This is a genomic window from Paractinoplanes deccanensis (assembly GCF_016862115.1).
GTDB lineage: Bacteria > Actinomycetota > Actinomycetes > Mycobacteriales > Micromonosporaceae > Actinoplanes > Actinoplanes deccanensis.
Window position 1 is genome coordinate 1 of record NZ_BOMI01000137.1, and the last position, 56,232, is coordinate 56,232.

The window sequence follows — 56,232 nt, forward strand, 5'->3', positions numbered from 1 at the left end:
CCAACCCCTCCAACCCCTCCAACCCCTCCAACCCCTCCAACCCCTCCAACCCCTCCAACCCCTCCAACCCCTCCAACCCCTCCAACGACGTCAGCATAGCCAGCTTGTCAACGATCTATTGACAATGACGACCGCAGACGGGTGAATCAACAGAGGAAGGAATCCGGTCAGTTGGAAACCAAGCGGACAAGAGGATGGGAAGGGCCGGGGGCGGGAAGGGACCGCTGGGAGAGGCCGGGCCGGAGAGGCCGGGCCGGAGAGGCCGGGCCGGAGAGGCCGGGCCGGAGAGGCCAGGCGGGAGAGGTTGGGCCGGAGAGGCCAGGTGGGAGAGGTTGGGCCGGAGAGGCCAGGCGGGAGAGGCCGGGCGGGAAGAGCCGGGCGGGAAGAGCCGGACGGGAAGAGCCGGACGAGAGAGGCCAGGCGAGAGAGGCCAGGCGAGAGAGACCGGGCGGGGCGAGCGACAGCACTGAGGACCAAGACGATCGACAGAACGAGCGACGGGACCAGCGACGACAGGAGGGGCCAAACGAGCGACGGAGCCAGCGACGAAACGAGGGTCCAGGAGATCAACAGGACGAGCGACGCGGCCAAGAACGACACGAGGGCGACCCGAGCGACAGGACGAAGGGAGACCCGAGCAGGAAGCACAGGCGAGTCAGACAGGGTGGCCGGACGAGCCCGGGCAAGGAAGGCCAAAAGAACCAATCCGAACCCGAGCCCAGAGAGCCGACTCAGGCCGAAGCAAGAACCACCGACTCCCCCGCCGCCAACCGAGGCGGACGGCGCAGCAGCACCACGGCAAGCACCAGCGCCACCACCACGAACCCCGCAGCCACCAGAAACGCCGTGGTGTAGCCGGCGTGCAAGGCCCCGACCCCAGGCGCACCCGAGGCCGACGCGCGAGTGGCAGCAACCGCCGCGAGCAGCGACAACCCCAGCGCTCCCCCAGCCTGCTGGGCCGTGTTGCTGAAGCCGGAGACCATGCCCGTCTCGGCGGGGGCCGCCCCGGCCATGGCCAGCATGATGACCGAGGGGATGGTGACGCCGATGGCGAGCCCCATCACGATCAACGGCGGGAGCATGTCGATCGCGTACGACGGATGCACCGGCACCCGGGCGAGCAGCAGCAGGCCCGCCGCCAGCGTCGCCAGGCCGCCGATCAGGACCGGGCGCGGGCCGAAGCGGCCCGTCAGCCGGGCCGCCACGAAGAGCGAGACGAGGCCGATCACCACCGGGGTGGGCAGGAACGCCAGGCCGGTGCCGAGCGCGTCGTAGCCCATCACCTGCTGGACGAAGAGCGCGTTCACGAACTGGAAGCCCATCCCGGTCGCGAAGACCAGCACCACCACGGCGTTCGAGCGGAGCAGCCAGCCTCGCCCCAGCAGGCGGAGCGGGATCAGCGGGCGGCGCGCCGTGCCCTGCCGCACCAGGAAGGCCAGGATCAGGGTCACGGCCGCCGCTCCGGTCACGCTTGCGGGCACGAGAGCTCCGGGCGATCCGGTACGCGTGATCGCGTACACCCCGAGCGAAAGCCCCACGGTGATCAGGACCGCGCCGGGGGTGTCGAGGCCGGCGCCGAGGCCGAGGCCCTGCTCGCGGGGCAGCACCTTGCGGCCGGCGAGCCAGACGAGCACGCCGATCGGGACGTTGATCAGGAAGATGACGGGCCAGCCGAGCGCGTCGGTGAGCACGCCGCCGACCACGAAGCCGAGGGCCGCGCCGCCCGCCTGCGTGAAGCTGTAGATGCCCATCGCGCGGGCCTGTTCGCGGGGTTCCGGGAAGAGCCGGACGATCATGCCGAGGACCACGGCCGCGGCGAACGCGCCGCCCGCGCCCTGCAGGAAGCGGCCCGCGATGAGCAGGCCCGCGCTGGTCGCCAGCCCGCAGAGCAGGCTCGCAGCGACGAAGAGGCTCAGCCCGGCGAGGAACACTCGCCAGGCGCCGAGCAGGTCGCCGAGCCGCCCGGCGAGCAGGAGCAGGCCGGCGAAGGCCAGGAGGTACGCGTTGACCACCCACGAGACGCCGGCCGGGGAGAAGCCGAGCTCGCGCTGAATGTCCGGCAGGGCGACAGCCACGATCGTGCTGTCCAGAACGATCATCAACGACATGGCGCACAGGACCGCGAGAGCGGCCGCGCGACGGGGCACGGAAGGACTCATGGCCCGACCGTAACAGATAATCCGCTACCGGACTATCTCTTAGCTCATTATCTGTTTCGTGCCCTTCGCACGGGCTGGGGGCCGGGGTCGCGCGGGGCCTCCGCGAGCAGGTCGAGGGCCTGGACGAGCGCCGCCCGCGCCTCCTGCGGCAGACCGGCGAGCGCCTCGGCGTGCACGCGGTCGACGATCTCCTGCCCCTCGGCGGCGGCCAGGCGGCCCTTCTCGGTGACCGCGATGATCCGCGCCCGGCGGTCGGTGGCCGACTGCCGGCGCTCGGCGAGGCCGCGTCTCTCCAGCTCGTCCACCGTGCTGACCATGGTCGTCTTGTCGAGGTCGGCCAGCGCCGCGAGCTGGATCTGGGTGCGCTCCTCCTCGAGCGCGTGCAGGAGCACGCACTGCATGCGAGGCGTCAGGTCGACCTCGGAGAGCGCGGCGGCGAGCCGGTTGGAGAGCGCGTGCCCGGCCACGTTCAGCAGGCCGGTGATGTCGCGCTCGGTGCGTTCGGGGGCGGGCATGAATGCAGCATAGCCCGGATCATCCGCTACGGGATGATCCGGGAAGGCGGCTCGGGCCGGGACGGTTGGCGGGCCTGCCCCCGTGTCGGCCCGCCGGCCGTCCCGGCGGCTCCGATGTGGACAACCGTACGAGTGCCCGCCGTGACCGGACAAGCGATTAACGAGCCGATGCCCAGGCCGCGCGGGCGAAGCCCCGGATCACCGGGTGCGGATCGGTGCCGTCGCCGGCCAGCTCCGGCTGAAACAGGGTGGCCAGGTAGAACGGGTGCCCGGGCAACTCGGCCACCCGTACCTCGCCGTCGTCGTCCGCCCCCGAGAAGCGCATGCCGTGCGCGCGCAGCAGGTCGAGGTAGCCGGTCGCGATGCCGTAGGAGCAGTGGTAGCGCTCGATCGTGCGCGACGCGCCGAGCAGCGACTCGGCGAGCGACCCGGCGGCCAGGTTGACCGCGCCCTCGTGCCCGACCAGCGAGCAGGAGAGCTCCGCGATGAGCGCGTCGCCCCCGCCGTCCTCGTTCTCGGCGTGCCGGGCCGCCGGCAGGGCGCAGACGTCCCGCGCGAACTCGAGCATGGCGTGCTGGAAACCCCCGCACGTGCCGAGGAACGGGATTCCTTCCGTACGCGCGATCCGGGCCGCCGTCACGGCGCCGGCTTCACTCCTGTACGGGCTTCCGGGCGTCAGCCAGATGCCCGCGTAGCCGCTGAGCACCCCGGGCTCGGCCGCCTCGGGCGTCGGCACCCAGTACACGTCCAGGTCCACCTGCTCGCGCTCGCGCAGCGCCTCGATGATCGCCGGAATGCGCGAGTGCGCCCGTACCGCCGAAGATCTGTCTCCTACCAATGCGATCGCCTTCATGCGACCATGCTCGCGCCGACCCGAGATCAGGTCCAACGATCGATGATGACGTCGGCATTAGCATCGCTGATGTGGACCCTCACCTGCTCCGGACCTTCCTCGCGGTCGCCGAGACCGGCTCGTTCAGCGCCGCCGCCGAGCAGCTCCGCTACACGCAGTCGGCCGTCTCGCAGCAGATCGCCGCGCTCGAGGCCGACCTGCGCACCCCGCTGCTGACCCGCCGCCCCGTGGCCCTGACTCCGGCGGGCGAGCGGCTCCGGGGACATGCCTCGATCCTGCTGGTACGCCTCGCGGCGGCTCGCGCCGACGTCACCCGAGCGGTCGCACCGCCCGGCCGCCTGATCGTCGCGCTCACGCCGCTCGCCTGGCACCCCGCGCTGGCCGACGCGCTCGCGCTGCTGCGTACCGAATCGGCGCGACTGACGGCCCGGCTGCGCCTCGCCGAGCGGGACCAGGTGGTGGCGGCAGTCGCCACCGGCGAGGCCGACCTGGGCCTGGTGGACGGCTTCACCGCCCCCAGCGACCCGCTGCGGCTGCCCGACACGGGCGGCGCCCGGGCGATCGGCGTCGCGGAGAGCCCCGCCGTGGTCGCCGTCGCCGCCAGCCACCCGCTCGCCCGGCGCCGGCGGGTGGACCTGAGCGACCTCGCCGACGCGTACTGGATCGACGCCCCCGCCGTGGCCGCACACACCCGCCTCCCGGTCGACGGCCTGCGCCCGGGCCTGCGCTACGACGGCCAGGACGTGACGGTCCTGGCCGGCCTGGCAGCCGCCGGCCACGGCCTGGCCGTCCTGCCGGAACCGCTGGTCACCACCCATCCGTCGCTCACCGGCGTGCCCATCTCGGCCCCGCGCCTCGTGCACCGCGTGGAGCTGGTGCGCATCCCCGCCCACCTCACCGGCGGCGAGCCGGCCGCCCGCCTCGCCGCCCTCATCGAACACCGTTGATCACAGCGGGGACACAGCAAGCCCTCGCGAAGATCCCAGCCATGTCCACCATGAACCGAACACGACTGTGGCATCGATTCGCGGCACTGCCGGTCCTGGCGCTCGCGGCGGCCGTTCTGCCCGCGCCCGCGGCGACGGCAGCGACGGCGACGGCGGCCGCGCCGCCCGAGGCCGTGCTGGAGTTGCCGGAGCCCGGCGGGCCCTATCGGGTCGGCGTCACCGACCTGCACCTGGTGGACCGCCACCGGGCGGATCCCTGGGTGCCGGAGCGCCGGCGCGAGCTGATGGTGTCGCTCTGGTTCCCGGCGGCGAGCCGGGGCGGGACGCCCGACCGGTACGTCAGCGCCGCGGAGTCCCGCGCCATCCTCACCGAGTTCGGGATGACCGACGTCCCCGCGGATCTGCTCAGCGGCGTCCGGGTCCACGCGCGCACCGGCGTCCGCCCGCTGGCCCGGCCGGGTGGCTGGCCGCTCGTCGTGCTCTCGCCCGGCTTCTCGCAACCGCGCAGCTCGTTGACCTCCCTGGCCGAGGACCTGGCCAGCCGGGGCTACGTCGTCGCGGGCGTCGACCACACCTACGAGGCGGCGGCCGTGACCTTCCCGGACGGCCGCGTCGCCGGCTGCTCGGTGTGCCGGCTGGAGGAGGCCGGCAAGCTGGACCAGGAGTACCTGGTGCGCGGCCGCGCCCAGGACATCTCCTTCGTGCTCGACGAGCTCACCCGCCGCCGCACCGGCGTTCGTGTCGACGCGGACCGGATCGCGGTCGTCGGCTATTCGGTCGGTGGTGCCGCCGCGGCCGCCGCGATCCAGCGGGACCGCCGGATCGACGCGGGCGCGAACATCGACGGCACGTTCTTCCCGGCCATCACGAAGGATCTCGGCCGCCCGTTCCTGATGATCGGCTCGGATCTCGACCGCGGCGCCGCGAACGACCCCACGTGGGCCGCGTCGTGGGCGCACCTGACCGGATGGCGCCGCTGGCTCACGGTGACCGGCTCCACCCACGGCTCGTTCCCCGACTACGGCGTCATCGGCGACCAGCTCGGCCTGCCGTCCCCGCCGCTGTCCGGCGAGCGCGCCACGGAGATCACCCGGCAGTACGTGGCCGCGTTCGCCGGCCGCCACCTTCGGCACCACCCGTCGCCGCTGCTGAACGGCCCGTCGGCGGACTACCCCGAGGTCGTCTTCGAGCGGTGACCGTCAGCACGGGGCCGCCAAGGGGATCGAGGCGAGCATGGCCGGGCCGACGACGATCCGGATGCCGGTGACCCGCCGCCCCGCGACGGTGCGGGCGACGACCGAGAGCGGGGTCCAGCGCCCGGTCCTGTGACGAGCGCCGGGGCGAGGTGACAGCGGCCCGGCTCGGCGTCAGTCGCGGCCGGGGGCGGTGACCGGCTGGGCGGCGGTGAAGGCGACGCTCAGCAGCCCCGCCCTCGTGCGCACCTGATAGCGGCTGCGGCCGCGTTTCTCGACGGTGCCGGTGAGGCCCGCGTACTTGCCCGTGCCCATCAGGCGGACGCGGTCGCCGACGCCGACGAGCGCCGGGGCCCCGGCCGGCTCGGGCCGGCCGCGGCTCAGCCGGGCCAGCTCGGCCTCGTAGCGCGGGTCCATCTCGGCCGGGCCGCCGCGGAAGGTCCAGGTGTAGCGGGCGGACAGGTCGAAGCGGGGCGAGCACTGCGGGCACGAGCGGACGCGGACCGGGCGGCGGTGGGCCGTGGTGCGGTGGCCGGCCGGGCAGACGCCCACCCACGGGCCGTCGACCTGGGGCGCGTCCGCCGGGAGGCAGCGGCCGCCGGTGTAGCCGATGCGCCGGGCGATCGTGCGCCACACCCGGTCGTGGCCGTGCCCGGAGCCGGCGAGCGCGTGCGCGATCTCGTGCAGCATCGTCTCGGTGACCTGCTCCGGGGAGTACAGGGCGACCAGGGGCCGGGACAGGGTGATCTCGCGGCGGTCGGAGCGGCAGGCGCCGGCGCGGGTCTTGGCGTTGTCGAACACCAGCCGCCAGCCGGTCAGCCGGTGCCGGGCCATCAGACCCGTCGCGAGTTCCCGTGCTTCGCTGAGGTCCAAACCGCGCTACTCCTTCGGCACACGAACTTTTCCCCGGGCGATGGTGCCACGAGCTCGGCCGCGCCGCGGTATGCCCCTCGTCACGGGCGCAGCGCTCGCCGGATCGCCACCGCCAGCTGGACGGCGGCGACCAGCGCCAGGAGCAGCCAGATCGCCGCCGCCACGGTGATCAGGGCCGGCAGCGCGGCGGCGGCGAGCAGGCCGAAGATGGCCACCAGGACCCGGGTGGGGCGCTCGGCGACCGTGACCACGCCGATCTCGGACATGCCCGCGGCGGTGGCGCGCGCCCGGGCGTACTCGTGCAGCCAGCTGGTGGCGCCGCCCAGCGCGACCAGCCAGCCGGGGGCGCCGGCCAGCCAGAACGCGGTCAGCCAGGCCAGCTCGCCGAGGCGGTCGGCCACCGAGTCGTAGACGTAGCCGAGCCGGGTGGTGCGCCCGCTGATCACGGCGACCGCACCGTCGAGGCTGTCGGCGAGGGCGGCGGCCAGCGCCAGGAGCGCCGCCAGCAGCAGCCCGGGGCGGCCGAGCAGCACCGCCGCCGGCATCGAGAGACACAGCGCCAGCCCCGCGGTGGTCACGGCCATGGGGCCGACGCGGTGACGGACGAGCCAGGAGCCTGTGCCGTACGCGATGCGCACCCACCCGCGCACCAGCGGCGACGCGCGCCGCGGGTCGAAGCCGCCGTGCAGGCCCGACCAGGTGGCCGCGTACTCCTCCCAGAGCACCTTCAGACGGCCGCGGCCGTGGCGGTCAGCAGCTGCCAGACCTCGCGCGTCGCGGTGGACCGGTTGAGCGTGATGAAGTGGACGCCGGGCACGCCCTCGGCGAGCAGGCGGGCGCACATCTCGGCGCAGACCTCGACGCCGAGGGCCCGCACCGCGGCCTCGTCGTGGGCGACCGCCTCGAAGCGGGCTCGCAGGGCCGCCGGGAACGGGGCGCCGGACAGCTGCGAGGAGCGCTCGATCGTGGCCATGCGCGTCACGGGCATCACGCCGGGGACGATCGGGGTGTCGCAGCCGGCCGCCGCCACGCGGTCGCGCAGCCGCAGGTAGTCGTCGGCGTCGAAGAACATCTGCGTGATGGCGAAATCGGCACCGGCCCGGCATTTGCCCACGAAGTTGCGCGTGTCCGACTCGACATCGGCGGAGCGCGGGTGCTTGTACGGGAAAGCGGCCACCCCGACGCTGAAGTCGCCGGCCTCCTTGACCAGGCGCACCAGGTCCTCGGCGTAGAGCACGCCCTCGGGGTGGCGGACCCACTCGCCCATCGGGTCGCCGGGCGGGTCGCCGCGCACGGCCAGCACGTTGCGGATGCCCGCGCCGGCCAGCCGCCCGATGACGTTGCGCAGCTCGGCGACCGAGTGGTTGACGGCGGTCAGGTGGGCCATGGGCAACAGCGTCGTCTCGGTGGCCACCCGCTCGGTCACGGCCACTGTCGTGTCGCGGGTGGTGCCGCCCGCCCCGTACGTGATGGAGACGAAGTCGGGGCGCAGGGACTCGAGCTCACGGATGGCGCGCCACAGCAGACGCTCGCCCTCGGGCGTCTTGGGCGGGAAGAACTCGAACGAGAACGTGGGCTCGGGCCCGGCGATCAGGTCTCCGATCGCGGGCGTGCCGGGCAGGCGCGAGGGCAGTCCGAGAGCCACACCCCGACTCTACCGTTCGCAGCTCACCGCACTTCGGCTAGCGTTCTGGCGTGCTCCCCACCGATGCCGCCGACCTGCGTGCCCGAGTCGACAAGGCGCTCGCCGCCTTCCTCGCCGCGCAGCGCGACCGCCTGACCACGATCGATCCGGCGCTGGCGGAGGTCTCGGCCGCGCTCGAGGACTTCGTGCTGGGCGGCGGCAAGCGGCTGCGGCCCGCGTTCGCCTACTGGGGGTTCCGGGGTGCCGGCGGCGCCGACTCCGACCAGGTCGTGAGCGCCGTGGCCGCGCTGGAGCTGGTGCAGGCCAGCGCCCTGATCCACGACGACCTGATGGACCGGTCGGACACCCGGCGCGGCGAGCCGTCGGTGCACCGGCGCTTCGAGCGGCTGCACACGTCGGCCGGCTGGCGGGGCGGCGCGGCCGCGTTCGGCGACAGCGCCGCCGTCCTGCTGGGCGACCTGTCCCTGGTGTGGTCGGACGAGCTGTTGCAGACCTCGGGCGCGGGGGTGGCCGAGATCACGCGGGCGCGGCCGATCTTCGACGAGATGCGCACCGAGGTGACCGTCGGGCAATACCTGGACGTGCTCACCCAGGCGACGGCGGACACGTCCGTCGAGCGCGCCGGCAAGGTGGCCCGCTTCAAGTCGGCGAAGTACACGGTCGAGCGGCCGCTGCTGTTCGGCGCCGCCCTCGCCGGGGCGAGCGACGACCTGTTCGCCGCGTACTCGGCGTTCGGCCTGCCGCTGGGCGAGGCGTTCCAGTTCCGCGACGACGTGCTCGGCGTCTTCGGCGACCCGGCACAGACCGGCAAGCCGGCCGGCGACGACCTGCGCGAGGGCAAGCGGACCTACCTGGTCGCGGCCGCCTTCGCCGGGCTGGACGAGCCGGGCCGGGCCGAGCTCGACGCGGGGCTGGGCGACCAGGGCCTCGACGACGACGGCGTACGCCGGTTGCGCGACCTGATCCGCGCATCGGGCGCGCTCGCCGCCACCGAGGAGCGCATCGGCCAGCTCATGGCCGACGCGCTGGCCGCCCTGGACGCGGCCGAGATCGACGACGAGGCGCGCACGGTGCTGCGCCGGCTCGCCGACGCCGCCACCCGCCGCACCGTCTAGGAACTAGAAGCCCAGAGCCTGGGCTCGCCTCTTCACCTCGCGGGCGCGATGCCCGCCCAGGCCCTTGGCGGCGTTGCCGTCGAGCGCCTCGTCGGGCTCGTAGAGCCACCGCAGGGCCTCTTCGTCGTTGTACCCGGCGTCGCGCAGCAAGGTCAGGACGCCGGGGAGGTGCTTGAGCACGGTGCTGTTGGCAACGAGATCCGCGGGAACGACGCGGACGTTGTCGCGCTTCACCGCGAGCAGCTGCCCGTCGCGAATCATCTGGTGCACCTTGCTGATCGACACACCGAGCTTCGCGGACACGTCCGGCAGGTTGATCCACTCGGCCGGTCCGGCGGTTACGGAATCGCTCACTCCTACAGCGTGCCAGAAGAGCGGAGAGACAACCCCATGAGCCTGCTGCGCAGGACCCGTACGGAGCTGGCCGGCGCGTGGCGATCGCTGCGCTACGACATGGGCCGGGCCCCCGCCGAGCCGCCCGCGGACGGCCCGGACGTGACGTCCACGGGGATGAGCACGTTCGGCGCCATCCCCGCTCTCGCCGAGGCCGAGCCGCGTCCCGTGCCGCACCGGCGGCCGAGGCGGGCGCTGGCGGTGACCGCGTTCGGCACGGTCACGGTGGCCGGGGCGGCGGGGGCCTACCTGGCGGTGGTGAACGGGCTGGGGTCGCTGCTGTCGGAGACGCCGGCGGCCGCGGACACGTTCCCGGCCCGGCCCGCCGCCACCGCGAACGCCCGCGCCGCCGCGGGGCCGGCCGCTACCGGGCAGCAGCCCTCGATCACCACCCGGCCCGTCCTGCCGGCCGAGGCTCCGGCCGCCGGCACGACCACCGCCGGAGCGCCGCCGGCGCCGGTCGCCGGTGTCGGCGGCGTCACTGCCGCGACTCCCCCGCCACCGCCCTCGTCCGTGCGGACAATTCCGGCAAGTCCGATGCAGACGCCTCGGCGGCCCGGCCGGCCGGAGTGCCACTGCGCCACGCCGCCGCCCGTGCCGACCCCAACGGCCCCCACGTCGTCGCCGTCGCCGACCCCGTCACCCTCGCCGTCGTCATCGACGACCGTCGAGCCGTCGCCGAGTGAGACGAGCGCCACTCCGGGCGAATCGGTGGAACCCAGCCCGAGCTGGCAGGGCCGCCGCCACCGCCGGCATAACGACTGAATCCTCTTTCGTCCGGGCAAATGTCCCGGTTGGCGACCAGGCGCGTACCCGTTTGGACTCAGCTATGACATCCTGGTCTGCCCCCACACGAAAGACACATACACTTCACGCCGATGGACACCACAGTCGCCGACACGTTGATCGGCACGACGATTGACGGCCGCTACCGGATCACCGGTCGCGTCGCCCGTGGTGGCATGGCGACCGTCTACACGGCCACCGACGAACGACTCGAGCGCACCGTCGCTTTGAAGATCATTCACCCGTCGCAGGCCACGAACGTCCACTTCGTCGACCGTTTCACCGACGAGGCCAAGACGATCGCCCGGCTCACCCACCCCAACGTCGTCGCCGTGTACGACCAGGGCCGCCACCAGGGCCTGCCCTACCTCGTCATGGAGTACGTGCAGGGCCGCACCCTTCGCGACCTGCTCACCCAGCGGCGCCGGCTCAACCCGGTCGAGGCGCTGGCGATCCTCGAGCAGATGCTCGCCGCGATCGCCGCCGCCCACCGGGCCGGTCTGGTGCACCGCGACGTGAAGCCCGAGAACGTGCTCGTCGCCGAGGCGCCGAGCGGCGGCGTCGGCAACCTGGTCGACGCCGTCGTCAAGGTGGCCGACTTCGGGCTGGCCCGCGCGGTCGAGGCGAGCAGCGCCGACGACTCCGGCCAGCTGATGGCCACGGTGGCCTACGTCGCGCCCGAGCTGGTCACCGACGGGCACGCCGACGCGCGCACCGACGTCTACTCCGCCGGCATCGTGCTGTTCGAGATGCTCACCGGCCGGGTGCCGTTCGACGGCGACGACCCGGTCGCGGTCGCCTGGCAGCACGTGGACAACGACGTGCCCGCGCCCTCCGGCGTGGTCAAGGGCCTGCCCTCCGTGCTCGACGACCTGGTCGCCCGGGCCACCCGCCGCGACCCGGGCGCGCGGCCCACCGACGCGGGCGCGCTGCTCGCCGAGGTGCAGACGGTCCGCGACGACCTCGGCGCGGCGAACGTGGAGACCGCGCTGCTGCGCCAGGTGCCCGCGTCGCGCACCGCCGTGGCCGACGCCACCACCGTGGTGCCCGCCGTCACCGACCGGCCCACCTGGGCACGCCTGCCCGGCCAGGCGCCCGCGCGCGGCCAGGAATACACGGCCGGCCGCGTCCCCCGCTCGCGCTCCCGCAGCGGCGGCGTCGACCGGCGCAAGATCTTCCTCTCGGCCGCCATCGCCCTGATGCTGATCGTGGTCATCGGCAGCACGTGGTGGGTCTTCCTGGGCCGCTACAGCGACGCCCCGACCATGGTCAACATGACAAAGGCCCAGGCCGAGCTGTACGCCAAGCAGAACGGCTTCGACCTGTTCTACGCCGAGGGCCAGTTCAGCGAGAACGTCGCCAAGGACACGGTCGTCGCCCAGGACCCGGCCGCCGGCGAGCGGATCGTCCGCGGCGGCGCCATCACGCTGACGCTGTCGCTGGGCAAGGAGCGCTTCGCCGTGCCCGACCTGGCCGGCCTCGAGCTGACCGCCGCGCAGGGCGAGCTCGAGCAGATGGGCCTGAAGATCAAGAAGGGCGGCCACCAGTACAGCGACACCATCCCCGAGGGGGCGGTGATCTCGTCGGACCCCAAGAGCGGCACCGAGCTCAAGCGCGGCGACACCGTCACGGTGGTCACCAGCGACGGCAAGGCGCCCATCCAGGTGCCCGAGCTCGTCGGCAAGAACATCAACGACGTGCGCAACGAGCTGGCCGGCCTGGGCCTGCAAGCGCAGGAGCGTTACAAGGACAGCGACCAGCCCGCCGACACGGTCATCGCGCAGACGCCCAAGCCGGGCACCGGCGCGGCCCGCGACGACGTGGTGACCCTCGACGTGAGCAAGGGCCCGCCGCTGGTCACCGTTCCCGACCTCACCAACCAGCCCTGCCGGCAGGCCGAGGCGACGCTGCGCGGCATGGGCCTCAACGTCCATATCGACTTCAACGCCGACGCTTTCGTCCGCAGCCAGCAGCCCGGCGGCAACACCCCTGTCGCACCGGGCAGCGAAGTAAGGATCCAGTGCTTCTAGACCGCCGTATCGGTTCACACACCAAGACGTCGGGAGGGCTCGCCAAGGCGGCCCTCCCGTACGTCGACGCCGCGGGGTCCGAGACCCTTCAGGTGTACGTCTCCAACTCGCGCGGCTGGGCCCTCCCGGCCGGCGACCCGAAGCAGGACACGCTGTTCCGCGACGGCTGCGGCGAGCGCGGCGTCCCCGCGTACATCCACGCCTCCCTGCTGGTGAACCTCGGCTCGCCGACGGAGCTGACGGTGGAGCGCTCGGTGGCCGTGCTGTCGCACGCGCTCGACCGGGGCAAGGCGATCGGCGCGACGGCGGTGGTCTTCCACGCGGGCAGCTCGGTCGACGCCGAGCACGACGACAAGGCGTTCCATCAGCTGCACGAGGCCCTGCTGCCCCTGCTCGACAAGGCGGCGGCCGAGGGCCTGCCCCGCCTGCTGGTCGAGCCGAGCGCCGGCGGCGGCCGCAGCCTCGCCTCCAAGGTGCAGGACCTCGGCCGCTACCTCGACGCGGTCGACAACCACGAGTGGCTCGGCGTCTGCTTCGACACCTGCCACGCCTGGGCGGCCGGCCACGACCTGGCCAGGCCCGGCGGCATGACGGAGACCCTGGACGCCCTGGTGGCCACGGTCGGCCGCGACCGCCTCCAGCTGATCCACGCGAACGACTCGAAGGACGACTGCGGCTCCACCCGAGACCGCCACGAGACCATCGGCGCGGGCCGCATCGGCACGGCCCCCTTCGCCGAGCTCCTGACCCACCCGGCCACCCAGGGCGTCCCCGTGATCGTCGAAACCCCCACCGTCGACCACGAGGGCCACGCCGCGGACATCGCCCTCCTCAAGTCCCTGCGCCCGCCGGCCTACTCCGCTGCGGCCTCGTCCGCCTCCGCCTCCTCCTCGTGCACCGGCGACGAGGTGAGCAACTCGAACTCCCAGCGCTCGGCCAGCTCGTCCCCCTCGTCGGCCTCGAGGTAGCTGCGCACCCGCACCCCGAGCCCCAACTGGTTCGCGGCCCGCAGATGCTCGGTCACGTCCTCGACGCTGGTCAGGTAGTGCGTGGCGATGACGTCGGGCTGCACGGCACTCTCATCAAGATCGGTCACCGCACCAGGGTACGAGCCTCACGACGCTCCCGCCGACTACGCCACCGGGGAGGGACACCGTCTCGAAGGACACTGTCTCGAGGAACGCCGCCATGAGCGGCCTCGCCACGGTGAGCGGCCTCGCCACGGTGAGCGGCCTCGCCGCCAATCGACCCAGCTGCGACCAACCCTCCGTGACCGGCCCACCCTGACCGACCCGCCGTCAACGACCGCCCTGACCGACACGCCCTGACCGACACGCCCTGACCGACACGCCATGACCGACACGCCATGAGCGACTCGCCCTTGACTGACCCGCGTAACCGCCCCGCCGTGAGCGACCCGCCGTTGAGCGACCCGCCGTTGAGCGATCCGCCGTTCAGCGATCCGCCGTTGAGCGATCCGCCGTGAGCGATCCGCCGTGAGCGATCTCTATCAGCGCCCGCCGTGAGCAGCCCCGCAGTCAGCGGCCCACCGAGGCAACCAGCCACGAAAGACCAGGTCCTGGAGGACGCCGCAAAGGCGCGAAGGCGTGCCCCGGAGCGCGCCGGCCCAAGCCGGTGAGGTGCCTCATATGATCAACTCCACGCGAATGTCGGACAAATAGCCCCATCTTCCATCAGACCCACCCCGGGACAGGGCGCCATCGACTTCTGTGATTCCTTTCCGCAACGCATTACTCGCTGCGGAGGGCTGTCTTGAAATTGGCATGATCGTTCGTTGGCATGTGACCTTCATGGTGCGAGATAATGGTTTATGGCACAGCTCGGACTGCTCTCCAGCTCGCAAATCGCGGCCCTGCACGACCGCGCAAAGTCGCGTCGTTCTTCGCCGGCTCGGGAGGCATTCCGGCGCGACCACGCACTCGTCGGCGCTGGAGCCCGCGCAGCGGTGGCGCCCACTCCGCCGCGCAGGGAGCGCCAAGCAGCTCGGCACCGACGACGCCGGACGATTAGGTGCCGACAGCTGGCGACGAGGCAGCCGCAAACGCCAGATGATGAGGTGGCGACGGTTGGCGACGAGGCGCCGGCAACGCCTCGCCGCGAGACGCCGCCCGCAATGATTCTCACGTCTCCGCCGAAAGGAGCCGCGGCGGGCATCGCAACACATTAGTTCGGCCGGTCTTGCGGTTCTTTTATTACACAAATCAGGGAACGCCAATTCGGAAGAGAGGGTATGCGGAGGACATCTCCAGAACCAGAAGTCACATGCGGGCGTAATTGCTTGACGCCGGCCGAGTCGGGAGGAAACCGATGGCGTCGGCGTAATAGAGCGAACCCTCCAGATGAAACGCGATCTGCCGCGGCGACCAGCCCTCGCCGTCGCGGTGGTCGAGGGCGTCCTCGGAGGCGGCGCGCAGGCGCAGCTCGAACAGCTGGGCCAAGCGGGTGAGGCGGCTTCGTGCCTCGTCGAGGTCTTCGGGGGTGAAGGGGGCCAGGTCGGCGGCGGTGGTGATGGCCGAGGCGTGCCAGTGGTCGGGGATGGTGGGGGCGCCGGCCAGGCGGGCCTCGATCTCGGCCAGGTGGTCGATCAGGTGGTCGGTGATGCGGCGGATCGCCTTGTGCGGGGTGTAGAAGCGGTCGTCGACGGGCACCGGCGTGCCGTCCCAGGCCGACCAGGTGGCGGCTCGGGACAGGCAGTCCTCGATCATGGCGGTGACCACGTCGGCGGGGTGGCGGGCGTCAGTCTCGGGGGTGTCGTCGTCCATGGCCCCATGAGAGCAGGCGAGAGCTTCGGCGCCCGCCGAAACGAAGGGCTCACCGAGGGAAAGGCCCGCCGACGACGCGAGGGGCGCGCCGAGGCAAAGAGCTCGCCGAAACGAAGGACCCGCCGACGCGAGAGGCTCACCGAAGCAAAGAGCTCGCCGAAACGAAGAACCCACCGACGGGAGAGGCTCACCGAAGCGAACGGCCCCCGCGCGTCAGAAGGAGCCGGCGAGGAGGCCGCCGAGCACGACGATCGCCTGATCGATGCCCTCGTCGTCGACGTCGAGGTGGGTGACGACGCGGGCGATGTGGGGCAGCATCGGGGCGATCAGGACGCCCTGCTTCGCGGCCTGCGCCGCCAGCGTGGGGGCGTCCAGGGAGGACTTCGACAGGTCCAGCGGCACCAGGTTGGTGCGGATGCGGGACGGGTCGACGACGCCGAGCGGGGCCAGCGCCTCGGCCAGCTTGCGGGCTCTGGTGTGGTCCTCGGCGAGGCGGGTGATGTGGTTGTCCAGGGCGTGGCGGCCTGCGGCGGCCAGGATGCCGACCTGGCGCATGCCGCCGCCCATGCGCTTGCGGAGGACGCGGGCCCGGGCGATGTGGTCGCGGCTGCCGACGATCAGCGAGCCGACCGGGGCGCCGAGGCCCTTCGACAGGCACACCGAGAGCGTGTCGAAGCAGGCGCCGTAGGCGGCCAGCGGCACCCCGTCGGCGATGTGCGCGTGCCAGATCCGGGCGCCGTCGCAGTGCAGCGCGACACCCGACTTCTGCGCCACGTCGCGCAGGGCCTGCAAGGTCGCCAGCGGTACGACGGTGCCGCCGCCCAGGTTGTGGGTCTGCTCGACGGCGATGGCCCGGGTCGGCACCGACGGATAGCCGGCGGGGCGGATCATCGCGGCGATCTGGTCCACGTCGAGGTCCGCGCCGACCGAGGGCCAGGTGCGCGTCGAGATGCCCCCGATCGCGGCGGCCGCGCCCACCTCGTACGTGACGACGTGCGCGTCCGCACCGGCCAGCAGCTCGCCGCCCGGCGGGACGTGCAGCTGCAACGCGATCTGGTTGGCCATCGAGCCGCTCGGCGCGAACAGCGCCGCCTCGTGGCCGAACAGCCCGGCCACGTACGCCTCGAGGTCGTTGACCGTCGGGTCGTCGCCGAAGACGTCGTCGCCCACCTCGGCCTCGGCCATGACCGAGCGCATGGCCCGGGTGGGGCGGGTGACCGTGTCAGAACGTAGATCAACCACGAAGCATCTCCGCGACGAGGAACGCGAGCTCGAGGCTCTGCTGGGTGTTGAGACGGGGATCGCAGGCGGTCTCGTAGCGGTCCGGCAGGTCGAGGTCTTCGATGCCCTGGGCACCGCCGAGGCACTCGGTCACGTCCTCGCCGGTCAGCTCGATGTGGATGCCGCCGGGGTGGGTGCCGAGCGAGCGGTGCACCTCGAAGTAGCCGAGCACCTCGTCGACGATGCGGTCGAAGTGGCGGGTCTTGTAGCCGTTCGACGACTCGTGGGTGTTGCCGTGCATCGGGTCGCACTGCCAGACGACCTTGGCGCCGGCCGCGTTGACCTTTTCGACGATCGGGGGCAGCGCGTCGCGGACCCGGCCGTTGCCCATGCGGCTGATCAGGGTGAGCCGGCCGGGGACGTTGCCCGGGTTGAGCTTCTCGCACAGCTCCAGCGCGGTCTCCGGCGACGTGCCCGGGCCCAGCTTCACGCCGATCGGGTTGGCGATGCGGCTGATGAAGTCGATGTGCGCGTGGTCCAGCTGCCGTGTCCGCTCCCCCACCCACAGGAAATGACCGCTCAGGCCGTACGCCCTGCCGTCGCTGACCCGGGTGAGCGCGCGGTCGTACTCCAGCGCGAGCGCCTCGTGCGAGCAGTACAGGCTCACCGTACGGAGGGCCTCGTTGTCGGTCATGCCGCAGGCGCGGATGAAGTCGAGCGCCCGGTCGATCTCGCGCGCGATGGCCTCGTAGCGCTCACCGGCCGGCGAGGCCCGCACGAAGTCCTTGTTCCAGTCGTGCAGCCCGTGCAGGTCGGCGAGACCCCCAGCGAGGTACGCCCGGAGCATGTTCATCGCGGCGGCGGAGTTCGCGTACGCCCGGATCATCCGCTGCGGGTCGGCCTTGCGCGCCGCCTCGTTCGCGTCGAGCGAGTTGATCAGGTCGCCCCGGTAGGCCGGCAGGCCGAGCGAGTCGGTCGGCGACGAGCGGGGCTTCGTGTACTGCCCGGCGACCCGCGCGACCTTGACGACCGGCATGGAGGCGCCGTACGTGAGCACGACCGCCATCTGGAGCAGCGTGCGCGCGTTCGCCAGCAGGTGGCTCTCGGTGTTGTCCGCGAACGTCTCGGCGCAGTCGCCGCCCTGGAGCAGGAACGCGCGCCCCTCGCACACCTCGGCGAGCTTGACGCGCAGCTGGTCGACCTCGTAGGGCGCGACGATCGACGGGACGTTGTCGAGCACCTGGCAGACGGAGGCGACCTCGTCCAGGTCCTCCCACGGCGGCATCTGCACGCGGGGCAGGCCGCGCCAGACGTCGAGGCCGAGTGCGGAGTCCTCGGCGGAGTCGGTGGACGGGCGGGAGGTCTGCAACGCGGCGTTGCCGACCCCCGGGTACGAAAGCTGATGCCACTCACGGCGCATGACCGAAAGCCTACGAGTGCGGGGCACCGAGCTTGCGCCCGGTGCCCCGCTTCTCACCTGAGGAGATGAGCCGTCCAACCACCCCGCCCGCCACCCTTGGGCGGACTGAGGGCTGAATCTAAAGGTTGTTCTTGATGGCCGTGATCAGCTCACCGTTCGACGTGTCGCCCGAGAACTCCCAGAAGAACGCGCCGGCCAGGCCCTGGTTCTTCGCGTAGGTCATCTTGCCGGCGATGGTCGACGGGGTGTCGTAGCTCCACCAGTTGCTGCCGCACTTCGCGTACGAGGTGCCGGCGACCGTGCCGGTGGGCGGGCAGCTGCCCTTGAGGACCTTGTAGTCCTCGATGCCGGCCTCGTAGGTGCCGGGCGCCGCGCCGGTCGCCGTGCCGCCCGGGCCGGCCTGGGTGACCCCGGTCCAGCCGCGGCCGTAGAAGCCGATGCCGAGCAGGATCTTGCTGGCCGGCACGCCCTTGCTCTTGAGCTTCTGGATCGCCGCGTCGGAGTAGAAGCCGGCCTGCGGGATCCCGGTGTACGAGGTGAGCGGCGAGTGCGGGGCGGTCGGGCCCTGCGCGTTGAAGGCGCCGAAGTAGTCGTACGTCATCGGGAAGACCAGGTTGAGCTTCGAGATGCCCGAGGCGTAGTCGGCCACGTCCATCTTGCCGCCGTTCGAGCCGTCCGCCGTGATCGCCGAGGTGATCAGGAAGCTCGAGCCGAACTTGTTGCGCAGCGCGGTGATCACGTTGTTGTACGCGGCCGGGCCGCTGGCGTCGCAGGTGAGGCCGCAGGCGTTCGGGTACTCCCAGTCGATGTCGATGCCGTCGAAGACGTCGGCCCAGCGGGAGTCCTTGACCAGGTTGTAGCAGGAGTTGGCGAACGCGGTCGGGTTCGCCGCGGCCTGGGTGAAGCCGCCCGACCAGGTCCAGCCGCCGAACGACCAGATGACCTTGATGTTCGGGTAGAGCTTCTTCAGCTTGCGCAGCTGGTTGAAGGAGCCGCGCAGCGCGCCGGCGTCCCACGTGTCGGCGACGCCGTCCACGCTGTTGGCCGCGGTGTACGCCATGTCGTAGTCGGCGTAGGAGTCACCGATCGTGCACTGGCCGCCGGTGGTGTTGCCGAACGCGTACAGGATGTGCGTCAGCTTCGACGCGGAACCCGAGGTGACCAGGTTCTTGACGAAGTACTGCCGCTGGTAGACGCCCCACTGGGCGAAGTAGCCGACGACGTTCTTGCCGCTGGAGGTGGGCGGCGTGGTCGTGGGCGGGGTGGTCGGCGGCGTCGTGGGCGGGGTGGTCGGCGGGGTCGTCGGCGGGGTGGTGGGGGGTGTCGTGGTTCCGCCGCAGACGCCGTTGTCGATCCAGACATCCCACTGGCCGCTGTGCGTGGCGGGCGACTCGTTCTGCGTCCACCACTTGGCGGTGTAGTTGTGGCCGTTCTGCGAAGCGACGTTGTCCTTGACGTAGGTGGCGGTGGAGGACCAGGCGGGGGCACAGGCCGCAGCGGCCGACGCCTGGGTCGCCGGGACCGTGGCGGTCGCCGCGACCACCACGATCGCCGACACCAGGGTGGCGCGGCGGAGGGATTTCTGCACTTCTGTCTCCTCGTGAACAGTTAGGAAAGTTTCCTGAAAGTTCGTTGAGGAGACGGTAGTCACACACATTCACAGTCGTCAAGATGGTGTGAAGGGATTACGCAAAGGCTTAACTTTGTCGAGCGCACCGCTACGGGGTGCACACCAACGGACACAACGCGTAGTCTTCGGTCATGACCATCTTCGACGTCGTAGCCCTCGAGCCCGCGCGCCGCCGATGACCATCCGAGTTATCGGAGTCGATGCCTACGCCCTCGGCTGGGTCGGGGTCGAGCTTCGCGACGGCGCCTTCGGGCGGGCCGTGCTGGCCTCCACGCTCTACGAGATCGTCGCCGGCAGCTCCGGCGCGTCCGTGATCGGTGTGGACATCCCGCTCGGCATGCTGCCCGACACGTGGCGCGCCGCCGACACGCTCGCCGCCGACCAGCTCGGCCCCCGGCGCGGCAGCGTCTTCCGCGTGCCGCCGCGGGCCGTCTGGCAGGAGTCCGACTTCGCCGCCGCCAATCGGCTCTGCCGCGAGCTGACCGGCGCCGGGCTCAGCCGCCAGTCCTGGGCGCTGCGGCCCAAGCTGCTCGAGGCGAACGCGATCTGGGAACGGCACCCCGGGCTCCTCTTCGAGGCACACCCCGAGGTCTCCTTCCGCACCATGGCGGGCGAGCCTCTGCAGTACGCCAAGAAGACGTGGACCGGCCAGGCGCGCCGCCGCGAACTGCTCGCGCGCAACGGCATCGTCCTGCCCGACCAGATCGGCCCGGCCGGTCAGGCCCCGCCCGACGACATCCTCGACGCGGCGGCGGTCGCCTGGTCGGCGCACCGGATGGCCACCGGGACGGCCCTGAGCCACCCGTCGCCCCCGGAGGAGAACAACGGGTCGAAGATCGCTATCTGGTATTAGCTGGGGCCGGACATCTCGGTCGCGATGGCGCGCGCACGGTCGCGAGCGGCCTCGAGGGCGGTGAGGAAGGCCGCGCGCACGCCGTGGACCTCGAGCTCGCGGATCGCCGAGATGGTGGTGCCCGCCGGCGAGGTGACCGCCTCGCGCAGCTTGACCGGGTGCTCGCCGGAGTCGCGCAGCATGGTCGCCGAGCCGATCGCGGTCTGCACGACCAGCTCGTGGGCCACCTGGCGGGGCAGGCCGAGCAGGATGCCCGCGTCGATCATCGCCTCGACGAGCAGGTAGAAGTAGGCCGGGCCGGAGCCGGAGAGCGCGGTCACCGCGTCCTGCTGGGACTCGGGGACCCGCAGGGTGCGGCCGAGCGGGCGGAAGATCTGCTCGACGACCGTCAGGTGGTCGACCGTCGCGTACGGGCCCGGGGAGACCACCGTCATCGCCTGGTCGACCAGCGCCGGGGTGTTGGTCATGACCCGCACGATGGGGATGCCGCCGGGCAGGCGGTCGGCGAAGAAGCTGGTGGGCAGGCCGGCGCAGAGCGACACGACGAGCTTGTCCGGCGGCACCTTGGAGCCGAAGTCGTCGAGCAGCTTGCCCGCGTCCTGCGGCTTGACGGCGATGAGCAGCACGTCGGCCTGGGTCACCGCGGTCAGGTTGAGCACCGGGCGGATGCCGTAGCGGTCGGCGAGCTCCGCGGCCCGCTCGGGGCGGCGGGTGGTGGCCAGCAGCTGCTGCGCCGGCCAGCCGGAGCGCAGCAGTCCGGACAGGACCAGCTCGCCGAGCTTGCCCGCGCCGATGACGGCGACAGTTTGCGTGGTCATTCCCGCCCCTTGTATGACAAGAGGGCGGCCGAGCGGCCGCCCTCCGATGAAGCCGTCTGTCAGCTGCCGAAGAAGACCTCGGCCTCTTCGTACCGCGAGAGCGGAACGGTCTTGAGCTCGCCGGTGCCCTCGATCAGCGGCACGCGCACGATGTCGGTGCCCCGCAGCGCCATCATCTTACCGAAGTCGCCCTCGTGGACGGCGTCGATCGCCTGGAGGCCGAAGCGGGTCGCGAGCACCCGGTCGAACGCCGACGGGGTACCGCCGCGCTGGATGTGACCGAGGACGACGGTGCGCGCCTCCTTGCCGGTCTTCTCCTCGAGCTGCTCGGCGAGCCACTGGCCGATGCCGCCGAGGCGGACGTGGCCGAACGAGTCGAGCTCCTTGCTCTGCAGCGCCATCTGGCCGTCGAGCGGCTGGGCGCCCTCGGCGACGACCACGATCGGCGCGTACTCGACCTGGAAGCGCTTGGTCACGTAGGTGGCGACCTGGTCGACGTCGAACTGGCGCTCGGGCAGCAGGATCACGTTGGCGCCGCCGGCGAGGCCGGCGTGCAGGGCGATCCAGCCGGCGTGCCGGCCCATGACCTCGACGACCAGGGTGCGGTGGTGCGACTCGGCGGTGGTGTGCAGCCGGTCGATCGCCTCCATCGCGATGTTGACAGCGGTGTCGAAGCCGAAGGTGAAGTCGGTGGCGTTGAGGTCGTTGTCGATCGTCTTGGGCACGCCCACGACGTTGACGCCGAGGTCGGTGAGCTTGGTGGCGACGCCGAGGGTGTCCTCGCCGCCGATCGCCACGAGGGCGTCCACGCCCTGCTCGGCCAGGTTGGCCTTGATCTTCTCGACACCACCGTCGATCTTGAACGGGTTGGTGCGCGAGGAGCCCAGGATCGTGCCACCGCGGGGCAGGATGCCGCGGACCTCGGCGATGCCGAGCGGCTTGGTCAGACCCTCGAGCGGGCCCTTCCAGCCGTCGCGGAACCCGACGAACTCGTGGCCGTAGACGGCGACGCCCTTGCGCACAACCGCCCGGATGACCGCGTTGAGACCGGGGCAGTCGCCGCCGCCGGTGAGCACGCCGATACGCATGATTGCTCGTCCTCCCTGATTTTCAGGTACGAGATGCAGGAAGCCCGCTGAGCCCCAGGGAGCGAGTGATCGGCAGCGTTGCCGGGCCCGGGGCGGGCCGCAAGCCGAACTTTAGCGGTCCGGCTCACACCGCCCCGAAGCGCCCCGCTACAGCCTGACGGTTTCGTTCTCTCCCGCGTCCGGGGTCTTTCCGGTTACGGCCGCTTTGGCATAGCCCAGCATCGTGACGACCTTCGAACTGTGCGCCGCCGCCCAGTACTCCGCGGTCTCCGCGTGCACCTTGACCAGCGTAAGCTCCGGCGTCTCCAGTCCGTCCGGGAACCACGCTTTCAGCGCCGGGCTCCAGAGCTCCTTGGCCTTCTCCGGGTTGTCGGTGCGCACGGCCGTGCCCGAGATGGAGATCCAGTTGTTCTGCTTCTGGTCACTGAACGCGACGTTCACCTGGGGGTGCAGGCCGATCTCCTGGACCAGGTCGGCGTTGCTGTACGTGAAGAACCACAGGTCGCCGTCGAACTCGACGTCCTGCAGGGCCATCGGGCGGCTCACGTGCTTGCCGTCGGCGGTCATCGTGGTGAGCATGCAGATGCGCGCGTCCGCGACCATCTGCTTGACCTTCTCGCGCTGCTCCTGCTCGGTGTCAGTCATGGCCGTGCCATTCCCCCGGCGGGGCCGGTCAAACGAGCGCCGGCCGTACGAGGGTCAGCCGCCCATGGCACGCCAGCGCGCGAGGTTGTGCCTCGCGTCGACCAGCGCGTCGTGCCGGCCGGACATCGTGGGCAGCGGCGGGCGCCCCCGGTCGTCCCAGAGCTGGCGGAGGTCCTTGGTGAAGCGCGGGATGTCGCGCGGCAGCGCGGGCATGGCACCCCAGAGCTGGGCGAGCGCGACGTGGTCGTAGGCGGCGAACCACGCCCACAGCTCGATCTGCTCGTCGCGGCCCTCGACCGGCTCGGCCAGGAACGCGTACAGGTCGTCGCGGATCCGCTCGCGGGAGCGCCACGCCTTGTCCGAGGGCGAGGGGAGCTTGTCGAGGACGTTACGGCGCACCCAGGGGATCGCCTTGCTGTCGTCGAACTCGGTGCTGACCGCGTAGAACTCGCGGCCGAACTCGTCGACCACGCCGATCGAGACCAGGTCGATGGTGCGCCCGTCCTCGATGAACTCGCAGTCATAAAAGTAGCGGTATGGCATCGGGGCACATCTTCCAGCATCAGGAGCCACCCATGGCCTCCAGGGCCGCCTTGGCACTGCGCAGGGTGTCCGGGAGGCCGAGCCGGGCCGCGCGGTCGGCCTGCACGGCCCAGCGCAGCCGCAGCAGCACGGGCAGCACGGCGTGCAGCTCGTCCGCGCCGACCGGGCCCGCCGCGAGGTAGCCGTCGATCAGGTCGCCGGCCTCGGCCATCCCGCCGGTGTACGCGACGGCGGCGGCCACGTCGTAGACCAGCGGGCCCAGCCCGCTCGCGCCGCAGTCGAGCAGCCCGGCCCGCCCGGTGCCCGGGTCCACGACGAAGACGCCGGGCGCCGGGTCGCCGTGCAGCACCCCGTACGTCAGCCGGTCGGTGACCGTGAGGCGCGTCGCGGCCGTGACCGCCTCGAGGACCGCGCCGCGCAGCCAGGGCTCCCCGCGCAGATGGGGAGCGTCGGGGTCGAGGAGCCGCCACGGCCGCAGGCCCGGGTGGTGGAAGCCCTGGAGGGCCCGGTGCACGACGCCGAGCCGGTCGCCCCAGAACTGCTGGTCGATCGGGTCCCCGCCGTCGAGGCGGCGGCCCGGCAGCCGGCGCAGCACCGAGAAGGCGCCCTCGGCGGTCTGCGCGGTGAGGCCGCCCGACAGGGTCCGCACCGGCTCCCCCGCGGCGATGTCACGGCCCCGCAGATGGTCGGCGGCGGCGAGGCCGGCCTCGACCGGCTGGCGGCAGCGGGCCTCGGTGAGCCGGACGACGTAGCGCTCCGGCCCGGCGGTCACCTCCCATCCGTAGGACATGAGCGCGTCCGGGAGGGCGGTGATCTCGCCGGGGACGAGATGCCACTGGTCCCGCAGGGTCGATCGAAGAAGCTCGGCATCCGGCACGGCGGGATTATCGACGCGGATCCGGAAAAAGCGACGGACAACGAGGGTGATCCCCGGTCAGCTGTCCCTCCGAAGGGCAACCCTTCCCACCACCCCGCCGCCACCCTTGGCCGGACTGAAGGCTTTCCCCCTTGGCGCTCACGTTTCGCATAGGGGAGGTTTACAGAAAGCGACAACCGCGACATGATCCTACGAGGCGCTCGCGGCAGGGGTGCGCAGAAATGGCGCCGGTGGGTGGCTCTGTGCTAAGAGTGATCGTTCGCGTCGAGGGGCCGGCGCGACCGGCCGCTCACGACACACGCGGTCCCACCGGGGGAGGGATGACGCCGTGGACAATCGCATGCCGGACAACGGCGACGCGCTGACCGGCGTCGACATGTTCGCCGGTCTGGAGCCGGACGTCCGGCAACGCGTGATCGCGACGGCCGTGCCGCGGACGTACCGCAAGGGACAGATCCTGTTCGTCGAGAACGATCCCGGCGAGTCGCTGATCATCCTGAGACGCGGCGCGGTCGCGATCTTCCGCACGGCGCCGACCGGCGAGCGCGCGGTGCTGACCGTCGTCCGGCCGCCGGGCGTGCTCGGCGAGGTGTCCCTTCTGGACGCGTCGACGCGCAGCACGTCGGCCGAGGCGATCGAGGACTGCCAGGCGCTGACCCTGTCGCGCGCGGCCTTCATGGACCTCGTCCACTCCAACCCGCGCATCCTCGACGCGGTGATGCGGTCGGTGGGCGCGCTCATCCGCCGGCTCACCGAGCAGAACACCGATCACGTCTTCCTCGACCTGCCCGGACGGGTCGCCAAGACGCTGGTGCGCCTGGCCGGCGAGAGCCAGGCCCCGATGATCACGATCGAGCTCAACCAGAGCCAGCTCGCCGAGATGGCCGGCGGCTCGCGGCAGAGCGTGAACCAGGCGATCGGCTCGTTCGCCAGCCGCGGCTGGCTGCGCACCGAGGGCCGCCGCATCGTCGTCACCGACCTCCAGGCGCTACGTCGTCGCGCCGGGATGAGCGCTGTGTAGGAGCCTCGATCGAGGTCTTCAGACTGGCCGCGTAGACGTCGACGTACTCGCGGCCGGAGAGCGCCATGATCTCGTACATGATCTCGTCGGTGACGGCGCGCTCGACGAAGCGGTCGCCCTTGGCGTGCGCGTAGCGGGAGAAGTCGAGCGGCGCGCCGAACCGCATGCGCACCCTCATGACCTTGGGGATCAGGGTGCCGGTGGGCTGGATCTCGTCGGTGTTGAGCAGCGCCACCGGCACGACCGGGGCGCCGCTCTCCAGCGCCAGCCGGGCCACCCCCGTCTTGCCGCGGTAGAGCCGCCCGTCGGGTGACCGGGTGCCCTCCGGATAGATGCCCGCGATGCCACCCTCGCGCAGCACCCTCAGCAGGGTCTCCAGGGCCGCTTGGGCGGCCTTCCCGCCGGAACGGTCGACCGGGATGGTCCCGGTGCCGGAGAAGAAGTGCCGCATGAGCCAGCCCTTGATCCCCTTCCCGGTGAAGTATTCGGCCTTCGCGACGAACGTCACCCTGCGATCGACGATCAGGGGTGTGAAGATCGAGTCGGAGAACGACAGGTGATTGCAGGCCAGGATCACCGGGCCGCTCCGGGGCAGGTGGGCGAGGCCGCGCACGTCGGGGCGGAAGAGCACCTTGAGGGGCGGCCCGAGAAAGACGTACTTGAGGAGCCAGTAGAACACGGGGGTCCTTTCCTGGACGTCCGGGACATCCGGCGCAGAGGAAGCGTACGAAGCGGGACGGCGCGCCACAACGCACTCCCGCAACCGGTCCATGTCGTGTCACCATTCAAGGCACGGTCGGGGCGAGGGAGTGTGCAGGGTGACTGGTGCCAGCAGGGTGACTGGGGCCATAGAGTGTGGGGCCGCGCAGTGACAGCGGGTGGCGCTCGCCGCGGGCGGCGGGACAACGGGATCGACGCTGCCGACTACGCGGCGGCCGGCGACGTGGATCCGCGCGTCGGCGAGCACCTCTTGGACGTGCTGGCCGCCGGCGGCATCGCGGCCTACCTTCAGCCGACCGCCGACCTCAACCCCATCCTGCGCGCCACGACCCTGCCCGCGCGCCCCACCGACCGGCTCTTCGTCGACCGGGCCCATCTCGAGACGGCCCGCGAGCACCTGCACAAGGTGACCGGTGGCGCGCCGCCCACCCCGCCGGAGGACCCGGCCGCCGAGCCGGACATCGAGGCGGAGTGGGCCAAGATCGTGGCGGGCTTCCACACCACTGTCGACCCGACCGCGGCGCCGTGGCCGGAGTCCGAGGGCATCGAGGCGCCCAAGGAGCCGCCGCGCCTCGGCGGGCTCCAGTCGGCGGCCGACTTCTCCGGCGTCTCGCTCAACCGGCGGCGCACCGACCAGCCCGACCCCGGCCTGCTCGACGGGCTCGACACGTTCGGCAACGACCTGCCCGGCGACGAGGACGAGGACGAGGAGCGGTACACGCCGCCGCCTCCTCCGCCGCTACCCAAGATCTCGAAGTACGCGGTGTTCGGCGTGCTCGGCGTCGTGGTCGGCTTCGTGCTTTTCCTGTTCCCGCGGCTGCTGCCGATCGACCGCGACTACGTGACGCTGATCGGCTTCGCGGCGATCGTCTCGGGCGCGGTGATGCTGGTGTGGCGGCTCCGCTCCGGCGACGACGATGACGACTTCGACGACGGCGCTGTTGTATAGACCACCGCAACTATAGATCCACGGTAGCCGTCCGGTAACCTTCGGTGATGCGCCAGAGCTCCCTGGTCGTCGTCGCCAACCGTCTGCCCCTCGATGACAGCGCCGCGCCCGACGGGGCGTGCGAGTGGCGCCGAAGTCCCGGCGGTCTCGCCGGCGCGCTGCACGCGATCCTCCAGCAGACCGGTGCCACCTGGGTGGGCTGGGACGGCACGGTCGGCGAGGCGCGCCCGCTGCCCGACCTCGGCTCGCTGCGGCTGCGCCCGATGGCCCTCGACGAGGACGAGACGCGCGGCTACTACGAGGGCTTCGCCAACGGCACACTCTGGCCGCTCTACCACGACGCCGTCGAGTCGCCGGTCTTCGACCGGGGCTGGTGGGAGACGTACAAGGCGGTCAACCGCCGGTTCGCGGAGGCGGCCGCCGAGGTGGCGGAGCCGGGCGCGACGGTGTGGGTGCAGGACTACCACCTCCACCTGGTGCCGCAGCTGCTCCGCGAGCTGCGCCCCGACCTGCTGATCGGGTTCTTCCTGCACGTGCCGTTCCCGCCGCCGGAGCTCTTCATGCAGCTCCCCCGCCGGGTCGAGCTGCTGCGCGGCATGCTCGGCGCCGACCTGGTCGGCTTCCAGCGCCCGCAGGCGGCGCACAACGTCGCCCAGCTCGCGGCGAAGCTGCTCGGGGCGCAGGGCGCCGACGACGCGATCGTCCTGGAGGACCGGGTGGTGCGCACCGGCGCGTTCCCGGTCTCGATCGACGTGGCCGAGATGCGCTCGCTGTCCGCGCGGCCCTACGTGATCAATCAGGCCAGGAAGCTGCGGCACGATCTCGGATCGCACAAGCGAGTGCTGCTCAGCGTCGACCGGCTCGACTACACCAAGGGCATCGAGCACCGTCTCACCGCCTACGCCGAGCTGCTGCGCGACGGCCTGGTCAAGGTGCGCGACACGGTGGTGGTGCAGGTGGCCGTGCCGAGCCGGGAACGCGTGGAGACCTACCGCGGGCTGCGCGACCGCATCGAGCGCGAGGTCGGCCGCATCAACGGCGAGTACGGCCGGGTCGGCGAGCCGGCCATCCACTACCTCAACCAGCCGTTCGACCGCGCCGACCTGGCGGCGCTCTACCAGACCGCGGACGTCATGGTGGTGACGCCGCTGCGCGACGGCATGAACCTGGTCGCCAAGGAGTTCGTGGCGGCCCGCCGCGACGACACGGGCGCCCTGGTGCTGAGCGAGTTCGCCGGGGCGGCCGCCGAGCTGGAGGACGCGTTCCAGGTCAACCCGCACGACGTGGACGGGCTCAAGGAGACCCTGCTGCGCGCGCTGAGCGCCGACCCGGCCGACCTGGCGGCGCGGATGGCCGGCATGCGCCGCTACCTGACCGACCACGACATCCACGCATGGGCGCGCGACTACCTGACGACGCTCTCCTTCTCGAGCCAGTCGAGGACGGCGTCGATCGGCTCCGCCCAGTCCGGGCCGCGCATCAGGTCGTGACCCATGCCGGGAAACAGCAGCGGCGCCGACCCGTAGAGGCCGGCCACCCGATCGAGCGCCTTGCGCGAGACCACCCGGTCGTCCGGGCTCCCGGCCACCAGCACGGGCGGGTTCCCCACCGGCCGCGGCAGCCGCCTGTCCCTGACCAGCGGCGAGATCAACACCCCGGCCAGGGCCGGATAACGCCCCAGCACGTACGCGACCACGCGCGCCCCACCGCCATGCCCGACCAGCACCACCCGCCGCGGCAACGACGCCACCACCTGCATCACGTCATGCACCTGAGCCCGCAGATCCCCCCGCGCCCGCGGCGTGAGCACGTGTCCCGAATAGCCGCGCCCCGCCACATGCGGCAGCCAGCACTCGGCGAAAGCGGCGGCCCCCACACCGGGCCCCGCCTCAGCGCCACTGCCCGCCTCGGCGCCACGCTCAACCCTGGCGCCACGCCCCACCCCACCGCCAGTGCCCGCCTCTGCGCCAGTGCTCGCCTCCGCGCCATGGCCCACCCCTGCGCCACGACCCATCCCCACCTCGGCGCCACGGCCCACCTGCGCACGGCTCGCCTCCGCACTATGGCCCGCCTCCGCGCCATGCCGCACCTCGGCGCCATGCAGCGCCTCGGCGCCACGGCCCACCCCGGCGCCATCCCGCACCTCGGCGCCACGGCCCACCCCGGCGCCATCCCGCACCTCGGCGCTACGGCCCACCCCGGCGCCGCGGCCCGGCCTGAAGCCGCGCCACACTCCCTGGCGCCTCGCTCCCGGCACAAAAAGTATATTTACGCATTTATCCGGTTCGCCATTCGCCGGTGCGTGGGACAGCACCTCGCGGGTGTGCGCCGGCACGGGTGACACCCAGTCGGCGAATCGGATCGGGCCGAGCTCCCTCACGCGGGCTCCATCTCGCGGAGCAGGCCGTCGACGGCCCGCAGGTAGTCGATGTGGTCCACCTCGAACCAGTGGCGCGGCGACGGCACCACACGGCGCCGCGACCAGGACGCGAGCGGCCGGGACGACTCCTTCTGCTGCACGTTCGCCGCGCGTACCGGATCGTCCAGGCGCAACCTCAGCCAGCGCGCGACCGCCACGCTCTGCCAGTGGGCGAGCGGCAGCAGCCCGGCGTCGGGCTGGAGCAGGCCGATCACCGCGAGCGTCGGATGCTTGCGGGCGAACGCGTGCAGGTGCAGGTCCGGCCGCCCGTCCGCGCCGGTGTCGAGCAGCTCAGGGGCGAGGAAGCCGAAGCTCGGCCGGAAGCCGGTCGCCGTGATCACCAGGTCGGGCTCGATCCGGGTGCCGTCGGCCAGCTCGACCTGCTTGCCGTCGAACGCGGTCACGTCCGGCACCGGCGTGATCCGGCCGTGGCCCAGGTAGTACGGGAGCTGGCTGTTGACGACGGGATGGCTCTCGTACGGCCGGTGATCGGGCCGGGGAAGGCCGTAGCGGGTCAGGTCGCCGGTCGTGAGCGCGAGCACGCGGCCATAGAGCGCTTGGCGTACGCGCAGCGGCAGACGCCACCGCAGCAGGCGCTCGGCGACCTGGTCGGCGGGGCGGCCGAGGACGTATTTGGGCGCGTACCAGTATCCACGGCGCGTCGAATGCCAGACTGCCGATGCCTGCTGGGCGGCCTCGACGGCGATGTCGCAGCCGGTGTTGCCGCCGCCGATCACCAGCACGCGGCGGCCGCGCAGCTGGGCCGGGTCCTTGTACCGCACCGAGTGGATCATCTGCCCGCGGAACTCGCCGGGGATCTCCGGCTCGGCGGGCGACCAGTTGTGGCCGTTGGCGACGACCAGGGCGGCGTACCGCTGGGTCCGCTCCTCCGACCCGCCGCCGGTGGACCTCGTCGTGACGTCCCACCGCCCGTCACCGACCGGGACCGCCCGGACCACCTCGGTGCCGAACCAGACGTCGTCCTCGGCGCCGAAGTGCCGCGCGTAACGCTCCAGATAGGACAGCATCTGGCTGTGGTGCGGATAGTCGGGCCAAGTGTCCGGCATCGGGAAGTCGGGGAACTCGCTGAGCGGGCGCGACGAGATCAGATGGGTGCCGGCGGAGACCGGGCTGCGGTCGTGCCGCCAGTTCCAGGCGCCGCCCACGGCGGTCTCCCGCTCGTAGCAGTCGACCTCGAAGCCGTGCTCGCGCAGGTTCTTGACGGCGGCGAGCCCGCTCGCGCCGGCGCCGACGACACAGACGGCCTCTCGGCGGTCGGCGATGTCCGGGGTGTCTGGCACGGCCGAGATCCTGCCAGACCGACGGCCCCGCCCGGAAGATCGCCTTTACCGCTCCGCGGGGAGAACCAGGTCGGCGACGACCGGCAGATGGTCGCTCGCGCGGCGGGCCCGGTCGTTCTCGACGATCTCGTACTTGTCGATGGCGATGTCCGGGGTGACGAAGAGCCCGTCGATGCGCCGGGCGGGCACCGTGGCCGGGAACGTGGACGGGCTGTCGGCGGGCGTGACGAGACCGTCCTCGACGGTGCGCCAGGCCCCGCCGCCGGGGCCCTCGTTCAGGTCGGCCGCGGCGATCAGCGGGCCGTCGACGGCGTTGAGCGCCTCTTTCCAGAGCGCCGCCTGGGCGGGCCGCTCGCCCGGGTCGGTGGCGAGGTGCGACCCGGCGACGGTGAAGGTGCCGCCGCGCACGGAGCCCCGGGCGAAGACCGCGCCGCGCAGGTGCCGGCCCGGGGTGAGCGGATAGCGCATCACCCACGTGTCCAGCACCCGCACCCGCAGGTTGACCAGCAGCAGGTTGCCGAGCGCGGGCAGGCCGCCGGCGGCCACCACCATGCCGAGGTCGTCGGCGAGGGCGGCGCAGCGGTGCCGCCATCGGAAGCGCCGCGGCGCCTCCTGCACGACCAGGACGTCCGGGGCGAGCTCGCGGACCAGGCCGACGAGGGCGGCCCGGTCGTCCTTCAGGCCGTGAACGTTGTAGCTGACGACGCGCAGCGCGGGCCCGGCCATGAGGTCAGGGACGCCGTGCCAGGTCGGCGGCGCCGACGACTCCCGCGGTGTTGCCGGTCTCGGCGGCGCGCAGCTCGGCGACCGGGAAGCGGCCGCGCTGTTTGAGCTGGTCGCGGTAGGTCGTCTGGGTGGGCGTCATGAGCAGGTCGCCCGCGTCGACCACGCCGCCGCCGACCACCAGGATCTGCGGGTCGAAGATCTGCGCGAGGTCTGCCATGGCGACGCCGAGCCAGTAGCCGATCTGGGCGAACGCGTCGCGGGCCACCCCGTCGCCGGCCCGGGCGGCCTCGGTGATCTGCCGTCCGGTGATCGCCAGCGGGTCGCCGCCGGCCAGTTCGAGCAGCTGCGCGGCCCGGTCGGGCTCCTGCCGGGCGCCGGCCCGGGCGAACCGGACGAGCGCGTTGCCGCTCGCGTACTGCTCGAGGCAGCCCAGCCGGCCGCAGCCGCACGGGTGGCCGTCGGGCACGGACTGGATGTGGCCCAGCTCGGCGGCGATGCCGTTGGCGCCGCGCCACAGCTTGCCGTTGAGCACGATGCCGCCGCCGATGCCCGTCCCCACGGTGATCATCACCATGGAGTCGTCGGCGTGCCGGGCGACGCCGAACCGGAACTCCGCCCAGGCGGCCACGTTCGCGTCGTTCTCGAGCACGGTGGGCAGGCCGACGGCCTTGCTGACGTAGTCGCGCAGCGGCTCGTCCCGCCAGGCGAGGTTCGGCGCGAAGAGCACTGTCGACCCGGCCGCGTCGATCCAGGCGGCCGCACCGATGCCGATCGCGGTGGCCTGCGGATAGGCGGCGGCCAGCTCGGCGGCGACCTCGACGATCGTGTCCCGCGTGCCGGCCGGGTCCTCGGCGGGCGTGTCCCTGCGGTTCGAGGCCAACACGGTGCCGTGCTCGTCGACCACCCCACCGGCAACCTTGGTGCCGCCGACGTCGACTCCGATGGTCAGCGTCACGCTGCCCGTCCCCTCTGTCCCATCACGCAGTCTTGCTGTCCCTGTCCCCGGGCCCCTCAGCGCCCGGGTCCGCCACATCATGATCCACCGTCGCCGGGGACGCCACGTCGGCAACACCCGCATCCGCGGTGGCCGCGGCCCATACATCAAACCTTCGAGGGGTACGGGTCGCACGCGCCGCCCCACCCGCAGTGTCCCCGGTCTCGTCCCCAGCCTGCTCAGCCGCCTGCGCAGCGGCCTCCCGGCGCACCCTGGCCTCCTCGGCCGCCCGGGCAACCCGCCTTTCCGCCTCGGCCGCGGCCTGCCGGGCCGCCTCCCGCCGGGCCCGCAACTCCGCCGCCTGCTCGGCCGCGACCGCCGCCGCACTCGCCGTGGTCGCCGCCGCCCAGGCATCGCCGTCCGCCGGCGCGCCGCCGCCCGCGGGCCGAGCCTCGGTCGCGGCCGACCACGCGTCGCCCTCCGCCGGCGCGCTGCCGCCCGCGGGCCGAGCCTCGGTCGCGGCCGACCACGCGTCGCCGGCGTTGTTCTCGGCCTCCGGCGTGCGGGTGGCGGCGGACCACGTCTGGTCGGCGTTGCCGGGACGCGGCGGCCGGGGCTTCGGCCGCCGCGGCTTCTCGCCGGTCAGCGCCGAGAACGCGCGCATCAGGTGGGCGACGCCCGTGGCCATGTCGCCGGCGCTGGTCGCCAGCCGGACCGCCGTCATCGGGCTGGGGTCGCGGGCCGCCGCGATCGCCTTGCACACCGGGCACACGCAGCACTCCGCGCTGCCGGTCGCCCAGTGACCACCCCGGTCCCGCCGGCCGGCGCCCGACCGCTCCCCGCCGCCAGACCGCTCCCCGCCGCCAGACCGCTCCCCGCCACCGTGTTCATCGGCGCGGCGGTCATCAGGAGCGGCGCTACGCCCCTCGAAGCCGGCGCGGCGGTCATCAGAGCCGGGGCCGCGATCATCGGCCGCGCGGCCGGCGGCGTCGTCGGACGCGAGGCCGCCCAGGTCCCCGAGGCGGTCGCCGGCGGCCCGGATCATGGACGCGAGCCCGCCACCCAGCCGGCCCCAGTCGGGTCCGCTGCCCGCGCCGCCGCCCGCCGCGCCGCCGACCGCCGCGCCGCTGGATGTCGCGCCGCTGGATGTCGCCGCGGTGGACATCGCCGCCAGGACCGTGGCGACGAGGCGCTCGGCCTCCTCCCGCGCAGAACCGGACATGTGGCGCTCCTAGGTGGTGCTCTCAGCTCGCCGGCAAGCTCTCGACCCGGCGCTTGAGCTGCTTCAGCGCCGTGTCCATGATCATCTTTTCGGCCTTGCGCCGGAACATGCCGAGCATGCCGATGGAGAGCTCCACCTCAAGTGTGTACGTCACCGTGGTGGTGCCGTCGCCGCCGTCGGCAAGGTCATAGGAGCCGCGCTGTGATTTCTGCGTCTTCGAGGGCTCGACCAGGTGCCATTCGATGCGCGAGAGATCGTCGGCGTACTCGTACGCCAAGGTGTAGTCGTCGGCCATCACCCCGGCGTCGATCACGAACCGGACCGTGGCCGCGTAGCCGTCCTCGTACTCCTCGAGGACCTCCACGCTCTTCATCGCGTCGGCCCACTCCGGGTAGCGCGGGAAGTCGCTGATCACCGCGGCCACGCGGTCGAGGGGCGCATGAACCTGAATCGACTGCGTCGAGGTATCCGCCATGCACGGGAGGCTACCCGCTCGGTACGACATTCCCGGCGACGGGCCGGGCGACCGGCCGGGCGACGCGCCGGGCAGCGAGCCGCCCGTGGCCGGGGCGGCTACCATCCGTCAGGTGCCGGTCCTAGCCAGCGTCTCCGCGCGCGTCCAACCGCTTGCGGTGTCCGCGCGCATCATCATGCTCGCGCTGGTCGCGGCGCTCACCTTGATCGCCACCGGCGAGGTCGCCCAGCTCGGCTGGATAGCCCTGCTGGCGGTCGCCGCGCTGCCCGCGTTCTTCACTCCCGACCACCGGCTGTTCGCGCCGCTCGGCCGCTTCGCCGAGGTCACGATCACCGGCCTGGCCGCCGGGTCGATCGCCGCCGCCGCCGAGGCGCACGGCACGTTGGACGCGGGCTTCGGCGCCGAGGTCGTCCTGCCGTACCTCACGGTGCCCCTGCTGACCGCGGCGCTGCGCCGCCGTCCCACCGAGGGCGCCGCGTTGCTGGGCGTGGCCGCCGTGTCACTTGTCGTGGGCGGTACGCTGATCGGCGACGTCAGCCCGATCACCCAGCCGGGTTTCCTCGCCGCCGGGGGCCAGTGGCTGGTGCTCGGGGCCATCATCACCTTCGCGGCCGACACCATGCGCCAGTTCATGCAGCCCACCGAGCCGACCCCCCAGCCGTACGCGGAAGCGACCCGCCTCCTGACGCAGCTGCGCAGCGTGGCGCGCTCGCTGCCGGGGGCCACTCTGGACCCGGGCGGCATCTCCGAGCACCTGCTCGAGGAGCTGCGGCTGATCACGCCGTCCGACCGCTCGGCGGTGCTGTCGGCCAGTGGCGGCGGCCGGCTCGTGGTGCTCGCCCAGACCGGCGCCGAGCGGGTCGACTGGGAGACGACGCTCGACGCCGACTCCGCGATCGCCGACGCGTGGGCCAGCCAGCAGCCGATGACCGCGAACCGCTCGCAGGCCCGCACGGGCAGCCGCGGTGACACGTCGTCGCTGGTCGTTCCGCTGGTTGCCGGCGTACGCACGATCGGGTTGGTGATCCTCGAGACCGACGTCGCGAACGCGTACCCGTCCTCGGTCGTCAACGAGGTCACCTGGGTGACCGACCCGGCGGCGCTGCGGCTGGAGGCCGCCCTGCTCTTCGACGACGTGCGGTCGCTGGCCACCAATGAGGAGCGTCAGCGGCTCGCCCGCGAGATCCACGACGGGGTCGCGCAGGAGCTGGTGATGGTGGGCTACGGCATCGACAACGCCCAGGCCACCCTGCCGGAGGGCGCCGAGGAGACGGCCGAGGAGCTGCGCGCGCTGCGCAGCGAGGTGACCCGGGTGATCACCGAGTTGCGGCTGAGCCTGTTCGAGCTGCGCTCCGAGGTGGACCGCAACGGCGGCCTGGCGGCCGCGATCGCCGAGTACGCCCGCACCCTGGGCACGTCGGCGGGCCTGCGGGTGCACTTCACGTTCGACGAATCCACCGCGCGGCTGCCCGCCGCGACCGAGGCCGAGTTGCTGCGCATCGCCCAGGAGGCGATCACCAACGCGCGCAAGCACGCCGGAGCCTCTAATCTGTGGGTTACCTGCACTGTCGACCCGCCGTACGCCGAGATCGAGGTCTCGGACGACGGACGGGGCTTCGCGGACGACCGCCCGGACGGTCGTTATGGTCTGACCATCATGGCCGAGCGGGCGGAACGGATCCGGGGCCGACTGAAGATCTCGCCGCGACACCCCAGCGGGACAACCGTTGCCGTAGTGCTCGGATCCCCCGCCAGGCGCGATAGCGTGCGGGATAGCGTTTCCGCTCCAGAAGGGGAGTAACCCGAGCATGTCGACCAGTCCGGCGCCGACGACGCGCACCAAGGTCCTCCTTGTCGACGATCATGACTTGATTCGTAAGGGGCTGCGACACGCATTCGAGCGCGACCGTCAGTTCGAGGTCGTGGGCGAGGCCGCCACGGCCGCCGAGGCGGTCCGCCAGGCGGGTGCCCTCCAGCCAGACGTCGTGATCATGGATCTCCGCCTGCCCGACGGCAGCGGCCTCGAAGCCACCAAGGCCCTCCGCAAGAACAACGCCAACATGGGCATCGTCGTGCTCACCATGTATGCGGGCGACGACCAGCTCTTCGGCGCCCTCGAGGCCGGCGCCAGCGCGTTCGTCCCCAAGACCGCTCCCGCGGACGAGGTCGTGGCCGCGGCCCGCCACGCCGCGTCGGCGCCGAGCGCGTTCACCGCCGCCGACCTCGCCGAGGCCATGAAGCGCCGCCTCGCCCCGTCGGGCCCGCAGCTCTCCCCGCGCGAGGGCCAGGTCCTGCGGCTGCTGGCCGACGGCATGAGCGTCGCCGGCATCGCCAAGCAGCTCTTCGTCTCGGAGTCGACCGCCAAGACGCACATCTCCAAGCTGTACGAGAAGCTCGGCGCGGCCAACCGTGCGCAGGCCCTGATGACGGCCCTGCGTCTCGGCCTGCTCGAGGCCCCCGACGCCCCAAAGTTCTAGTTCGTCCCGAGCGCCCGGATCCCCCACCGGGCGCCCGCACCGGTCGGTCACCCCGCCGAGGTGGGCCGACACTCGCGACAGCTCAAAAGCCACATCCGACCAATCGCGCAAACCGGTCAGCTCTCCAGGTCGAGCAGCACCTTGCGCAGCAGCGCGTTGAGCTGGATCAGCTCGTCGTGCGACAGCGCCCGCAGCAGCTTCTGATCGCGCGCCATGCCCTCGAAGATGTACTTGCTCCACATGGCCCGCCCCGCCGCGGTCGGCCGGATCAGCACGCGCCGCCGGTCGGTCTCGTCGTGCTCCCGCGTGACCAGCTCCGCCGTGACGAGCCGGTCGAGCCGGCTGGTCATCGCCGCCCGGGTCACGTTCGCCGCCTCGGCCAGCTGGGCCGGCGTCGCCTCCACCGGCCACGGCTGGATCATCAGCACGTGCAGCGTCTTGTAGTCCTCGAACGTCAGCTCCTTCGACTCCGCGAACGCCACCGAATCGGCCCGCCGCGCCTCGCGCTGGATGTAGTTCATCCGCACCAGGGCCCCCTCGACCTCGGGTGCGAACGCCGGCTCGTCCTTCCAGAAGGCCGCCCATCTCGCCACGTGCTGATCGACGCTGTCCTGCTGCTCCGCCATGCCGCCATCCTATCGCGCATCTAACTTTTAGATTGTGAATAGTTAGACGGTGAACTACTGTCCTGGCTCATGCGACGGATCACCGACTTCCAACTCCTGGCGACGGGGCAGACCCTCTCGTGGGTCGGCAACGGATTCCAGACCGTGGCGCTCGCCTTCGCGGTGGTCAAGGCCGGCGGCGGCCCCGGCGACCTCGGCCTCGTCTTGGCCGCGTCGATCGTGGCCCGCCTGGCGTGCACGCTCTTCGGCGGTGTCTGGGCCGACCGGCTCCAGCCGCAGCGCGTCATGGTCGCCTCCGACCTGGTCCGCCTGCTCACCGCCGCCGCGATGGCGGTCATGTTCGCCGGCGGCGGCTACCACCTGGCCCTGCTCTGCGCCCTCGCCGCGATCTCGACCGGCGCCGCGAGCTTCTTCGACCCGGCCTTCGGCGCGCTGCGCCCGCTGCTGGTCCCCGCCGAGAAGCGCCAGTCCGCGAACGCCACCCTCAGCATGCTCCAGACCGGCAGCCAGGTCGCCGGCCCCGCGCTCGGCGGCGTCACGGTCGCCGCGTTCGGCGCCTCCGCCGGCTTCACCGTGAACGCCGTGAGCTTCCTGGCCTCGATGATCGCGGCCCTGCTCCTGCGCGTCCGCGCCGAGCGCGGCCCGCGCGCCTCCATGATCAGCGAGCTGGGCGACGGCTGGCGCGAGATCCGCAAGCGCGACTGGCTGATGTTCGGCCTCTTCGGCGCGACCGTCTATCACATCGCGAACGGCATCATCCTGGTCCTGGTGCAGGTGGTCGCCATCGAACGGCTGGGCGGGGCCTCCGCGGCCGGCTTCATCGCCGCCGCCGAGGGCCTGGGCGGCGTCATCGGCGCCGCGGTCGCGCTGCGCTTCAAGCCTCGGCGCCTGCTGCGCGCGGGCTGGGTCACCCTGATGCTCATGCCGCTCTGGGCCTTGGCGTACGTCTGGCCGGCCGAGCTCGTCGCGGTGGTCGCCGGAGCGATCGTCGGCTACGCGGGCCTGATCTTCTTCGACGTGGCGTGGGAGACCGCCATCCAGGACCGGGTGCCGCAGCGCATGCTCGGCCGGGTCTCCTCCTGGGACTACCTGACGTCGTTCATCGCCATGCCGATCGGCAACGTGCTCGCCGGGCCGCTCTCCGCCGAGTACGGCACGTCACCGATCCTCACCGCCTGCGCCGGCGTGCTCTTCCTCTCGGCGGCGAGCCAGCTCCTCGTGCCGGGCACCCGGCGCCTGACCCGCCTGCACCACGAGCCGGCCCCGGCCGAGAAGACCGGCACCCCGGAGCTGGCCGAGGCCACCGGAGCCTGAGCCGCCCTCGTCCGATGTGGACCGGCGCGGTCAGAGCACCGCGCCCAGCGCCGCGATCAGCTGCGGTTTGGCCGGGACGCCGGTGGCGCGCTTGGCGACCCGGCCCTCCGCGTCCAGCACGAGGAGGGTCGGCGTGCGCTGGATGCCGAGCGCCCGTACCGCCTCGAGATGGCTCTCGGCGTCGACCTCGACGTGCCGCACGCCCGGGACCATCGCGGCGACCTCGGCACTGACCCGGCGCACGGCCCGGCACGGCGCGCAGAAGGCGGACGAGAACTGGAGCAGCGTCGCCCTGGCCTCCCCCACGCCGAGCTCGCGCAGCAGCTCCGGGTCGAGCCGGGCGCCGTCCGCGCTCGGGTCCGCCGCCACTTCCTCGATCATGCCCCGTTCCTCCCCGGATCCGGCTCGCGGTTGTCCCGTTCCAGCGTGCCACTTCGCGATCAGGCCATCTGGTACGCGCTGGCCTGCAACGTGAACATCTGGGCGTAGACGCCGTCCACCGCCATGAGCTGTTCGTGGTCGCCCTGCTCGACGATCGTGCCGTGGTCGAGGACGTAGATGCGGTCGGCCTCCCGCACGCTCGCCATCCGGTGGGTGATCAGCACGACGGTGCGGCCCTCGGCGAGCTCGCGCAGCCGCTGATAGACGTCGTGCTCGGCGCGGGCGTCCAGGTTCGCGGTCGGCTCGTCGCAGATCAGCAGGGGCGCGTCGCGGAAGAACGCCCGGCTGACCGCGAGCCGCTGCCACTGCCCGCCGGAGAGGTCGGCGCCGTCGATGAAGTGCCGGGACAGCAACGTCTCGTACTGCCGGGACAGCTCCATCACGAAGTCGTGCGCGTTGCCGGCCCGGGCCGCCGCGTAGATCTCCGCCTGCGGGGCGACCCGGTCGTGCCGGCCGATCGTGATGTTGGCGCGCGCGGAGAGCGGCCACCGGGTGGGCTCCTGCATCACCACGGCCACCCGCTCGCGCACCGAGTCGGGATCCAGCAGGCTCGCGTCGACGCCGTCCCACAGGATCCGCCCCTGCTGCGGCCGGTGCAGCCCGGCGAGCAGCGTGGCCAGCGTCGACTTGCCCGAGCCGTTCTCGCCGACGAGCGCGATCACCTCCCCGCGGCGCAGGGTGAGGCTCACCTCCCGTACGGCCGGATGCTCGGCGTCCGGATAGCTGAACGTGACCCCCTGGAGGACGATCTCCTGGAACGACGGCGGCGCCACCCCGCCGGGCGACGGCTCGGCGCGCTTCCGCGAGAGCTCGCAGAACCCCTGGAAGTCGGCGAAGTAGAGACCCTGGTCGAAGACCCGGTTCGCGGCGAAGGCGATCTCGCTGAGCTTGCCGATACCCATATTGATCGCGTACGCGGCCGCGCCGCCCGCCGCGAGCTCCATGCGCCCCGTCCACAGCAGCCAGAGCAGCACCACGTACGCGAACGCCGTCGCGACCGCGCTGAGCACCGTGCCGACCAGCGTCGTGCGCACCTGCCGCGACGCCAGCCGGATCTCCACGCTCGTCGAGATCGCCAGCAGCCGCCGCACCTCGTCCAGCAGGAACGACCGCAGCGTGAACGCCCGCAGCTCCGGCGCCGGCTCACGCGCGGCGAGCAGCTCGGCGAGCATCCGCTGCCGCCGCCAGACCGCGATGAGCCGCAACACCCGCCGATATCCCAGGCGCGCCGACCGCACCGCCGCCCACCCGATCGGCACCACCGCGAGCACCAGCAGAGGCAACAGGACAGGATGCAGTACGGCGAGCACGCCGGCGGCCGCCACCAGCCCGATCACGTTGGTCGCCAGCTCGATCGCCCGGTCGACGAGCTGCTCGGCCGCCGAGATCCCCCGGTCCCGGGCACGCTCCATGGCGTCCCGCCAGTCCGCGTCGTCGAATGTGGACAGATCGACCCGCGTGGTGAGCGTCAGCAGCCGCATCTCGGCCGCCTGATACACCTTCGGCGACAGCCGCCCGTTGGCCGCGGCCGCCGCCGAGCTGAGCGCCCCTCGCGCGGCCGCCGCCCCCACCACCAGAAGCAGCGACGGCACGGCGGCCCGCACCCGCTCCGGCGTCGGCACATCCTGAAGCAGCCCGTCGAAAACCCCGACCACACTGATCATCCCGACCGCACTGGCCACCCCCGCCGCGACCTGCAAAATCACCAGCGCGGTCGTCGTACGGGCATCGGCCCGCCAGGCAAGCACCCACGCTTCCCGCAGCAGCCGGGGCAGCCGCCGCACCATGCGCAGGAACGAAGTGTTCGCCGCCTCCTCGGTGCTGGTCAGCCAATAGGGCAGCGAAAGCTCCCCGTCCTCGAACTCCCCCTGCACGTCACGATCTGCGGTGCCGGCCGGCGCATCGGGTCTCGGCGGCTGGTCGGCGTCTGCCTGCTGCTCTCGCTGGCCGGAGTCGGCGTCCCGCATCAAAACTCCATCTCGGACGTCCCTCAGCACAGGCTCCGCGTCCGCGCCCAGGGCACGCGCAACGCACGGACGGCACACACGGAGGCACACCGGAAGCCCTGCGGCCTTCCTACGCCGCCCCACCGATCCGCGTCTATACGATCACGGCCAGTAACCTATTCACTCACGCCCCATGCACTCACGCGTGTTCCGCGCCCCGCCCCACCACGCCGTCACACCGCACCCCGCCGCCGCGCCGCGCCCCAGGCCGTCACCGCGCCACGCCCCACCACGCCGGGCGCCATCACCCGCTCATCGCGCCGTGTCCCAAGACGCCCAGCTAACGCGCCGCGCCCCAGGATCCCAGTCATTCCCCGCCGCGTCCCGCCCCGCCGCCGTTACCGCGGCACGCGGGGGAATCCGACGCCCCATAAGTCGAGCAGCCCGAGATCACCCACGTCACCGCGCGGCACACCGCCACTCGGCCTCACCGCGTTCGCGACGCAGCCAGCTTCACGACGAGAGAACGAACGTTCTGTCCAGCCAATGCCCCACACCGTGAGGCCGGAGGCGTCCGCGACCCGCCAGGCAGAACGAACGTTCTGTCCAGCCAATGCCCCACACCGTGAGCCCGGAGGCGTCCGCGACCCGCCAGGCAGAACGAACGTTCTGTCCAGGCCGACACCGCCACGAAACCGCAGCCCGCGAACTCGCCCAACGAGAGAACGAACGTTCTCTCTCGCGGAGCCGGAGGACGAACCAGCGCGCCGGCGCCCCGCGGATTGCGCGGCAAAAGGCGGCAGCGCGGTGGGTGCGTGGTGGGTGCGCGGTGGGTGCGCGCCAAAAGGCGGTAGCGACCGGTCACCCACCAAAGACCCCACCGCAACCGGCGCGCTCAAGCAACCGAGAGGCGCAAAGAACGCAAACCGGCAACGGCGCGAGCCCGGCGGCTCAGGGCGCGTCAAGCATCTGGGTCAGCCGAGCCGCCTGCGTCTCCCAGCGCCACTCCTGCTCCACCCAAGCGCGGCCCGCCTTGCCCATCCGGGTGGCGAGGGCCCGGTCGGTCAGGAGGTCGGTCAGGCGGGCGGCCAAGGCCGGCACGTCGGTGCCGCCCACCACGTAGCCCGTCTCGCCCTCTCGGACCGCGTCGGGGGCGCCGCCGGAGTCGCCTCCTACGACGGGGAGGCCGGTGGCCGAGGCTTCCAGGTAGACGATGCCCAAGCCCTCGACGTCGAGGCCGGCGGCTCGGGTGCGGCAGGGCATCGCGTAGACGTCGCCGGCGGCGTAGTGGGCCGGGAGCTCGGGCCACGGCACCGAGCCGGTGAAGACGACGTGCCGTTCGACGTCGAGGTCGCGGGTCAGGCGTTCCAGCTTTTTGCGGTACGGGCCGCCGCTCACCAGGAGCAGGGCCGCGTCGGGGACCCGGCGGCGGATGGTGGGGAGCGCTCGGATCAGCATGTCCTGGCCTTTGCGGGGGACCAGGCGGGAGACGCAGACGATCACCGGGCGGCCGGTCAGGCCGTGGCGGGCGCGGATCTCGCTGCCGTCGACGCCGGGGTGGAACGTGTCCACGTCGACGCCGGGGGTGAGGCGTTCGAGGCTGGTCAGGCCGTGCAGGGCGCGGTCGAGGCGGACGCGCTGGTAGTCGGTCAGGTAGGTGACCACGTCATTGCCCCTGGCTATGCGGCGCAGCAGCCGGCGGGCGCCGGGCAGGGCCGCCCAGCCGATCTCGTGGCCGTGCGTGAGGGCCACCGCCCGCTCGATGCCGGCGGTGCGGCGCAGGCCGTCGGCGAGCAGGCCCAGCGGGGCGGCGGCGCCGAACCAGACGCGGTCGCAGCCGTGTGCTCGGGCCAGGGCGGCGGCCCGGCGGGCGACCGCGGGCGTCGGCAGCAGGACGCCGGTCTGCTCGCGGATCACCTCGAACGGCTGCTCGGCGTCGAACTTCTCGGCGCCGCGCCACGTCGAGGCATAGACCACCAGCTCGCCGGGCGGGCGGCGGACCGCCAGGTTGTGCACGAACTGCTGGATGCCGCCGGGGCGCGGCGGGAAGTCGTTGGTGATCAGCAGGGTGCGGGACATCAGCGCTCACCCCGGGCGTACGCGCGGGCCGCGGCCATGCGTTCCACGGTGGACGGATGTGAGGCGAACAAGGTGTGCTCCCAGGCCGGCGGATCGGGGTCGGACAGGTTGACGGTGCCGAGGCGGCGCTGCATCGCCTCGAAGGTCTCGGGGTCGCCCGTCAGATCCAGCGCGTGGGTGTCGGCGCGGGCCTCGACCCGCCGGCTCACGAAGGCCTGCGCCGGGCCCGCGATCAGCCCGGCCAGGGTGACCATGGCGAGCAGCAGTGCGATCGCCCGGGGCTCGCCGATGGTGTCGACCCCGGCGCGGCCCAGCAGCCACTGCCAGGAGCCGAGCAGGTAGAGCGCCACCACGGCCACCGCCGCGCCCAGGGCGCCCAGGATCGTGCCGGTCAGGACGTCGCCGTCCTTGGCGTGGCCGAGCTCGTGCGCCGTCACCGAGACGACCTCCGCCGGCTCGGCCTCCTGGAGCATCGTGTCGTAGACGACGATCCGGCGGGTAGGGCCGATCCCCGACACGTACGCGTTGACGGCCCGCGTGCGGCGCGACGCGTCCGCGACCAAGACATCCTTCACCGGTACGCCGTCACGCTCGGCCAGCGCCATCAGCGACGACCGCAGCGGGCCCTCGGGCATCGGGGTGAACTTGTTGAAGACCGGCTCGACCAGCACCGGCAGCACGAACGACAGCAGCACCACCAGCCCGGCCGCGCCCACCGCCCCGATCGCCCACCACCAGCGCGGCGCGAAGTGGGTGACCGTGTAGAAGCCGGCGAGCGCCAGCCCGCCGATGACCGCGCCGACCGCCCACGACTTGAGCAGGTCGACCGTCCACGCTCCCCAGGTCTGGGTCGAGATGCCGTATTTCACGACGATCGTGTGCCGCCAGGCCGCGAACGGCAGCGTGATCACCTCGGCTACCAGCACCACCGCGAAGCCGCCCAGCACCGCCTGGGCCAGCCAGTGACCGCCGAACGGGCGCCCGGCCTGGGTCACCAGCCACGCGCCCAGCGGGGTGAGCCCGAGCACCAGCGCCACGACGAGACCGGCCGCCATCGACCCGTAGGAGCCCGGGCGCAGCTCGGCGCGGAAGGCCCGGGCCCGCGCCACCTGGTCGCCGGGGAAGTCGCGCAGCGCGAGAAGCTGGTCGGCCCGGGGAGCGGGCGACCGATGCCACGGGATCGTCAGCGCGGCGACGACGGCGAGCCCGGCGAGCAGCAGCAGAAGGGCGACGAATGCCCAGAGCCGCATCGCGAGACCTCCCGTCGGCGGAAAAGGACCATGGTAGAGAGCGGGCCGGTCAGGCCACGTCACGGCCTCGCGGATACATCGGCACGACCACCGGCGGCTCCGGCGTCTCGAGCAGCTCGACCTCGAAGCCGGCCAGCTCCAACACCTCGATCGCCCGCATCTCGCCCGGCGTCAGATCCTCGATGCCGTCCGGCGTGTTGGCCAGCGCGGAGACCAGGCAGCCGTGGCACTCGCCGGGGGCCCGATCGCAGCGACCGCAGTCGATGATCATCACTCCTCCTCTCCCGATGGCGGCCCGGAGCAACGGGGGGAAGCGGACAGCCACCATCAGTGACCATCACGGTACGAGGGGGGTATGACAAAAACGCGGACGCGTAGGTCAGGACCGCGAAAGACGCCGTAACAGAGAGTCGGCCCCCATCGGGTAGGCGCCGTGCCGGCGGACCCCGTCGGCCACCTCGCGGTCGGAGGAGATGACCACGATCGGCCGCCCGGACGGCTCGGCACGCACCAGCTGGCGGATGAGCTCGTCGGCGGTGTCGCCCTTGCGGGAGAAGAGCACCCGCACGCCGCGCGGCGACGGCGGCAGGCCGTGCACCCGCTCGGCGCCGTCGAAGACGACGGTCACCTCGTCTCCGGTCTGTGCCGCGATGCCGCCCAGGCCGGTGATCAGGCGCTTGCGCTGCTGCTCGAGCGACATCTCGGCGAAGCCGCGCTTGGTCACGTTGTAGCCGTCGACGATCAGGTGCGCCCGCGGCAGCGCGAGCAGCTGGTCGAGCCGGCCGGGGTCGTCCGTGTCCTGCGCCCGGGCGCGGGAGCGCTCCGGCGAGCCGGGCACCTCGGCCACCGCCTCGGCCACGAAGTCGGCGGGCAGCTTGTCGGCCGGGTTGAGCGCCAGCTCGCGCCGCAGGCCGGACGCCGCCTGCCCGATCGTCTCGAGGAGCAGCCAGAGCCGCGCGTCGTCGACCGCCCGGGCGTCCTTGGCGCTCTGTTTGCCCGTGGCGGCCGCCGCCTCGGCCTCGGCCAGCCGGGTCTTGAGGCGGCGCACCTCGGCGTCGTGGTCGGCCGCCGTACGGGCGATGCGGCCCTTCTCGGTGGCGAGCAGGTCGGTGGCGCGCTTGGTGGCGGCCTGGGCCTCGCGCAGCGCCTTGGCCGTCGACCGGGCCTCCTCGCGGAGCTGGCCCATCTCCTCACGGACCCGGGCCAGCTCGTCGCGGAGCTTGTCGGCCTCGACCTTGGCGACCGCCCGGTCGTGCTCGGCGCGGGCGGCCCGCTGCTCGGCCTCGCGCACCTGGCTCGCGACCGCGGCGCTGTCGGCCTCGGCGATCACCGCGTGGCCGGCCTTGTCGATCAGGTCACGCCAGCCCTCGGGGCGGGTCAGGTAGGCCAGCGCGGCGACCTCGACCGGGTCGGCCGCGGCCGGCGCCACGCCGCCCGCGACGGCGGCGCCCAGGTCACCGGTGTCGGCCACCACGCGCGTGCTGATGCGCTGGCGGAAGAGCGGGTCGGCGGCGAGCTGCGCGGCGATCTCGCGGCCGCCGAGCCGGGCGCGGCGATTGGGGGCGAAACGGGCCACCTTGCGCATCTGGACCGGCATCTCGTCGGCCGGCAGCGAGGGCAGCGCCGCCGCGGACAGCGTCATGATCCGCTGGCGGACCGGCTCGGGCAGAACCGGTTCCGGGGCGTAGTCCGCATCCTGGACGGCCGCCTCCGATTCGGGGCGGTCGCTGGAGGGCAATGGCGCGGACATCTACCTATTCTCACACCGCGGGCTGCGGAAAAGCTTGTCGAAGCAAGTGATCTTTTATCCCGCCCCAGCGGGAACATGTCATACCCCCTCTCTAATCTGCCCCGCGTGGCACAACCCGCATACGTCCAGGGCACTCTGGACACGCTTCTCAGCGCCGACGGCTCGGTCGAGCCGGCGGCGCTCTCGCTCGCCGACACGACCTTCGTCGTGCTCGACCTCGAGACCACGGGCGGCGCGGCCGACGGCGGCGGCATCACCGAGATCGGCGCGGTCAAGGTGCGCGGCGGCGTGGAGCTCGGCGCGTTCCAGACCCTGGTCAACCCGGGTGAGCGGCTGCCGCCGTTCATCACCGTGCTGACCGGCATCACCGAGGCGATGCTCGCCCCCGCCCCGCCGATCGAGTCGGTGCTGCCCAGCCTGCTCGAGTTCCTCCGCGGCGCCGTCCTGGTGGCCCACAACGCGCCCTACGACGTGGGCTTCCTCAAGGCGGCCTGCGCCCGGCACGGCTACGCGTGGCCCAGCCCGCGGGTGCTCGACACCGCCGCGATCGCCCGCCGGGCGCTCACCCGCGACGAGGTGCCCAACCGCAAGCTCGGCACGCTGGCCCAGTTCTTCCGCTCGGCCGTCGAGCCCACCCACCGGGCCCTCGACGACGCCCGGGCCACGGTCGACGTGCTCCACGGGCTGATCGAGCGCATGGGCAGCTTCCGGGTGCACACGCTCGGCGACGCGATCGACTTCGCCCGGGCGGTCACCCCCACCCAGCGGCGCAAGCGCCACCTCGCCGACGACCTGCCGAGCGTCCCGGGGGTCTACGTCTTCCGGGCCGCCGACGACCGCCCGCTCTACGTCGGCACGTCCAAGGACATCGCCAAACGGGTGAAGAGCTACTTCACCGCCAGCGAGAAACGCGCGCGGATCTCCGAGATGCTCGCCGCGGCCACCCGGGTCGAGGCCGTCGAGTGCGCCCACTCGCTCGAGGCCGAGGTCCGCGAGCTGCGGCTCATCGCGGCGCACTCCCCGCCGTACAACCGCAGGTCGAAGTATCCCGAGCGGGTCGTCTGGCTCAAGCTGACCGACGAGCCCTATCCGCGCCTGTCGGTGGTCCGCTCGCTCGCCGACGACAACGCCGCCTACCTCGGCCCGTTCTCGTCGCGGCGCACGGCCGAGCTGGCCGCGGCCGGGGTCTACGACGCCGTGCCGATGCGCCAGTGCACCCACAAGCTCTCGCTGCGCACGCCCATCGCCGCCTGCGCCCTGGCCGAGCTGGGCAAATGCCCCGCGCCGTGCGAGCACAAAATCACCCCTGAGGAGTACGCGGCGAGGGCCGCCCAGCCCTTTCGCACGGCGACCCACGGCGACCCCGAGCCGGTGATCCGTTCCCTGGTCGACCGCATGGAGGCGCTCTCCGACCGCCGGCGCTACGAGGAGGCCGCCGTCCTGCGCTCCCGCCTGATCGCGCTGCTGCGGGCGACCGTGCGCATGCAGCGGCTGTCCGCTGTCACCCGGCTCGCCGAGGTGGTCGCGGCCCGGCGCAACGACGTCGGCGGCTGGGAGATCGTCGTCGTGCGCCACGGCCGGCTCGCCGCGGCGGCCACCTCCCCGCCGTACGAACATCCCCGCCCGACCCTCGACGCCGCCCGGATGACCGCCGAGACGGTCCTACCCGGACCGGGCCCGGTGCCCGCCGCCTCCGCCGAGGAGACCGAGCGGATCCTCGCCTGGCTCGAACGAGCCGACACCCGGTTGGTGGAAACTTCCGGCGACTGGGTGTCACCGGTTCGTGGCGCCGCGCGCTTCACCGACCTGCTCAACCGGGCAGAAGCGGCAGCTTCGGGCAAAGACTCGTCCGTTCGCTCATCTGTAACTGACCGTTCGGATGACGCTCGCTCGCTTAGGCTGTAAGGCAAGCGAAATCTCCGGCCTGGTTCGCGGGGCTTCGCGGCGATTTGGTCCCGCGGTCACGCGGGCCACTGCGGTGAGGGGGTGTCCAGTGGACGTCGACGCCGGCCACGGCGCCGCCCTTGGACGTGCCCTCCCGAAGCCTGCCGCCGAGGTGTCACTCGGCCGCCGCCTGCGGTCGTTCCTGAGCTTTCAGGGCAACGACGACGACCCGGTCACCGTCCTCACGCGCACCCACCGGGCGATCCATCCGTCCGCCGACGCCGGGGTGCTGCGGCGCAGCTACGCCATCGCGGAAAACATGCACCGCGGCCAGATGCGCAAGAGCGGCGACCCGTACATCACGCACCCGCTCGCCGTCGCCCAGATCTGCGCCGACCTCGGCATGGACACCACGACCCTGGTCGCCGCCCTGCTGCACGACACGGTCGAGGACACGAGCTACACACTCGAGGCGCTGCACGGCGACTTCGGCCCCGAGGTGGCCCACCTCGTCGACGGCGTGACCAAGTTCGACAAGGCGTTCTACGGCAAGGTCGCCGAGGCCGAGACCATCCGCAAGATGATCGTGGCGGCCGGCAAGGACGTCCGCGTCCTGGTGATCAAGCTGGCCGACCGGCTGCACAACATGCGCACGCTCGACGCCCGCTCCCCCGCCAGCCGGGCCCGCATCGCCACGGCCACCCTCGACGTGCTGGTGCCGCTCTGTGACCGGCTCGGCATCCAGGCCCTCAAGCGCGACCTCGACGACGTGGTGCTCTACCACCTCGAGCCCGAGTCCTACGCGCGCATCGACGAGCACGTCAAAAATCGTCCCGGCTGGAGCGAATACCTGGCCGAGGTGAGCGCCAAGGCGCGCACGGCGCTGCGCCGCTCCCGGGTGTCGGCCGAGGTCACCCCGCGCCCCCGGCACTACTACTCGATCTGGAAGGACACGGTCGCCGGCGGCCACAAGGTGCCCTTCGACCTGCCGCGCATCGCGGTCGTGGTCGACGGCCCCGAGACCGACTGCTACGCGGCCCTCGGCGCCATCCACGGGCAGTGGCGGCCCGTCGCCGGCCGGTTCAAGGACTTCATCGCCTCACCCAAGAACAACCTCTACCGCTCGCTGCACACCACCGTGACCGGCCCCGACGGCCGCCTGGTCGAGGTGCTGATCCGCACCGAGACGATGCACGACTACTCGGAATACGGCGTGGCCACCACCTACCGCTATCCGAAGTACGCGCAGACCGCCGAGGCGTCCGGCGCCGACCAGCTCACCTGGCTCAAGCGGGTCCTCGACTGGCAGCAGGACACCACCGACGCCGCCCAGTTCCTCGCCTCGCTGCGCTGCGACCTCGCCGAGGCCCAGATCACCGTGTTCGCCCACGGGCACGCCTTCGAGCTGCCGAGCGGCTCCACCCCCGTCGATCTGGCGTACGAGCTGGGCCCGCAAAAGGGTGACCAGTGTCTCGCGGCTACGATCAACGGCCGGCTGGCGCCGTTGAGCTCCCAGCTCCGCGACGGCGACGTGGTCGAGATCTTCTCCGAGACCGACGGTCACGTCGAGGTCGAGCCCAACGCGCCGCGCGGCCCGCGCAAGGAGTGGCTGGGCTTCGTCAAGTCGAGCCAGGCCCAGCTCCAGATCAATCGTTACTTCGACGAAAAGAACGAGCCGGGCATCAGCATCGCCGACAAGGTGCGGCTGGGCCGCGCCACTATCGGCCTGACCCTGCGCAAGCACGACCGGGGCCTGGCCAGCGAGGTGCCGCTGCGCCGCCTCGCCGAGGAGCTGGGCTACCCCGACCTCGAGACCATGCTGGTCGCCGTCTGCGAGCGCAACCTCGAGCCGGACGCGGTCGTCGAGCAGCTCATCGCCCTCGTCGACCACCCCGATTAGAGTCCCAGTAGCCTTGCGCTTGTGAGTTTCCCTCGGGTCGTTCGGGCGTACGCGTATCAGGCCTTCTACCGGTTGCCGAGCGCCGCCCGCCGCCGCATCGCCGGGCTGGTCGCCCCGAGATACCTCGTGGGCGCCGTGGCGGTGATCCGTGACACCGAGTCGAGCGACCCCGACCGCATCCTGCTGCTGCGCCAACCGCCCAACCGGGGCTGGAGCCTCCCCGCCGGCCTGCTCAAGAAGCACGAGCGCGCCGAGGTGGGCGCGGCCCGCGAGCTGTTCGAGGAGACGGGCGTACGCCTCGCCCCGGCCGACCTGACCCCCGGCAACCCCAACGCGATCATCCACCCGGTCGGCGTGGTCGACACGGTCTTCTTCGGCTCGGTCCCAGCGTCCACCACCCGGCTGGCCGTCGACGGCGGCGAGATCCTCGAGGCGGCCTGGTTCCCGGTCGACGACCTGCCCCGCCTGACCGTCAACACGGCCCACCTGCTCGCTCAGTACGACATCGGCGGCGCGCAGACCGCGGAGCTGGCCCGCCGAAAGGCCGCCCGCGAGGCCGAGGTGACCGGCGACCCCAAGCCCGCCGACCCGACGGCCAGCGACCCACAGCCTGGCGATCCGAAAGCCGGCGACCCCAAAACCGGCGACCCCAAAACCGGCGACCCCAAAACCGGCGACCCCAAAACCGGCGACCCCAAGACCGCCGATCCCAAGACCGCCGACCCCAAGACCGGCGACCCCAAAACCGGCGACCCCAAGGCCGGCGACCCGAAGACCGCGGATCAGTGACCGAAGTCTGCGGCGTCGTCCTGGCGGCCGGCGAGGGTCAGCGGCTGCGCCCGCTCACCGAGATCCTGCCCAAGGCGCTCTGCCCGGTCGGCAACGTCGCGCTGCTCGACCGCGCGCTGGCGAGGCTGGCCGCGCTCGGCCTCTCCGGCCCGGGAAAGGCCGCCGTCAACGCCGCCTACCTTGCCGAGCAGGTCGTGGCGCACGTCGGCGACCGCGCGCACCTGTCCGTCGAGCCCGACGGCCCGGTCGGCACGTCCGGCGGCGTGGGGCGGCTCAAGGGCTGGATCGACGGCCGCGGCGCACTGGTGGGCAACGCCGACGCCTATCTGGCCGATCCCGGTCGTGAGCCGGGTAAGGACATCGCCGCGCTGCTCGACGGCTGGTCCGGCGACACCGTTCGCATGCTCACCAAGACCAACCCGCCCGGCGCGACCGGCGGTTTCAGCGGCCGCCGCTTCGCCGGCTTCTCGCTGCTGCCGTGGCGCTACGTCCGCGGCCTCTCCACCGAGCACAGTGATCTGGTGCGCACCGTCTGGCGGCCCGCCGAGGCCGAGGACGCCCTCGAGCTGATCAACTACGAGGGTTCCTACATCGACACCGGCACGCCCGGCGACTATCTCACGGCCAATCTGCACGCCGCCCGCGCCCGCACCCTCATCGACCCCACCGCGACGATCACCGGGACCGTCACGGACGCCGTGGTGGGCGCGCACGCCACCGTCCACGGCGAGATCACCCGCTGCGTGGTGTGGCCCGGCGCCGAGGTGACCTCCGGCGAACGGCTGACCGACGTCATCCGGGCACCCGGCCCGGTGACGGTCGCGGCCGCGTAGCGGCCGGCGCCACGAGAGCCAGCCGACGCGAAGGCGCCGCGAAAGCCAGCCAGCGCGCGAAAGCCAACCAACGCCGCGAAGGCGCCGCATAGCCGCCGGCGCCGCGAAAGCCAGCCAACGCCGCGAGACGCGGCGAAGACGCCGGGAAGGCGTCAGTCGGCGTCGGGCAGGCCGATCGCGAAGGCGTCCTCGAGGTCGTGCTTCGAATAGGCGCGGAACGCCACGTACGTCTCCGTGTTGACCACGCCGGGGGTCTTGGAGACGCGGCCGGCGATGACCTCGGCGATGTCGTCGAAGCGGGCCACCCGGACGATCGCGATGAGGTCGGCGCCGCCGGCCACCGAATAGACCTCGCTCACGCCGTCGAGCGCGGCGAGCGCCTCGGCCACCTCGGGGATCGAGTCGGTGGCGCAGTCGATGTGCACGATCGCGGTGTTCACCAGCGGGGCTCCTCGCCTGTGAGGGGTGCGGATCGCACCAATGCTAACGACGAGAAGGGGCCCGCCGAAGCGGGCCCCTTGACGTGACAGCGTGCGGATCAGCGACCGGAGGTGATCTCCTCGCGCTCGTCGCCGGAGACCGGCGGCATGCCCGGCGAGACCGGGGCCTCGGCCGGCTTCTCCACCGGGTAGAAGAAGCCCTTGATGGCGGGCGCGAGCGCGCCGACCCGGTTCATCTTCTTCGGGACGACCCAGCCGCCGTACGGCAGCGGCTCGGGGTGACCGTGGTCGTCCACCGGGCCGAGCGGCTGGTGGACCTCGACGAACTGCCCGTTCGGCAGGCGGCGGATGATGCCCGTCTCGACGCCGTGCGCCAGCACCTCGCGGTCGTGCTGCTGGAGGCCGAGGCAGACGCGCACGGCCAGCCAGTACATCAGCGGCGGCCCGATGATCAGGCCGAGACGTCCGGCCCAGGTCATCGCGTTGAGGCTGATGTGGAACTTGTCGGCGATCACGTCGTTGGCGCCGGAGATCGTGGCGACCAGGAAGAACGTGAGCGCCATGGCGCCGATGCCGACCCGCTCCGGGTTGTCGCGGGGACGCTCGAGCAGGTTGTGGATCCGCTTGTCACCGGACTTGCGGGCCTCCAGCCACGGCCAGAGCATCGGCAGCGTGAACAGCGTGCCGAGGCCGACCACCGCGGGCCAGAACAGCGGCGGGATGCTGTAGTCGCCGATGTAGATCTGCCAGTTCGGCATGAGCCGGACCAGGCCGTCCATGAACATGACGTACCAGTCGGGCTGCGACGCCGAGGAGACCTCGGACGCGCGGTACGGGCCGAACAGCCAGATCGGGTTGATCTGGAAGAGACCCGCGAGCAGCGCCACCGTGCCGAAGCAGGCCATGAAGAAGCCGCCCTGCTTGAGCGCGTAGCGCGGGAACATGCGCTCGCCGACCACGTTGGTGTTGGTCCGCATCGGGCCGGGCCACTGGGTGTGCTTCTGCTTGAACACCAGGGCCAGGTGGATGCTGATCAGCGCCAGCAGGCCGCCGGGGATCAGCAGCACGTGGGCGATGTAGAAGCGGCCGATGATCAGGTGGCCCGGGAACTCGCCGCCGAAGACCGCGGCGGAGAGCCAGGTGCCGACCACCGGGATCGACAGCATGATCGCCGACGCGATGCGGAGACCGGTGCCGGAGAGGCCGTCGTCCGGCAGCGAGTAGCCGGTGAAGCCGGCGAAGAAGCCGAGGAGGAACAGGATGATGCCGATCACCCAGTTGACCTCACGCGGCTTGCGGTAGGCGCCGGTGAAGAAGATGCGCGCCATGTGCACGACGATCGACGCCATGAAGAGCAGCGCCGCCCAGTGGTGCATTTGGCGCATGAACAGACCACCGCGCACCTCGAACGACAGGTGCAGCGACGACTCGTACGCGGCGGACATCTCGGTGCCGCGCAGGGCCGGGTAGGCGCCCTCGTAGGCGACCTCCTTCATCGATGGGTCGAAGAAGAGGGTCAGGAAGACGCCGGTCAGCAGCAGGATGATGAACGAGAAGAGCGCGATCTCACCCAGCAGGAACGACCAGTGGTCGGGGAACACCTTGTTGAGCAGCGCCCGCAGCGGCGTGGCCGCCTGGAACCGCTCGTCGGTGCCCCGCGCGATGGTGGCCGGGGCCTGCGCGAGATCTACTTTCCGGCGCTTCACGGCCGCTCCCAGAAGTCAGGTCCGACGGTGTCCTTGAAGTCGGACTTTGCCACGAAGTAGCCCTCGTCGTCCACGCCGAGCGGCAACATCGGCAGACGCCGGCTCGCCGGGCCGAAGACCGGCTGCGCGTTGCGGGTGATGAGGAACTGCGACTGGTGGCACGGGCAGAGCAGGCGGTTGGTCTGCTGCTCGTAGAGGCTCGCCGGGCAACCGGCGTGCGTGCAGATCTTCGAGTACGCGACGTAGTCGCCGTACATCGAGCCGCGGTTGCGCCGGTCGGCCTCCGCGTTGCGCCGCGTCTCCTCCGCGTCGTCGGGACGCAGGTGGATCAGCAGGGTCGGCGAGTCGGCGAACTCGTTGGTGGCGCCGCCGGGGATGCCGGGGAAGACCGTCGCCTGGCCACCGGTGCTGATGTCCTCGGGGCGGATCGGGGTGCCGTCCTCGCGGGCCAGCCGCACCGGGTTGCCGTTGTTGTGCACCGGGTTGAAGCCGGTCGAGAACAGCGGCGGCGGGTCACCCTTGTGCGGGTTCTCGATCAGGCCACCGATCAGCGGGGCCGCGGCCGCGATGCCCAGCGGCGCGGCGGCGAGGCCGATCGCGCCCTTGAGCAGCGGACGGCGCTGCACGCCGCCGGCCAGCTCGTCGGCCACGAACATCGCGGTCTGACCGGTGATCAGCTGCTCGTCGGTCGGCGACGCGCCGTCGTGCCGCTTCTGGATCGAGACCTCGTGCGGCAGCAGCTTCTTGGCCCAGGCCAGGATCGCGAAGCCGAGGGCGAACAGCGAGATGCCCAGGGTCAGGCCCAGCGCGGGCGTGTAGTAGTCGCCCATCGTGTGGCCGAGCTCGAACCGCCACGGCCACCAGATGTAGAAGCCGAGGAAGGCGAGCGCGGCCAGGCCCGAGATGATGAACAGGAAGGCGATGTTGCGGACGACCCGCTTCTCGGCCTTCGAGTTGGTGCCCTGGAACTGCGACTCGTAGGTGATGATCTCGATCTCGTCGCGGCGCAGGCCCTCTTTGACGATGTCGAAACGGCTCACCTTGGGGTCGAACACGTCGACCGTCGAGGCCTGGCGGTCGGCCTCGGAATCGTGCTGGACCGACGTCATGACTTCCCCGCAATCCACAGCGCTGTGAAGACCAAGAGGGTGATGCCGACCAGGAAGACGGCCATGCCCTCGGTCGACGGGCCGTAGCGGCCCAGGTTGAACAGACCGCCCGGGTCCTTGTCCTCCTGGAGCTGCATGGTGATGTAGGTGATGATCTCGCGCTTCTGCTCCGGCGTGAGCTGGTTGTCACCGAAGACCGGCATGTTCTGCGGGCCGGTCAGCATGGCCGCGTAGATCTGCTCGGGCGTGGCGTCGTGCAGGCTCGGGGCGTACTTGCCGGACGAGAGCGCGCCACCACCGCCGCCGAAGCCGTGGCAGGAGGTGCAGTTGACCCGGAAGAGCTCGCCACCGCGGGCCAGCGCCTCGGGGTTGGACTCCAGGCTCTCGGTCAGTTCACCCTCGGGGATCTGGGGGCCTCCGCCCAGCTCCTGGATGTACTGCGCGAGCTGCTTGGTCTGGGTCTTGTCGAACTGCGGCTTCTTCTGCTCGGCCTGGGCCTCCTGGCGGACCATCGGCATGCGGCCGGTGCCCACCTGGAACTCGACCGAGGCGGCGCCGACGCCGATCAGGCTCGGGCCGCGGTCATCGACACCCTGCGCGTCCTTGCCGTGGCAGGTGATGCAGCTGTTGTCGAACAGCTGCTTTCCTTCCTGCGCGGTCGCGGAGAGCTGGCGGTCGTCCTCGGCGAAGGCTCCCGGGGCGAAGGCGGTGTAGACGCCGCCGGCGAGCGCGAGGGCGGCGAGCATGCGCACCGCCGCGCCGAGCCGCCGGCGCGCCCGGCTGGGCGCTTTGCGCCGCCGGGAGAACACCCTGAGGCGCCGTCGGGCGGGGGTGTCTGAAGTCATGGGCTGTGTCCCTCTGGATGTTGACCTGAAGCTCATGGACGGATGCGGGCTACTGAAGCCAATAGATCATGGCGAACAGCGCGATCCACACGATGTCCACGAAGTGCCAGTAGTACGACACGACGATCGCCGAGGTGGCCTGCGCCGGGGTGAACCGGCCCATGGTCGTACGGATCATGTAGACGATGAAGGCGATCAGACCGCCGGTCACGTGCAGGCCGTGGAACCCGGTGGTCAGGTAGAACATCGAGCCGTAGCCGTCGCCGTTGAGCTTGATGCCCTCGTGGACGAGGTTGCGGTACTCGTTCGCCTGCCCGAGCACGAAGATCAGGCCCATCACGAAGGTGATGGTGAACCAGCGCCGGAGCGCGAACACATCGCCCTTCTCCGCGGCGAACACGCCGAGCTGGCAGGTGACCGAGGAGAGAACCAGGATCACCGTGAACGTCGTCGCGTACGGGATCTCGAGGTGCTGGGTGTGCTCTTCCCACAACTCGGGCGCCGCCGCACGGATCGAGAAGTACATGGCGAACAACGCCGCGAAGAACATGAGTTCGCTGGAGAGCCACACGATCGTGCCGACGCTCACCATGTTCGGTCGCGTCAGCGAGTGGATCCTGCTCTTGTCGATGGCTGAGGCCGCTGTCACGAGGCTCATTATTGCCCCGCGATCAGTCCAAGGTGTCGCG

General features: G+C 72.0%; 51 protein-coding genes and 2 pseudogenes. 17 read left to right on the top strand and 36 right to left on the bottom strand.

The annotated features are described in order from the left end of the window. Window positions 1–731: 731 nt before the first annotated feature. From Ade02nite_RS33655 to Ade02nite_RS33665, 3 genes are all read right to left on the bottom strand, one after another. A complete protein-coding gene (locus Ade02nite_RS33655; protein ID WP_239169244.1) occupies window positions 732–2,159 on the bottom strand; it encodes an MFS transporter in 1,428 nt (475 codons plus the stop codon). Window positions 2,160–2,206: 47 nt separating this feature from the next. Next, window positions 2,207–2,674 carry a MarR family winged helix-turn-helix transcriptional regulator gene (locus Ade02nite_RS33660; protein ID WP_203772669.1) on the bottom strand — a complete coding sequence of 156 codons (468 nt, stop codon included), beginning with the start codon at window positions 2,672–2,674 and terminating at the stop codon, window positions 2,207–2,209. Window positions 2,675–2,831: 157 nt separating this feature from the next. Then, complete coding sequence (locus Ade02nite_RS33665) at window positions 2,832–3,527, bottom strand: CTP synthase C-terminal region-related (seleno)protein (RefSeq protein ID WP_203772671.1); 696 nt, start codon at window positions 3,525–3,527, stop codon at window positions 2,832–2,834. Between the two features lie 71 nt (window positions 3,528–3,598). On the opposite strand from Ade02nite_RS33665, the gene Ade02nite_RS33670 reads away from it, so the two are divergent. After that, window positions 3,599–4,474: a LysR family transcriptional regulator gene (locus tag Ade02nite_RS33670; protein WP_203772673.1), complete on the top strand. Its 876-nt coding sequence runs from the start codon at window positions 3,599–3,601 to the stop codon at window positions 4,472–4,474. 41 nt (window positions 4,475–4,515) lie between these two features. Continuing rightward, complete coding sequence (locus Ade02nite_RS33675; protein ID WP_239169245.1) at window positions 4,516–5,670, top strand: alpha/beta hydrolase family protein; 1,155 nt, start codon at window positions 4,516–4,518, stop codon at window positions 5,668–5,670. A gap of 171 nt (window positions 5,671–5,841) precedes the next feature. Here Ade02nite_RS33675 and Ade02nite_RS33680 read toward each other — a convergent pair whose 3' ends face one another. From Ade02nite_RS33680 to metF, 3 genes are all read right to left on the bottom strand, one after another. Further along, window positions 5,842–6,540 carry a SprT-like domain-containing protein gene (locus Ade02nite_RS33680; protein WP_203772675.1) on the bottom strand — a complete coding sequence of 233 codons (699 nt, stop codon included), beginning with the start codon at window positions 6,538–6,540 and terminating at the stop codon, window positions 5,842–5,844. Between the two features lie 80 nt (window positions 6,541–6,620). Further along, window positions 6,621–7,265 carry a CDP-alcohol phosphatidyltransferase family protein gene (locus tag Ade02nite_RS33685; RefSeq protein WP_203772677.1) on the bottom strand — a complete coding sequence of 215 codons (645 nt, stop codon included), beginning with the start codon at window positions 7,263–7,265 and terminating at the stop codon, window positions 6,621–6,623. Window positions 7,266–7,267: 2 nt separating this feature from the next. Beyond that, window positions 7,268–8,185 carry a methylenetetrahydrofolate reductase [NAD(P)H] gene (gene metF, locus Ade02nite_RS33690; RefSeq protein WP_203772679.1) on the bottom strand — a complete coding sequence of 306 codons (918 nt, stop codon included), beginning with the start codon at window positions 8,183–8,185 and terminating at the stop codon, window positions 7,268–7,270. A 50-nt stretch (window positions 8,186–8,235) separates the two neighbouring features. Here metF and Ade02nite_RS33695 point away from each other — a divergent pair, with 50 nt between their 5' ends. Then, window positions 8,236–9,300, top strand: coding sequence for a polyprenyl synthetase family protein (locus Ade02nite_RS33695; protein ID WP_203772681.1), 1,065 nt, complete (start codon window positions 8,236–8,238; stop codon window positions 9,298–9,300). A gap of 3 nt (window positions 9,301–9,303) precedes the next feature. On the opposite strand, the gene Ade02nite_RS33700 is transcribed toward Ade02nite_RS33695, so the two are convergent. Continuing rightward, window positions 9,304–9,654 (bottom strand): Rv2175c family DNA-binding protein, encoded by a 351-nt coding sequence (locus Ade02nite_RS33700; protein ID WP_203772683.1) that lies wholly within the window; start codon window positions 9,652–9,654, stop codon window positions 9,304–9,306. Window positions 9,655–9,690: 36 nt separating this feature from the next. Here Ade02nite_RS33700 and Ade02nite_RS33705 point away from each other — a divergent pair, with 36 nt between their 5' ends. The 3 genes from Ade02nite_RS33705 to Ade02nite_RS33715 all read left to right on the top strand — a co-directional run bounded on the left by Ade02nite_RS33705 (window position 9,691) and on the right by Ade02nite_RS33715 (window position 13,477). Then, window positions 9,691–10,458: a hypothetical protein gene (locus tag Ade02nite_RS33705; protein WP_203772684.1), complete on the top strand. Its 768-nt coding sequence runs from the start codon at window positions 9,691–9,693 to the stop codon at window positions 10,456–10,458. 113 nt (window positions 10,459–10,571) lie between these two features. Then, complete coding sequence (pknB, locus tag Ade02nite_RS33710) at window positions 10,572–12,509, top strand: Stk1 family PASTA domain-containing Ser/Thr kinase (protein WP_203772686.1); 1,938 nt, start codon at window positions 10,572–10,574, stop codon at window positions 12,507–12,509. Next, window positions 12,500–13,477, top strand: coding sequence for a deoxyribonuclease IV (locus Ade02nite_RS33715; RefSeq protein ID WP_203772687.1), 978 nt, complete (start codon window positions 12,500–12,502; stop codon window positions 13,475–13,477). Before pknB ends, Ade02nite_RS33715 begins: the two co-directional genes overlap by 10 nt. Here Ade02nite_RS33715 and Ade02nite_RS33720 read toward each other — a convergent pair. From Ade02nite_RS33720 to Ade02nite_RS33740, 5 genes are all read right to left on the bottom strand, one after another. Further along, window positions 13,363–13,605 (bottom strand): hypothetical protein, encoded by a 243-nt coding sequence (locus Ade02nite_RS33720; protein ID WP_203772689.1) that lies wholly within the window; start codon window positions 13,603–13,605, stop codon window positions 13,363–13,365. The two genes, Ade02nite_RS33715 and Ade02nite_RS33720, sit on opposite strands and share 115 nt — an antisense overlap. A 1,183-nt stretch (window positions 13,606–14,788) precedes the next feature. Beyond that, window positions 14,789–15,292: a hypothetical protein gene (locus tag Ade02nite_RS33725; protein ID WP_239169246.1), complete on the bottom strand. Its 504-nt coding sequence runs from the start codon at window positions 15,290–15,292 to the stop codon at window positions 14,789–14,791. A gap of 213 nt (window positions 15,293–15,505) precedes the next feature. Continuing rightward, entirely contained in the window at window positions 15,506–16,534 is a 1,029-nt protein-coding gene (locus tag Ade02nite_RS33730) for a threonine aldolase family protein (RefSeq protein ID WP_203772691.1), read from the bottom strand. Continuing rightward, window positions 16,527–17,933: a class II 3-deoxy-7-phosphoheptulonate synthase gene (locus tag Ade02nite_RS33735; RefSeq protein ID WP_203772693.1), complete on the bottom strand. Its 1,407-nt coding sequence runs from the start codon at window positions 17,931–17,933 to the stop codon at window positions 16,527–16,529. The genes Ade02nite_RS33730 and Ade02nite_RS33735 overlap by 8 nt, the downstream gene beginning before the upstream one ends. Window positions 17,934–18,051: 118 nt before the next feature. Continuing rightward, window positions 18,052–19,521, bottom strand: a complete 1,470-nt coding sequence (locus tag Ade02nite_RS33740; protein WP_203772695.1) for a glycosyl hydrolase family 18 protein — start codon at window positions 19,519–19,521, stop codon at window positions 18,052–18,054. A 217-nt stretch (window positions 19,522–19,738) separates the two neighbouring features. Between Ade02nite_RS33740 and Ade02nite_RS33745 the strand changes: the two genes are divergently transcribed. Beyond that, complete coding sequence (locus Ade02nite_RS33745; RefSeq protein ID WP_203772697.1) at window positions 19,739–20,416, top strand: DUF429 domain-containing protein; 678 nt, start codon at window positions 19,739–19,741, stop codon at window positions 20,414–20,416. Here the strand turns inward: Ade02nite_RS33745 and proC are convergent. The 5 genes from proC to Ade02nite_RS33770 all read right to left on the bottom strand — a co-directional run bounded on the left by proC (window position 20,413) and on the right by Ade02nite_RS33770 (window position 24,387). After that, window positions 20,413–21,234: a pyrroline-5-carboxylate reductase gene (gene proC, locus Ade02nite_RS33750; RefSeq protein WP_203772699.1), complete on the bottom strand. Its 822-nt coding sequence runs from the start codon at window positions 21,232–21,234 to the stop codon at window positions 20,413–20,415. The two genes, Ade02nite_RS33745 and proC, sit on opposite strands and share 4 nt — an antisense overlap. A gap of 59 nt (window positions 21,235–21,293) precedes the next feature. Beyond that, window positions 21,294–22,322: a 6-phosphofructokinase gene (locus Ade02nite_RS33755; RefSeq protein ID WP_203772701.1), complete on the bottom strand. Its 1,029-nt coding sequence runs from the start codon at window positions 22,320–22,322 to the stop codon at window positions 21,294–21,296. A 147-nt stretch (window positions 22,323–22,469) separates the two neighbouring features. Next, a complete protein-coding gene (locus Ade02nite_RS33760) occupies window positions 22,470–22,967 on the bottom strand; it encodes a pyridoxamine 5'-phosphate oxidase family protein (RefSeq protein WP_203772703.1) in 498 nt (165 codons plus the stop codon). 54 nt (window positions 22,968–23,021) lie between these two features. Then, window positions 23,022–23,510: a polyadenylate-specific 3'-exoribonuclease AS gene (locus Ade02nite_RS33765; protein ID WP_203772705.1), complete on the bottom strand. Its 489-nt coding sequence runs from the start codon at window positions 23,508–23,510 to the stop codon at window positions 23,022–23,024. A gap of 19 nt (window positions 23,511–23,529) precedes the next feature. Beyond that, on the bottom strand, window positions 23,530–24,387 hold the full coding sequence (locus Ade02nite_RS33770; RefSeq protein ID WP_203772707.1) for a phosphotransferase enzyme family protein: 858 nt from the start codon (window positions 24,385–24,387) through the stop codon (window positions 23,530–23,532). Between the two features lie 340 nt (window positions 24,388–24,727). Between Ade02nite_RS33770 and Ade02nite_RS33775 the strand changes: the two genes are divergently transcribed. Beyond that, on the top strand, window positions 24,728–25,408 hold the full coding sequence (locus Ade02nite_RS33775; protein ID WP_379037891.1) for a Crp/Fnr family transcriptional regulator: 681 nt from the start codon (window positions 24,728–24,730) through the stop codon (window positions 25,406–25,408). Here Ade02nite_RS33775 and Ade02nite_RS33780 read toward each other — a convergent pair. Further along, window positions 25,359–26,087, bottom strand: a complete 729-nt coding sequence (locus tag Ade02nite_RS33780; RefSeq protein WP_203772711.1) for a lysophospholipid acyltransferase family protein — start codon at window positions 26,085–26,087, stop codon at window positions 25,359–25,361. The two genes, Ade02nite_RS33775 and Ade02nite_RS33780, sit on opposite strands and share 50 nt — an antisense overlap. Window positions 26,088–26,276: 189 nt before the next feature. On the opposite strand from Ade02nite_RS33780, the gene Ade02nite_RS33785 reads away from it, so the two are divergent. Together Ade02nite_RS33785 and Ade02nite_RS33790 are read left to right on the top strand one after the other, a co-directional pair. Further along, the gene (locus Ade02nite_RS33785) at window positions 26,277–27,077 is read left to right on the top strand and encodes a DUF308 domain-containing protein (protein ID WP_203772713.1); all 801 of its coding nucleotides are present in this window, start codon (window positions 26,277–26,279) and stop codon (window positions 27,075–27,077) included. Between the two features lie 47 nt (window positions 27,078–27,124). Continuing rightward, window positions 27,125–28,567 carry an alpha,alpha-trehalose-phosphate synthase (UDP-forming) gene (locus Ade02nite_RS33790; RefSeq protein ID WP_203772715.1) on the top strand — a complete coding sequence of 481 codons (1,443 nt, stop codon included), beginning with the start codon at window positions 27,125–27,127 and terminating at the stop codon, window positions 28,565–28,567. Here the strand turns inward: Ade02nite_RS33790 and Ade02nite_RS49750 are convergent. The 6 genes and pseudogenes from Ade02nite_RS49750 to Ade02nite_RS33820 all read right to left on the bottom strand — a co-directional run. After that, window positions 28,483–28,962: pseudogene (locus tag Ade02nite_RS49750) on the bottom strand (alpha/beta hydrolase); the annotation flags it as partial. The gene Ade02nite_RS33790 and the pseudogene Ade02nite_RS49750 overlap by 85 nt on opposite strands. A gap of 491 nt (window positions 28,963–29,453) precedes the next feature. Then, window positions 29,454–30,797 (bottom strand): flavin-containing monooxygenase, encoded by a 1,344-nt coding sequence (locus Ade02nite_RS33800; RefSeq protein ID WP_203772719.1) that lies wholly within the window; start codon window positions 30,795–30,797, stop codon window positions 29,454–29,456. A gap of 45 nt (window positions 30,798–30,842) precedes the next feature. Further along, a complete protein-coding gene (locus tag Ade02nite_RS33805) occupies window positions 30,843–31,523 on the bottom strand; it encodes an endonuclease/exonuclease/phosphatase family protein (RefSeq protein WP_203772721.1) in 681 nt (226 codons plus the stop codon). A gap of 4 nt (window positions 31,524–31,527) precedes the next feature. Continuing rightward, a complete protein-coding gene (locus Ade02nite_RS33810) occupies window positions 31,528–32,478 on the bottom strand; it encodes an ROK family glucokinase (RefSeq protein ID WP_203772723.1) in 951 nt (316 codons plus the stop codon). Between the two features lie 22 nt (window positions 32,479–32,500). Continuing rightward, entirely contained in the window at window positions 32,501–33,679 is a 1,179-nt protein-coding gene (locus tag Ade02nite_RS33815; protein WP_203772805.1) for a hypothetical protein, read from the bottom strand. Window positions 33,680–33,701: 22 nt separating this feature from the next. Beyond that, window positions 33,702–34,154, bottom strand: a complete 453-nt coding sequence (locus Ade02nite_RS33820) for an SRPBCC family protein (protein WP_203772725.1) — start codon at window positions 34,152–34,154, stop codon at window positions 33,702–33,704. A gap of 112 nt (window positions 34,155–34,266) precedes the next feature. Between Ade02nite_RS33820 and Ade02nite_RS33825 the strand changes: the two genes are divergently transcribed. After that, window positions 34,267–35,955 carry a sensor histidine kinase gene (locus tag Ade02nite_RS33825; protein WP_379037893.1) on the top strand — a complete coding sequence of 563 codons (1,689 nt, stop codon included), beginning with the start codon at window positions 34,267–34,269 and terminating at the stop codon, window positions 35,953–35,955. A 7-nt stretch (window positions 35,956–35,962) separates the two neighbouring features. Next, window positions 35,963–36,631 (top strand): response regulator transcription factor, encoded by a 669-nt coding sequence (locus tag Ade02nite_RS33830; RefSeq protein WP_020512124.1) that lies wholly within the window; start codon window positions 35,963–35,965, stop codon window positions 36,629–36,631. Window positions 36,632–36,747: 116 nt separating this feature from the next. Here Ade02nite_RS33830 and Ade02nite_RS33835 read toward each other — a convergent pair whose 3' ends face one another. After that, window positions 36,748–37,257 carry a MarR family winged helix-turn-helix transcriptional regulator gene (locus tag Ade02nite_RS33835; protein ID WP_203772729.1) on the bottom strand — a complete coding sequence of 170 codons (510 nt, stop codon included), beginning with the start codon at window positions 37,255–37,257 and terminating at the stop codon, window positions 36,748–36,750. Window positions 37,258–37,326: 69 nt separating this feature from the next. Here Ade02nite_RS33835 and Ade02nite_RS33840 point away from each other — a divergent pair, with 69 nt between their 5' ends. Further along, a complete protein-coding gene (locus Ade02nite_RS33840; RefSeq protein ID WP_203772731.1) occupies window positions 37,327–38,571 on the top strand; it encodes an MFS transporter in 1,245 nt (414 codons plus the stop codon). Between the two features lie 30 nt (window positions 38,572–38,601). On the opposite strand, the gene Ade02nite_RS33845 is transcribed toward Ade02nite_RS33840, so the two are convergent. The 6 genes from Ade02nite_RS33845 to Ade02nite_RS33870 form a co-directional block, all read right to left on the bottom strand. Beyond that, window positions 38,602–38,952 (bottom strand): TlpA family protein disulfide reductase, encoded by a 351-nt coding sequence (locus Ade02nite_RS33845; RefSeq protein WP_203772733.1) that lies wholly within the window; start codon window positions 38,950–38,952, stop codon window positions 38,602–38,604. Window positions 38,953–39,011: 59 nt separating this feature from the next. Next, window positions 39,012–40,979, bottom strand: a complete 1,968-nt coding sequence (locus tag Ade02nite_RS33850; RefSeq protein WP_203772735.1) for an ABC transporter ATP-binding protein — start codon at window positions 40,977–40,979, stop codon at window positions 39,012–39,014. A 930-nt stretch (window positions 40,980–41,909) separates the two neighbouring features. Then, window positions 41,910–43,037, bottom strand: coding sequence for a glycosyltransferase family 4 protein (locus Ade02nite_RS33855; protein WP_203772737.1), 1,128 nt, complete (start codon window positions 43,035–43,037; stop codon window positions 41,910–41,912). After that, complete coding sequence (locus Ade02nite_RS33860; RefSeq protein ID WP_203772738.1) at window positions 43,037–44,287, bottom strand: M48 family metallopeptidase; 1,251 nt, start codon at window positions 44,285–44,287, stop codon at window positions 43,037–43,039. The genes Ade02nite_RS33855 and Ade02nite_RS33860 overlap by 1 nt, the downstream gene beginning before the upstream one ends. A gap of 49 nt (window positions 44,288–44,336) precedes the next feature. Beyond that, window positions 44,337–44,558 (bottom strand): hypothetical protein, encoded by a 222-nt coding sequence (locus tag Ade02nite_RS33865; RefSeq protein WP_203772740.1) that lies wholly within the window; start codon window positions 44,556–44,558, stop codon window positions 44,337–44,339. Window positions 44,559–44,666: 108 nt separating this feature from the next. Continuing rightward, complete coding sequence (locus tag Ade02nite_RS33870) at window positions 44,667–46,037, bottom strand: NYN domain-containing protein (protein WP_203772742.1); 1,371 nt, start codon at window positions 46,035–46,037, stop codon at window positions 44,667–44,669. Window positions 46,038–46,142: 105 nt separating this feature from the next. On the opposite strand from Ade02nite_RS33870, the gene Ade02nite_RS33875 reads away from it, so the two are divergent. The 4 genes and pseudogenes from Ade02nite_RS33875 (at window position 46,143) to Ade02nite_RS33890 (ending at window position 51,443) form a co-directional block, all read left to right on the top strand. Next, a complete protein-coding gene (locus Ade02nite_RS33875; protein WP_203772744.1) occupies window positions 46,143–47,942 on the top strand; it encodes a DEDD exonuclease domain-containing protein in 1,800 nt (599 codons plus the stop codon). Between the two features lie 88 nt (window positions 47,943–48,030). Continuing rightward, complete coding sequence (locus Ade02nite_RS33880; RefSeq protein ID WP_203772746.1) at window positions 48,031–49,821, top strand: RelA/SpoT family protein; 1,791 nt, start codon at window positions 48,031–48,033, stop codon at window positions 49,819–49,821. Window positions 49,822–49,842: 21 nt separating this feature from the next. Then, window positions 49,843–50,331 (top strand): annotated as a pseudogene (locus tag Ade02nite_RS33885) (NUDIX hydrolase); the annotation flags it as partial. A gap of 275 nt (window positions 50,332–50,606) precedes the next feature. After that, window positions 50,607–51,443, top strand: a complete 837-nt coding sequence (locus Ade02nite_RS33890; RefSeq protein ID WP_203772748.1) for a sugar phosphate nucleotidyltransferase — start codon at window positions 50,607–50,609, stop codon at window positions 51,441–51,443. Between the two features lie 152 nt (window positions 51,444–51,595). Here Ade02nite_RS33890 and Ade02nite_RS33895 read toward each other — a convergent pair whose 3' ends face one another. The 5 genes from Ade02nite_RS33895 to ctaE all read right to left on the bottom strand — a co-directional run bounded on the left by Ade02nite_RS33895 (window position 51,596) and on the right by ctaE (window position 56,192). After that, the gene (locus tag Ade02nite_RS33895; protein WP_203772750.1) at window positions 51,596–51,883 is read right to left on the bottom strand and encodes an Lrp/AsnC family transcriptional regulator; all 288 of its coding nucleotides are present in this window, start codon (window positions 51,881–51,883) and stop codon (window positions 51,596–51,598) included. A 98-nt stretch (window positions 51,884–51,981) separates the two neighbouring features. Continuing rightward, complete coding sequence (gene qcrB / locus Ade02nite_RS33900; protein WP_203772752.1) at window positions 51,982–53,589, bottom strand: cytochrome bc1 complex cytochrome b subunit; 1,608 nt, start codon at window positions 53,587–53,589, stop codon at window positions 51,982–51,984. After that, window positions 53,586–54,698 carry a cytochrome bc1 complex Rieske iron-sulfur subunit gene (gene qcrA / locus Ade02nite_RS33905; protein ID WP_203772753.1) on the bottom strand — a complete coding sequence of 371 codons (1,113 nt, stop codon included), beginning with the start codon at window positions 54,696–54,698 and terminating at the stop codon, window positions 53,586–53,588. The genes qcrB and qcrA overlap by 4 nt, the downstream gene beginning before the upstream one ends. Continuing rightward, window positions 54,695–55,543 carry a cytochrome bc1 complex diheme cytochrome c subunit gene (gene qcrC, locus Ade02nite_RS33910; RefSeq protein WP_203772755.1) on the bottom strand — a complete coding sequence of 283 codons (849 nt, stop codon included), beginning with the start codon at window positions 55,541–55,543 and terminating at the stop codon, window positions 54,695–54,697. The genes qcrA and qcrC overlap by 4 nt, the downstream gene beginning before the upstream one ends. Window positions 55,544–55,592: 49 nt before the next feature. Beyond that, on the bottom strand, window positions 55,593–56,192 hold the full coding sequence (gene ctaE, locus Ade02nite_RS33915; RefSeq protein ID WP_097320326.1) for an aa3-type cytochrome oxidase subunit III: 600 nt from the start codon (window positions 56,190–56,192) through the stop codon (window positions 55,593–55,595). Between the last annotated feature and the right edge of the window lie 40 nt (window positions 56,193–56,232).

Excerpts from the sequence above, each read along its gene's own strand:
- Ade02nite_RS33655 (WP_239169244.1), bottom strand. The coding sequence starts at position 2,159 with ATGAGTCCTTCCGTGCCCCGTCGCGCGGCCGCTCTCGCGGTCCTGTGC.
- Ade02nite_RS33660 (WP_203772669.1), bottom strand. The coding sequence starts at position 2,674 with ATGCCCGCCCCCGAACGCACCGAGCGCGACATCACCGGCCTGCTGAAC.
- Ade02nite_RS33665 (WP_203772671.1), bottom strand. The coding sequence starts at position 3,527 with ATGAAGGCGATCGCATTGGTAGGAGACAGATCTTCGGCGGTACGGGCG.
- Ade02nite_RS33675 (WP_239169245.1), top strand. The coding sequence starts at position 4,516 with ATGTCCACCATGAACCGAACACGACTGTGGCATCGATTCGCGGCACTG.
- Ade02nite_RS33705 (WP_203772684.1), top strand. The coding sequence starts at position 9,691 with ATGAGCCTGCTGCGCAGGACCCGTACGGAGCTGGCCGGCGCGTGGCGA.
- pknB (WP_203772686.1), top strand. The coding sequence starts at position 10,572 with ATGGACACCACAGTCGCCGACACGTTGATCGGCACGACGATTGACGGC.
- Ade02nite_RS33725 (WP_239169246.1), bottom strand. The coding sequence starts at position 15,292 with ATGGACGACGACACCCCCGAGACTGACGCCCGCCACCCCGCCGACGTG.
- Ade02nite_RS33735 (WP_203772693.1), bottom strand. The coding sequence starts at position 17,933 with ATGCGCCGTGAGTGGCATCAGCTTTCGTACCCGGGGGTCGGCAACGCC.
- Ade02nite_RS33745 (WP_203772697.1), top strand. The coding sequence starts at position 19,739 with ATGACCATCCGAGTTATCGGAGTCGATGCCTACGCCCTCGGCTGGGTC.
- proC (WP_203772699.1), bottom strand. The coding sequence starts at position 21,234 with ATGACCACGCAAACTGTCGCCGTCATCGGCGCGGGCAAGCTCGGCGAG.
- Ade02nite_RS33755 (WP_203772701.1), bottom strand. The coding sequence starts at position 22,322 with ATGCGTATCGGCGTGCTCACCGGCGGCGGCGACTGCCCCGGTCTCAAC.
- Ade02nite_RS33760 (WP_203772703.1), bottom strand. The coding sequence starts at position 22,967 with ATGACTGACACCGAGCAGGAGCAGCGCGAGAAGGTCAAGCAGATGGTC.
- Ade02nite_RS33765 (WP_203772705.1), bottom strand. The coding sequence starts at position 23,510 with ATGCCATACCGCTACTTTTATGACTGCGAGTTCATCGAGGACGGGCGC.
- Ade02nite_RS33775 (WP_379037891.1), top strand. The coding sequence starts at position 24,728 with ATGCCGGACAACGGCGACGCGCTGACCGGCGTCGACATGTTCGCCGGT.
- Ade02nite_RS33790 (WP_203772715.1), top strand. The coding sequence starts at position 27,125 with ATGCGCCAGAGCTCCCTGGTCGTCGTCGCCAACCGTCTGCCCCTCGAT.
- Ade02nite_RS33805 (WP_203772721.1), bottom strand. The coding sequence starts at position 31,523 with ATGGCCGGGCCCGCGCTGCGCGTCGTCAGCTACAACGTTCACGGCCTG.
- Ade02nite_RS33815 (WP_203772805.1), bottom strand. The coding sequence starts at position 33,679 with ATGTCCGGTTCTGCGCGGGAGGAGGCCGAGCGCCTCGTCGCCACGGTC.
- Ade02nite_RS33820 (WP_203772725.1), bottom strand. The coding sequence starts at position 34,154 with ATGGCGGATACCTCGACGCAGTCGATTCAGGTTCATGCGCCCCTCGAC.
- Ade02nite_RS33830 (WP_020512124.1), top strand. The coding sequence starts at position 35,963 with ATGTCGACCAGTCCGGCGCCGACGACGCGCACCAAGGTCCTCCTTGTC.
- Ade02nite_RS33835 (WP_203772729.1), bottom strand. The coding sequence starts at position 37,257 with ATGGCGGAGCAGCAGGACAGCGTCGATCAGCACGTGGCGAGATGGGCG.
- Ade02nite_RS33840 (WP_203772731.1), top strand. The coding sequence starts at position 37,327 with ATGCGACGGATCACCGACTTCCAACTCCTGGCGACGGGGCAGACCCTC.
- Ade02nite_RS33845 (WP_203772733.1), bottom strand. The coding sequence starts at position 38,952 with ATGATCGAGGAAGTGGCGGCGGACCCGAGCGCGGACGGCGCCCGGCTC.
- Ade02nite_RS33850 (WP_203772735.1), bottom strand. The coding sequence starts at position 40,979 with ATGCGGGACGCCGACTCCGGCCAGCGAGAGCAGCAGGCAGACGCCGAC.
- Ade02nite_RS33855 (WP_203772737.1), bottom strand. The coding sequence starts at position 43,037 with ATGTCCCGCACCCTGCTGATCACCAACGACTTCCCGCCGCGCCCCGGC.
- Ade02nite_RS33860 (WP_203772738.1), bottom strand. The coding sequence starts at position 44,287 with ATGCGGCTCTGGGCATTCGTCGCCCTTCTGCTGCTGCTCGCCGGGCTC.
- Ade02nite_RS33865 (WP_203772740.1), bottom strand. The coding sequence starts at position 44,558 with ATGATCATCGACTGCGGTCGCTGCGATCGGGCCCCCGGCGAGTGCCAC.
- Ade02nite_RS33870 (WP_203772742.1), bottom strand. The coding sequence starts at position 46,037 with ATGTCCGCGCCATTGCCCTCCAGCGACCGCCCCGAATCGGAGGCGGCC.
- qcrA (WP_203772753.1), bottom strand. The coding sequence starts at position 54,698 with ATGACGTCGGTCCAGCACGATTCCGAGGCCGACCGCCAGGCCTCGACG.
- qcrC (WP_203772755.1), bottom strand. The coding sequence starts at position 55,543 with ATGACTTCAGACACCCCCGCCCGACGGCGCCTCAGGGTGTTCTCCCGG.